We start from the raw sequence: 55,477 nt of genomic DNA, 5'->3' as shown, positions 1-55,477 counted from the left end.
CGGTGCGGACGGGTCGCCCGCCCCGCCGTTCACCACGTAGCCGAAGGTCGCCGACTGTCCCGGTGCCAGAGCCGAGCCCTGCTGACTCTGGGCGTAGACGTTGGAGCCGTCGTAGGTGGGCGAGGCGTTCCACAGGCTGTCCACCCGCTGACCGGAGGCCAGTTCGAAGTGGACGGTCCAGCCGCGCAGGGTGGTGTCGCCGCGGTTGGTGACGGTCACCTCGCCCTGGTGGCCGCTGCCCCAGTCGTTGACCTTGCGCAGGACGGCCGCGCAGGAGGCGGTGCCCGGGTCGGTGGGCTCCTCACCGGGGTCGGTCGGGTCCTCGCCCGGGTCGCCCGGGTCCTCGCCGCCGTCCGAGCCGGGGAAGACCACCTCGCCGTTGCCGCCGTCGAAGGCGACGTCGGAGCAGCTGTAGAAGGTCTCGTTGCTGTCCGAGCGCGACCAGACCATGTAGATGATGTGGCGGCCGCTCTTGTTCGCGGGCAGGGCGCTGGTCCAGGTGTACTTGCCGTCGATGGTGCCGACCGAGCCGGACAGCTGCGGGTCGGTCACCGAGGCGAAGGGCTGGTCCTCCAGGTCGTCCCAGCCCAGCGGCTGGTTCGGGTCGTAGCCGTCCTTGGTGACGTAGAGGTGGAAGGTGCCCGGGTGGGCGGCCCACGCGTTGTAGGCGAACCGCATCTGGGCGCCGGAGGTCAGTCGGGTGTACGGCCAGTCGGAGCGGGCCTGGTTGAAGGCGGTGAAGTCGTACGGGCCGCCGGTGCCGCCGCTGCACAGCTCCCCGTCGGGGATGAAGCCCTCGGTGCGTCCGGCGCCGTCGGAGCGGAGCACGGCGAACCAGTTGTAGAACGGGGTGGACCCGCCCTGGGCCAGGGCGTCCGCGCAGGCGGGGTTGTCCGGCTGGAGCGCGCCGGAGGAGGTGTGGGCGTTCTCCCAGCACAGGTAGGTGCGGCTGCCCGGGTTCATGGGCGCGCCGTGTGCCTGGGCCTTGCCCGCGGGGAGGAAGAACACCAGGCACAGGGCCGGCAGCGCGGCCAGCAGCGTCAGCAGGACGCCTCTGCGGGGGCGGCTCGTTCTTGGCGTGGACATGCCATTCGTGGCGGGCATGTCGTCTAAGCGTGTCGTCATCGTGCCGGAGGTCCCTTCAAGCACGTGCGGGGGTGGGACTGTGATGGATGGGAGCGCTCCCATCCCCGGTGAAGGTAGCGCGGGGACCGGCGTGTGTAAATGCTCCGGTCACATCGCGACGGAAATTCCCTACCGGGCCCCGGCCCGGCGCCCTCAGCCGCGCACCAGCAGCGCCACCGGCCGCCCGTCCAGCAGCTCCGCCAGCCCCGCGCTCCCCTCCGCCTCCCGGCCGCCCAGCAGGTCCCGCCACCGCCCCGGCGGCAGTTCCAGGGCTGTCCCCCGCCAGCCGCCCGCCTCCGCCAGCCGCAGTGAGAGCCGGGTCGTGACGCAGACCACCGCACCCGAACGCGCGTACGCCACGCAGTGCCCGGCCGCGGGCCCCGCGGCCCGCAGCGGCTCGTAAGAGGCCTCCGCGCCGAACCACTCCGGGTGCTCCCGCCGAAGCCGCAGCGCCGCCCCGGTCAGGGCCCGCTTCTCCTCGGACAGGGACTCCGGCAGCCAGGCCGCGGCCTCCTGGCGGGCCTCCGCGGTCTCCTCCGGCGCTTCCCGCGCGAAGGGCGGGAAGTCCGGCAGCCGCCGGTTGTCGGGATCGACCAGCGCGGCGTACACCCGCTCGGTGCCCATGTAGAGGTCCGGCACGCCCGGCATGGTCAGATGCAGCAGCGCCGCGCCGAGCACGTTGGCCCGCACCGGACCGGCCAGCCCCCGCGCGAACTCCGCCACCGTGTACAGCTGCGGCCCGCCCGGCCCCGCCACCGCGAAGCGCTCGACGGCCTCCTCGTACGCCGCGTCCCGCTCCGTCCACGTGGTGCGCAGCCCGGCCTCCCGCACCGCCTTCAGCAGCGCGGGCACCAGCCGCTCCTGGTAGGGGAAGCCCATGCCGTACGCCGTCTGCCACGCCACCCACGCCACATGGCGGTCCGGGGCCTCCACCCCGGAGGCGCGCAGTGTCTCCCGCGTCACCCGCTCCAGCAGCTCCACCCACCGCTGTGGGCACTCCGTCAGCACCGCGAGCGCCGCCCGTACGTCCGCGCTGCGCTTGGTGTCGTGCGTGGACAGCACGGTGCCGGTGGCCGGCCAGTCGCGCTGGAGCCGGGCGCAGTACGCGTGGAACTCCTCCGGCGCCACCTGCGGCCCGCCCGGATCCCCGCCCACCTCGGCGGCCGACAGCAGCGGCGCGTAGCGGTAGAAGGCGGTGTCCTCCTCCGACTTGGCCCGCAGCGCCGCGCAGACCTGCGCGAACCGCGCGCAGAAGTCCCGCTGGGCCTCGCCGTCTCCCAACTGGCCCAGCGCCAGGTCACGCACCACGTCCACCGCGACGGCCTCCTGCGGCACCGCGAACGCGGCCCGCGCGCCCTCGGCCGCCTCCTCCAGCATCGCCCGGTCCTCCGCGCCCACCGGTCCGCCCGCGGTGACGTACGGCCGGTACACCGGCACCCGTGCCAGCACCTCCTCGACCGCGGTGCGCAGCGCCCAGGGCGCGTGGTCGCGCAGCGCCAGGCCGGGCGCGGCCTCGCACACGGCGGCGGCGGTGCGGGTCAGCCGCCCGACCTCGGCGGCCAGGTCGTGGGCGACCACCTCCCGGGCGGCCCGCCGCACGGTCGGCCCCCACTCGCCGCCCAGGTCCGGCGCGGCACCGGTGAAGCCGCGGTAGAGGGCGGACAGCTCCGCCAGCCCGTCCGGGTCGAGGAAGAGGCCGTCGACACGGTGCAGCGCGTCGTACCCGGTCGTCCCGGCCACCGGCCAGGACACCGGCAGCCGCTCGCGGGGGCCGAGGATCTTCTCCACCACCGTCCAGGCCCGGCCGCTCTCCTCCTCCAGCCGCAGCAGATACGCGCCCGGGTCGGCCAGCCCGTCCGGGTGGTCCACCCGCAGGCCGTGGACCACGCCCTCGCGCAGCAGCCGCAGCACGCACGCATGGGTGGCGGCGAAGACCTCCGGTTCCTCCACACGCACACCGATCAGGTCGGCGATGGTGAAGAAGCGCCGGTAGTTCAGCTCGGTGCGGGCCAGCCGCCACCAGGCCAGCCGGTAGTGCTGGGCGTCCAGCAGCTCGGGCAGCGGCAGGTGCTCGGTGCCCTCGCGCAGCGGGAAGCGGTGGTCGTGGTAGGCCAGGACACCGCCCTTGACCGTCAGCGCCCCCGGCTCGTCGCCCAGCCGCCCGCCCAGCACCGGCAGCAGCATGCGGCCGCCGCCCGCCTCCCAGTCGATGTCGAACCAGCGCGCGTACGGGGAGGCCGGCCCCTCGCGCAGCACCTCCCACAGCGCCTCGTTGAGCCGTTCGGGCACGGGGACGCCCATGTGGTTGGGGACGATGTCCACCACGATGCCCATGCCGTGCTCCCGCGCGGCGCGCGACAGCGACCGCAGCCCCTCCTCGCCGCCCAGCTCCTCGCGGACCCGGGCGTGCCCGGTCACGTCGTAGCCGTGGGCGGAGCCGGGGGCGGCCTCCAGCACCGGGGACAGGTGCAGATGCGAGACCCCGAGCGAGGCCAGGTAGGGCACGGCCCTCTCGGCGGCGGAGAACGGGAAGCCGGGCTGGAGCTGGAGCCGGTAGGTGGCGGTCGGCACGGCGGGCACGGCGGGGGGCTGAGGGGACATGTGGTGCATGTTCCCTCCGGGTGCCCGCCGAACCCGCCGCCTGTCGGGCGACATCCCCGGCGGTGGAGGGCGCGCGGGGCCGGCCGTACGGGCGGTCGGCCGGGCCGGTCAGGGGCCGGTCAGGCGGGGCGCTGGAGCACCGTCAGACTGCGGTCCACCAGGGTGATCCGGGAACCCGCCTTCACCGTGGGGCCGGTGCCCGGCGGCACCCCGTCCTCCCGCGAGGTGTCCACCACCACCTGCCACTCCCGCCCGTGGTCCACCGGCACGGTGAACCTGCGCGGGGTCGGCTGCGCGTTGAACATCAGCAGGAAGGAGTCGTCGGCGATCCGCTCGCCGCGCTCGCCGGGCTCGGAGATGGCGTTGCCGTTGAGGAACACCGTCAGCGCCCTGGCCTGGGCCTCCTGCCAGTCCCGATGGGTCATCTCCTCGCCCTCGGGGGTGAACCAGGCGATGTCGGAGAGCTCGTCGTGGGTGCCCTCCACCGGCCGCCCGTGGAAGAAGCGCCGCCGCCGGAAGGCCGGGTGGTCGCGGCGCATCCCCACCATGGCCTGCACGAACTCGCACAGGGGGTGCTTCTCGCCCGGCTTGGGCCAGTGCACCCACGACAGCTCGCCGTCCTGGCAGTAGGCGTTGTTGTTGCCCTTCTGGGTGCGGGCGAACTCGTCGCCGTGGCTGAGCATCGGCACGCCCTGGGAGAGCAGCAGGGTGGCGATGAAGTTGCGCATCTGCCGCCCGCGCAGCGCCATGACGTCCTCATCGTCCGTGGCCCCCTCCACCCCGCAGTTCCACGAGCGGTTGTGGCTCTCGCCGTCCCGGTTGCCCTCACCGTTGGCCTCGTTGTGCTTGTCGTTGTACGCCACCAGGTCGTGCAGGGTGAAGCCGTCGTGGCAGGTGACGAAGTTGATCGAGGCCAGCGGGCGGCGCCCGTCGTCCTGGTACAGGTCGGAGGAGCCGGTCAGCCGGGAGGCGAACTCCGCCAGCGTGCGCGGCTCGCCCCGCCACAGGTCCCGCACGGTGTCGCGGTAGCGGCCGTTCCACTCCGTCCACAGCGGCGGGAAGTTCCCCACCTGGTAGCCGCCCTCGCCCACGTCCCACGGCTCGGCGATCAGCTTCACCTGGCTTACCACCGGGTCCTGCTGCACCAGGTCGAAGAACGACGACAACCGGTCCACCTCGTGGAACTGGCGGGCCAGGGTGGCCGCCAGGTCGAAGCGGAAGCCGTCCACGTGCATCTCGGTGACCCAGTAGCGCAGCGAGTCCATGATCAGCTGCAACACGTGCGGGGAGCGCATCAGCAGCGAGTTGCCGGTGCCGGTGGTGTCCATGTAGTACCGGGGGTCGTCGGTGAGCCGGTAGTACGAGGCGTTGTCCAGGCCCCGGAACGACAGGGTCGGCCCCAGGTGGTTGCCCTCGGCGGTGTGGTTGTAGACCACGTCGAGGATCACCTCGATGCCGGCCTGGTGCAGCGCCTTGACCGCCTGCTTGAACTCCAGCACCTGCTGGCCCCGGTCGCCCCAGGACGCGTAGGCGTTGTGCGGGGCGAAGAAGCCGATGGTGTTGTAGCCCCAGTAGTTCGCCAGCCCGGCGTCGGCCAGCCGGTGGTCGGTGACGAACTGGTGGACCGGCATCAGCTCCAGCGCGGTCACCCCCAGCTTCGTCAGATGCTCGACGATCGCCGGATGGCCCAGCGCCGCGTAGGTGCCGCGCAGGTCCTCGGGCAGCTCCGGGTGGAGCATCGTCAGGCCCTTGACGTGGGCCTCGTAGATGACCGTCTGGTGGTAGTCGGTGCGCGGGGGCCGGTCGTCGCCCCAGTCGAAGTAGGGGTTGACCACCACCGACGCCATGGTGTGCGGGGCGGAGTCCAGGTCGTTGCGCCGTTCGGGTTCGTCGAAGTGGTAGCCGTAGACCGCCTCGTCCCAGTCGATGGCGCCGCTCATCGCCCTGGCGTAGGGGTCCAGCAGCAGCTTGGCGCTGTTGCAGCGCTTTCCCTTCTCCGGCTCGTACGGCCCGTGCACGCGGAAGCCGTAGCGCTGGCCGGGCATGACGCCCGGCAGGTAGGCGTGCCGCACGAACGCGTCGGACTCGCGCAGCTCGATCGCCGTCTCCGACCCGTCGTCGTGCAGCAGGCACAGTTCGATGCGCTCCGCCGCCTCCGAGAACACGGCGAAGTTCGTCCCGGCCCCGTCGTACGTGGCGCCGAGGGGATAAGCCCGTCCAGGCCAGACCTGCATGTCGACTCTTCCTGTCGCGGTCTCTACCCGTTACCCGTTTTCGCTGCATCCTTGCGCAGTACTGGTGCGGGAGACGGGCACCGGATGGGCGCAGCATCCATCTTCCCCCGGATGAGCGTACGGAGAAAGGAACTTGGTGGCGGGATACTGCTGCGTCCCCTCCCGGGAGGGCAGTAGGCTCCTTGATCGAACAGCAGGTCCGGAAGGCGGTGCGCAGGTGGGCTCGGGAGGGCTTGAGCTTCCCTCGGGGGACGGGGGCGGCGAGAGCGGTGCCGCCGGGGCGCCCGGAGCGGTGCCGCCCGGCACGGTCTCCCTGGCCCGGCCGATGGAGATCGGCGCGGACCTCGCCTGGGGCGCCGAGGAGTGGGCCGAGGTGCGGCTGCGCGCCCAGCGGGCGGGACGGGCCTACATCTGGCTCAATCTCGTCGAGCAGCGGCTGCGCGCCGTGGTCGCGGCGGTGCTGCGGCCGATCTACGAGCCGGTGCACGGCGAGGAGTGGGTCGTGGCGGCGGCCGGTCCGACCGGGCAGGAGTGGGTCCAGCGGGCCGCGGCCGTGCGCGAGGTCAGCCGCCGCAAGGGCTATCTGCTCGACCCGGCCGACGACACCCTGCTGTCCTTCCTCACCCTGCCGCAGCTGCGCGAGCTGGTGGTGCAGCACTGGCCCTGCTTCGAGCCCTACTTCGACGGGCGGCGCGAGCTGGAGCTGGCCCTGGACGAGCTGGAGGTGGCCCGCAGCGCGGTGGCGCGCAACCGCGCGCTGTCCCCGGCCGTCCTCGCCCAGGCCGAGCGGATCTCGGCCCGGCTGCTGGACCTGCTGGGCGCCGGCCGCGACATCCCCTCCGCCCACCGGCTGCCGGTGGACGCGGTGGAGGAACTGGTCGGCGACCGCTTCGCCGACGTCGTCGGCGTCCATCCGGACCGGGTGCGCCTGCAGCGCCAGCTCCCGGCCGAGGACCTGTTCGGCGGAGCGCGCCGGCTGGACGCCATCGGCATAGGACTGAACCTGCTGGTCCAGAACTACTCCGGGCGCCGCCTGGTGCGGCTGGCCGAGTCCGGCTGCCGGGTGCGGCTGCTCTTCCTCAACCCGGCCAGCAGCGCGGTGCGCCGCAGGGAGCGGGAGCTGGGGCTGAAGAAGGGCGAGCTGAGCCGTTCGGTGGAGATGAACATCCTCCACATGCGGCGGGTGCGCTCCCGGCTGCGGGACGCCGGCGCCTTCCAGATCCACGTCTTCGACGAGACCCCGCGCTTCACCGCCTACCTCGTCGACGGCGACGGGCCGGACGGTATCGCGGTGGTCCAGTCCTACCTGCGCCGCATCCGGGGGATGGAGGCCCCGGTCTTCGTGCTGCGCGGCGGCGGCCGGGACATCGTCCAGGACGGGACCGTCCGGGGCGGCCCGCAGGGGGAGGACGCCGAGGGCGGGCTGTTCCCCCTCTACCGCGAGGAGATGGAGTCGGTGTGGGCCGACTCCCGGCCGGTGTCCTGATCCGGCAGGTGCTGTCACCCCTCGGCACTAGGCTGCCGGGCATGACGGGACGGCCGGAGAGCTATGCGGCGCTGCTGCGCGGGATCAACGTCGGCGGGAACAAGAAGGTGCCCATGGCCGAGCTGCGCGAGGTGATGGCGGGGCTCGGCTGGGAGGACGTACGCACCTACGTCAACAGCGGGAACGCCGTCTTCACCGCCGGCCGCCGGGACACCGGCGAGCTGGCGGCCGAGCTGGAGGCGGCGATCGCCGGCCGCTTCGGCTTCACCGTCTCCTGCCTGGTTCGCACTGCCGGCGAGCTGCGCGCGGCGGCCGACGCCTGCCCGTACCCGGCCGCCGACGCCGACCCGGCCAAGCTGCTGGTCCTCTTCCTCGGCCGCGAACCGGACCGCGGGCGCCTGGCGGCGGTGGACACGGCGGCGTACGCGCCCGACGAGTTCCGGGCGGGGGAGCGCGAGCTGTACTGCTGGTTCCCGCAGGGCATGGGCCGCAGCAAGCTGCCCGGCGCGCTGGAGAAGGCCTGCCGGGGCACGACCGTCACCGGCCGCAACCGGCGCACGGTCACCAGACTGCTGGAGATGGTCTCCTCCTAGGCCGCCGTCGTCCCGTGCACCCGTCCGGGCGGTGTGGCCGCCGCCGCTTCGGGGCACACGCCCCCGGTCGTGGCACACACCGACCGGAAGGCACACCGATGGAGGGCACGCAGGAGACGGGGGCCGGGCAGGCGGGAGCGGAGCCGACGGGGGCGGGGTGGCGCGGCACCCGGATCGTCCTGCGGCCCGTCGCCACCCCGCTGCCCCTGGGGTTCCTCGCGCTGGGCTTCGCCACCTTCCTGTTCGCCGCGCTCCAGCTCGAATGGCTCCGGCCCTACGAGGGGCGCCTGGTGGCACTGGCCGTACTGCTGCTGACGGTGCCGCTGCAACTGCTGGCGTCGGTGTTCGGCTTCCTGTGCCGGGATCCGGGCACGGGCACGGCGATGGGGCTGCAGGCGGGCACCTGGGCCGTCGCCGCGGGCACCACCGCCCTCACCCCGCCCGGCTCGCACAGCGACGCACTCGGCCTGGCGCTGCTGGCCTCCGCCGTCGCCCTGCTGGTGGCCGCCGCGGCGGACGGCGGGAAACTCGTGGCGGCGGCGGTGGTCACCCTCTCGGCCGTCCGCTTCGCCGTCACCGGGATCGCGGAGCTGACCGCGTCCCCCGCCTGGGGGAGCGCCGCCGGGATCACCGGTCTCGTCCTGGCGGCGCTGGCCTGCTACGCAGCCCTCGCCTTCCTGCTGGAGAACGCCCTGGGGCGCGCCGTACTGCCGGTGCTGCGCAAGGAGCCGGCCGGGGACGAGCCGGGGGTGCGCCCCCGGCTGTGAGACCGCGGGCGTCCGGGGCCGCTCACGCGCCGGTGGGCAGGCTCACGCGCCCGGCCCACCGCACCAGCGCCTCGTCGTAGCGCCGCGCCATCAGGCGGGCCAGCTCAGGGGCGTCGCCCAGCACCGGCGCCAGCAGGTCGGCGCCCGCCTCGCGGGCGCCGGCGGCGATGCGGTCCGGGAGGAAGCCGGGCGCAATGACGTAAGGGGCGACGGCCACCCGCCGCACCCCCCGGGCGCGCAGCTCCCGCACCGCGTCGGCGGTGCGGGGAAGGGATGCGGAGGCGAACGCGGGCCGCACGGCACACCAACCGGAGATGTGCCGCCACTCCCGCGCGATATCTGCGATCACCGCGATCGCCTCCGGGTCGGAGGAGCCCGCCGAGGCCAGGACGACCCCGGTCGAGCGTTCGTCGCCGGGCCGCAGCCCGGCCTCGTACAGCCGCCGCTCCAGGGCGGCCGTCAGCAGCCGGTCCGGGCCCAGGACGTCGGCCTGGTGCACCGCCAGCCTCGGCAGCCGCGCCACCGTCTCGCCCAGCACCGCGGGGATGTCGGCCTTGGCGTGGAAGGCGCGGGTGAGCAGCAGCGGCAGGGCCACCACCCGCCGCACACCGTCGGCGTGCAGACGGGCCAGCACCTGGGGGACGGAGGGGGCGTTGAAGTCCAGATGGCCCACCTCGACCCGCAGCCGCGGGCGCAGCCCGCGCAGCCGGGCGCACAGCGCGGCCACCGTCGCCGCGTGGCGCGGGTCGCGGCTGCCGTGCGCGACGACCAGCAGGGCGGGACGGGCATCCCGGGCGCCGCGGGCACCGCGGACGTCCGGGGCTTCGCGGCCGGGGATGCGGAGGGTGCGCACGGGGTCGCTCACCGCCCGGTCGCCGACGCCAGGCCGCGGCTGTGCAGCACACGGCGCTCCACGGGCGAGAACAGCGCCGACTCCACCAGCACACCGACCGCCAGGATCAGCACCACCGAGGCCAGCACCAGGCTCAGCTCGCCGCCCTGCCGGCCCGCGTCCAGCATCCGGCCGATGCCGGGCAGGGGGGTGGCGGTGATGAGCTCGGCCGTCATCAGGGCGCGCCAGCCGAAGGTCCAGCCCTGCCGCAGCGCCGTCACGAAGCCGGGCAGCGCGGCGGGGACGAGGACGTGGACGGCTCCGCGCAGGCCGCCGGCGCCCATCGAACGGCCCGCCCGCAGCAGCAGCGGCGGAATCCGGTCCACGGCGGCGGTGACCCCGACGGCGATGGAGGGCACCGCGCCGAGCAGCACCACGGCGTACACCGCGCCCTCGGAGTTGCCCAGCGCGATCACCGCGACCGGCACCAGCGCGGCGGCCGGCAGCGACTGCACGGCGGACAGGATGGGCCCCAGGACCGTGCGCAGCGGAGCGACCCGGGTGAGCAGCAGCCCCAGGGGGACGCCGACGGCGGCGGAGGCGGCGAAGCCGGCCAGGCAGCGCAGCAGGCTGTGGCCGAGGGCGGGCAGCAGGGTGCCGTCCGACCAGGCGCCGGCCAGCTCGCCCCACACGGCGGCGGGGGAGGGCAGGGAGGCCGACCAGTTCAGCGCGTACGCCGTCTGCCACAGCGCCAGCACCAGGGCGACGGCCGCCAGCGGCGGCGCGGCCTTGGCCAGCACCCGCCGCGAGGTGGCGGCGGTGGCGGACACGGGGGACTCCAGGGCGTCCAGGCCGGACGCCATCTCGTCGGAGTCGTCGGTACTGCCCGGGGCGCCGCCGCCGCCGGTGCCCCGCCCCGGGGGCTCGTGCCGGGCGCCCCGCCGGGAGTCCTCGGTGTCAGTGGCGGGCATGTCGGACGATCTCCTCGTGCAGATGGCCGGTGATCTCCCGGGCGAGGGAGGTGACTTCGGAGTCCTCGATACGGCGGGGGTAGGGGATGTCCACGTCCCACTCGCGCGCCACGCGCCCCGGGCGCGAGGACAGCAGCACGACCCGCTGCCCCAGCCGTACCGCCTCGCGCACGTTGTGGGTGACGAACAGCACCGTCAGCTCCCGCTCGCGCCACACTCGGGTCAGCTCCTCGTGCAGCAGGTCGCGGGTGATGGCGTCCAGCGCGGCGAAGGGCTCGTCCATCAGCAGCACCCGGCTGCCCTGGGCCAGCGAGCGGGCCAGCGCCACACGCTGCCGCATCCCGCCGGAGAGCTGGTGCACCCGCTTGCCGTACGCGTCCGGCAGCCGCACCAGCCGCAGCAGCTCCTCGGCCCGCCCGCGCCGCTCGGACTTGGGCACTCCGGCCAGCTTCAGGGCCAGCTCCACGTTGCGGCCGGCGCTCAGCCAGGGGAAGAGCGCGTGGTCCTGGAACATCAGCGCGGGCCGGCCGTGCGGCACCCGCACCTCGCCGGAGGTCGGGTGGTCGAGCCCGGCCACCAGGTTCAAAAGCGTGGACTTGCCGCAGCCGGAGGCGCCCAGCAGGCAGACGAACTCGCCGGCCGCCGCCGTCAGATCGATGCCGTCCAGCACCTGCTGGCGGTTGCCGGGGGAGGAGCCGAAGGACTTCGAGACGTGGTCGAGCCGCACCGCGTACGGGCGGGCCTGCCCGGCCCCGGCACCGGTGACGGACGGCGCCGGGGCGGGGGTGGCGAGTTCGGTGGACACAGCGGGGTCCTCTCGTGGGTCGCCACCCGGTTCGGGCGGCTACGGCGGGGGAGAGCCGGCGTGTGCGGCGGGGACATGCCGCGCTTGGGGGACATATGGGGCGCCCCCGGGGCGCGGGTCGTACGGGTCGCGCTGGTCGTGCCGGATGTGCGGGGCGTGCGGCCGGGCGTCGGGCGTCACCGGCGGCATCCCGCCAGTCCGCCCTGCCCGCTGCCCCGGAGGCCGCTGCCGATCCGGCCGCCGGTGTGGTCGAAGGTGGAGAAGGCGTCGTGCACGGCGGCGCCCGCCGCGCTCAGAAGTCCCATCCGTCCTCCCGCGGGGCGTCGTTCCCGGCGGCACGTACCGCCCCGGCGGCTCCGGCGAAGGCCTCGCCGGACATGCCGGCGGTGAGGGTGGAGCCGTCGGCCGGGTCGATCAGCAGGAACGAACCGGTGCGGCGGGAGAGCGCGTAGGGGTCCAGCGGCAGCGGCTCGGCGGTACGGATCCGCACCCGGCCGATGTCGTTGGCCACCAGCTCGCCCGGCTCGGGGTGGGGCGAGAGGTCGTCCAGGGTCAGCCGGGAGGGGATCTCCTTGACGATCGCCTTGACCGTGCGGGTGGTGTGCTTCAGCAGCACCCGCTGCCCCACCCGCAGCGGGGTGTCGTGCAGATGGCAGACGGTGGCGGTGACGTCCTGGCTCACGGCGGGGGCGTCGTCGGCGGGTGCGATCAGGTCGCCGCGGGAGACGTCGAGGTCGTCCGCCAGGCGGACGGTGACCGACTGCGGCGCCCAGGCCGCCCGGACCGACCGGCCGAGCAGGTCGATGCCCTCGACCACCGAGGTGCGGCCCGAGGGCAGCACCGTCACCCGCTGTCCCACGCGCAGCACGCCGGAGGCGAGCTGGCCGGCGTAGCCGCGGTAGTCGGGGTGCTCGGCGGTCTGCGGGCGGATGACGTACTGGACGGGGAAGCGGGCCACGTCCCCGGCCGGATCGTGGTCGACCTCGACGGTCTCCAGGTGCTCCAGGACGGTCGGGCCGCTGTACCAGTCCATGTGCTCGGACGGGGTGACCACGTTGTCGCCGACCAGAGCCGAGATCGGCACGGCGGTGACCTCCGGCACGCCCAGCGAGGCGGCGTAGGCGGTGAACTGCTCGGCGATGGAGGCGAAGACCGCCTCGTCGTAGCCAGCCAGGTCCATCTTGTTGACGGCCAGCACCACGTGCGGCACCCGCAGCAGGGCGGCGACCGCGGCGTGGCGGCGGGTCTGCTCGACCACGCCGTTGCGGGCGTCGACCAGGATGATGGCCAGGTCGGCGGTGGAGGCGCCGGTGACCATGTTGCGGGTGTACTGCACATGGCCGGGGGTGTCGGCCAGGATGAACCGGCGGCGTGGCGTGGCGAAGTAGCGGTAGGCCACGTCGATGGTGATGCCCTGCTCGCGCTCGGCGCGCAGCCCGTCGGTCAGCAGTGCCAGGTCCGGGCCGGCGGCGCCGCGGCTGCGGGAGGCGTGCTCGACGGCCTCCAACTGGTCGGCCAGGACCGACTTGGAGTCGTGCAGCAGCCGCCCGACCAGGGTGGACTTGCCGTCGTCGACCGAACCGGCGGTGGCGAAACGCAGCAGCGAGGTCTCCCGCAGCAGCCCGGCGGCCTCGGCGGCGCCGGCTGTGGAAGTGGTGGCAGCGGTGGTCATCGGTCAGAAGTACCCTTCGCGCTTGCGGTCCTCCATGGCGGCCTCCGACAGCTTGTCGTCGGCCCGGGTCGCGCCCCGCTCGGTCAGCCGGGAGGCGGCGATCTCGGCTACGACCTGCTCGATGGTGGCGGCGTCGGAGTCCACCGCCCCGGTACAGGACATGTCGCCGACGGTGCGGTAGCGCACCCGGCGCTCCTGGACCGTCTCGCCGTCCTTCGGGCCGCCCCACTCGCCCGGCGCCAGCCACATGCCGTCGCGCTTGAAGACCTCGCGGGTGTGGGCGTAGTAGATGGCGGGCAGCTCGATCTTCTCCCGCCCGATGTACTGCCACACGTCCAGCTCGGTCCAGTTGGACAGCGGGAAGACGCGCACATGCTCGCCCGGCGCGTGGCGGCCGTTGTAGAGCTGCCACAGCTCCGGACGCTGGCGGCGCGGGTCCCAGCCGCCGAACTCGTCGCGCAGGGAGAACACCCGCTCCTTGGCGCGGGCCTTCTCCTCGTCCCGCCGCCCGCCGCCGAACACCGCGTCGAAGCGGCCCGTCTCGATGGCGTGCAGCAGGGGCACGGTCTGCAGCGGGTTGCGGGTGCCGTCCGGGCGCTCGCGCAGCTCGCCGCGGTCGATGAACTCCTGCACGGAGGCGACGTGCAGGCGCAGCCGGTGCTCGGCCACCACCCGGTCGCGGTAGTCGAGGACCTCGGGGAAGTTGTGGCCGGTGTCCACGTGCAGCAGCGCGAAGGGCACCGGGGCCGGGGCGAACGCCTTCAGCGCCAGGTGGAGCATCACGATGGAGTCCTTGCCGCCGGAGAACAGGATCACCGGCCGCTCGAACTCGCCCGCCACCTCGCGGAAGATGTGCACGGCCTCCGACTCCAGGGTGTCCAGATGGCTCAGCGCGAACGCCGTGCCGGAGGTGCCGGGAGCCGCGCCGGCGGCCGTGCCGGTGGCGCCGGCGGAGTCGGCGGTACTGTCCGGCGCGGGCCCGGTGGTCGGTTCGGTCGAGGTCGTCACGCCAGTCCCCTCTCGGCGAGCAGTGCGTACAGCCGGGCGGCGGAGTCGTCCACCGGCTCGGTGTGCGCCTCGATCCGCAGGTCCGGATCGGCCGGCGCCTCGTACGGGTCGTCCACACCGGTCAGCCCGGACAGCTCTCCGGCGGCCTGCTTGGCGTACAGGCCCTTCACATCGCGCTCGGAGCACACCTCCACCGGGGTGGCCACGTGCACCTCCAGATACGCCGTGCCCTCCGCCCGGTGGCGCCCGCGCACCGCCTCGCGGCTGTCGGCGTACGGCGCGATCACCGGGACCAGGGCCTTGACGCCGTTGGAGGCCAGCAGTTCGGCGACGAAGCCGATCCGCTGCACATTGGTGTGGCGGTCCTCGCGGGAGAATCCCAGGCCGGCGGAGAGGAACTCCCTGATCTCGTCGCCGTCCAGCACCTCCACCCGGTGGCCCTCGCCGCGCAGCCGCGCCGCCAGCGCGTGGGCGATCGTGGTCTTGCCGGCGCTCGGCAGGCCGGTGAGCCAGATCGTGGCTCCGGTGCCGGTGCCGGTGCCGGTGCCGGTGGTACTGCCGGTACTGCCGGTTCTGTCCGTGACGGAGGCGGTCGCCCCGCTCATCTGACGCTCCTCAACTGTCTGGGCCCCTACGGCCTTCGGGTTCGCCATCAGCCATGCAGTCCGCACTCGGTCTTGCCGCGTCCGGCCCAGCGGCCGGAACGGGCGTCCTCGCCCTCCAGCACCCGCCGAGTGCAGGGCGCGCACCCGATGGAGGGGTAACCGTCCATCAGCAGAGGGTTGGTGAGGACGCCGTGCTCGGCAACGTAGGCGTCCACGTCGTCCTGCGTCCAGCGTGCGATGGGCGAGACCTTGACCTTGCCCCGCCTCTCGTCCCAGCCGACGACCGGCGTCCCCGCCCTGGTCGGGGACTCGTCGCGGCGCAGCCCGGTGGCCCAGGCGTCGTACCCGCGCAGGCCCTCCTCAAGCGGCCCGACCTTGCGCAGCGCGCAGCACAGGTCGGGGTCGCGGTCGTGCAGGCGCGGCCCGTACTCGGCGTCCTGCTCGGCCACGGTCTGCCGCGGGGTGAGCGTGACGACGTTGACGTCCATCACCTCCGCGACCGCGTCCCGGGTGCCGATGGTCTCCGGGAAGTGGTAGCCGGTGTCGAGGAACACCACGTCCACACCGGGCGCCACGCGCGAGGCCAGGTGCGCGACGACGGCGTCCTCCATCGAGGAGGTCACGCAGAAGCGGGGGCCGAAGGTGCCGGCCGCCCAGCGCAGGATCTCCAGCGCCGGGGCCTCCTCCAGCTCGCGGCCCGCCTTCTCGGCGAGCCGGCGCAGCTCGCCGGCGTCCGCCCGCAGGTCGTAACGGTCCTCGGCGGCATTCATCGTGTGCTGTCTCCCTCGGTGGAACCGGACCGCCGCAGGCCGTCGGCCAGCAGTCCGAGGAACGAGAGCCTGAAGGCGCGGTTGCAGGAGGCGCACTCCCACGCGCCGTGGCCGTCCTCGGACGGCCGCAGGTCCTCGTCCCCGCAGTACGGGCAGTAGAACGGGGCGGCTCGCTCGCTCACGGTGCCTCCTCGTTCGCTTCTCCGTCCACGCGGCGAAGGTGCGGGTTGGCGGTGAGGTGCGGGGTGGTGGCCGCGTGTGCGTCGCTCACGGTGCCTCCTCGTTCGCTTCTCCGCCTACGCGGCGATCGTGTGCCGGTTTCGTGGTCGTCCGCAGGGTGGTGGCCGCGTGTGCGTCGCTCACGGTGCCTCCTCGTTCGCTTCTCCGCCCACGCGGCGATCGTGTGCCGGTTTCGTGGTCGTCCGCGGGGTGGTGGCCGCGTGTGCGTCGCTCACTTCAGAGCACCCTCGTCGGCCCGTGCCGCCCACTGGGCGAAGCGCTCGCCGTCCTGCCGCTCCTCGTGGTAGCGGGTCAGCAGGCGCTCGACGTAGTCGGGCAGCTCGGCGGCGGTGACCTTCAGCCCGCGCACCTTGCGGCCGAACCCGGGGTCCAGTCCCAGCGCGCCGCCGAGGTGGACCTGGTAGCCCTCCACCTGGTTGCCGTCCGCGTCGGTGACGAGCTGCCCCTTGAGGCCGATGTCGGCGACCTGGATACGGGCGCAGGCGTTGGGGCAGCCGTTGATGTTGATGGTCACCGGCTCGTCGAAGTCCGGCAGACGGCGCTCCAGTTCGTCGATGAGGGTGGAGCCGCGGCCCTTGGTCTCGACGATGGCCAGCTTGCAGAACTCGATGCCGGTGCAGGCCATGGTGCCGCGCCTGAAGACCGACGGACGCGCCGTCAGATCCAGCGACTCCAGGGCCTCCACCAGGGAGTCCACCCGGTCCTCGGTCACGTCGAGGATGATCATCTTCTGCTCGACGGTGGTGCGGACCCGGCCCGAGCCGTGGCCCTCGGCCAGCTCGGCGATCTTGGTGAGGGTGGCGCCGTCGACACGGCCGACGCGGGGAGCGAAGCCCACGTAGAAGCGGCCGTCCTTCTGCCGGTGCACGCCGACGTGGTCGCGCCAGCGCTGGACGGGGGTCTCGGGGGCGGGGCCGTCGGCCAGCCTCCGCCCCAGGTACTCGTCCTCCAGCACCCGGCGGAACCTCTCCGCACCCCAGTCGGCGACGAGGAACTTCAGGCGGGCGCGGTTGCGCAGCCGGCGGTAGCCGTAGTCGCGGAAGACCGAGACGACGCCCTCCAGGACGTCGGCCACGTCCTCCAGCGGCACCCAGGCGCCGAGCCGGACGCCGAGCTTGGGGTTGGTGGACAGGCCGCCGCCCACCCACACGTCGAAGCCGGGGCCGAGCTCGGGATGGCGTACGCCGACGAACGACACGTCGTTGATCTCGTGTGCCACGTCCAGCAGGGGGGAGCCGGAGATGGCCGTCTTGAACTTGCGGGGGAGGTTGGAGTAGGCCGGGTTGCCGACGACGCGGCGCTTGGCCTCCTCCAGCGCGGGCGTGCCGTCGACGATCTCGTCGGCGGCGATGCCGGCGACCGGCGAGCCCAGGAAGGCGCGCGGGGTGTCGCCGCAGGCCTCGGTGGTGGACAGGCCAACGGCCTCCAGACGGCGCCAGATCTCGGGGACGTCCTCGATGCGGACCCAGTGGAGCTGGATGTTCTGCCGGTCGGTGATGTCGGCGGTGCCGCGGGCGAACTCCTGGGAGATCTCGCCGATGACGCGCAGCTGCTCGGTGGTCAGCCGTCCGCCGTCGACGCGCACGCGCATCATGAAGTACTCGTCGTCCAGCTCCTCCGGGGCCAGGACGGCGGTCTTGCCGCCGTCGATCCCGGGACGGCGCTGGGTGTACAGGCCCCACCAGCGCATCCTGCCGCGCAGGTCGGAGGGGTCGATGGAGTCGAACCCCCCGTGGGCGTAGATCGTCTCAATGCGTGTCCGCACATTGAGACCGTCGTCGTCCTTCTTGAACTGCTCGTTGGCGTTCAGCGGGGTGAAGTGCCCGGCGGCCCACTGGCCTTCGCCGCGGTGGCGGCCGGCCTTGCGGCGGGTCGGGGCAGCGCTGGCTGGCTTGGGGGTGTCGGCCATGGCGGTGTGTTCGTCCTTCTGCTGGACTCGGCTGCGCGGGAAGCGGACCGGGTCCGCCCGGGCGCGCTGAAGTGCGCGAACCCGGACGGGAAGCGGGAATCGGGGGCGCCTGCCCGCGACGACGGGGGCGGCGGATGTGCGGTGGTGCTGGGACTGTCAGCCCGCCGGACAGATGGCGCTGGACATGCGGCCGAGGTCGACGTGCCGCCGACTCACCAAGGCAATTCCAGCTCGAGACATGGCAGAAGCGTGGCATGAGCATCTCGCGGCAGTCCACCGCTATCCACAGTCCGGACAAAGGTGTCCCGATCCGCGAGACGAGATGGCGTCGGGTCCGGGACCGAGGGGTCCCGGGCGGAGGTCAGAGCCCCGCCCCCGGCCAGGGGCCCGGGGCGGAAACGTCCGGTTCGTCCTCCGTCCTGGTGTCGAAGAGGCGGAAGCCCCGCCGCCGGTAGTTCGCCAGCGCGTGGGGGCCGTCCTTGCTGCAGGTGTGCACCCACACCCGCCGGGTGGGCTCCCGTCCCGGCCAGCGCTCCGCCAGGTCCCAGGCGCGCGCGGTCCCGTACGACAGCAGGTGCCCGCCGATGCGCCGGCCGCGGAAGGCGGCGATCAGGCCGAAGTAGGTGATCTCCACCGTCCCCCCGGACTGTGCCTCCAGTTCGATGTACCCGGCCGGGGTCCCGCGGTCGTACGCCACCCACGTCTCCACGCCGGGCCGCTCCAGGAACTCCCGCCACCGCGCGTACGTCCACCCCAGCCGGTCCGTCCAGGTGACGTCCCCGCCGACGGCGGTGTAGAGGAAGCGGCTGAACTCCGGGCTGGGTACCTCCGCCCGCGCAATCCGGATGCCGGACCCGCTGTCCGGAACGTGGGCGGGGGAGAGGTCGGAGGGAGAGGTCTGCTCCAGCGACCAGGTGGTGACGGCGACGGTGGTGCTCATGCGGGGCAGTGAAGCACGCCGCCGCAGGCGTCCGGGAAGCGGCCCCGCGGACCGCCTCCCGGCCGGCGGCGCGTACCAGAATGCCCCCATGCCCACACCCATGCCCACACCCGTGCCGGCGACCGGAGGACGCCCCGGACGCGCCCCCGGCCCCGCTGCCCCTCCCGTCGCCGTGCTCGGTGAGTGCGTCGCCGACGCCTTCACCGTCCCGGCGCCCGGCGGCCGTGAGCGCCCCTCCGCCTCCTCGATCGGGCTGGAGGTCCTGCCCGGCGGCGGACCGGCCAACACCGCAGTGGCCCTCGCCCGGCTCGGCACCCCCACCCGTTTCCTGGGCAGGCTGTCGCGGGACGTCTTCGGCCGCCTCTTCCGCGAGCACCTGACCGCCTCCGGCGTGGACCTGGCCGCCGCGGTCGAGGCGGCCGAGCCCAGCACCCTGGCCGTCGCCGACGTCGACGCCGACGGCCGCGCCGAGTACTCCTTCCACGCCGAGGGCACCGCCGACTGGCAGTGGACGGACGGTGAGCTGGAGCGGGCCGTGTCCGGCCCCGCGGCCTGCCTGCACACCGGATCGCTGGCACTGGTGCGGCCGCCGGGCGGGGAGGCGGTGGAACGGCTGCTGGCAAGGGTGCGCGGGCGGGCCACCGTCTCCATCGACCCCAACGTCCGGCCGCTGCTGGTGGAACCGGACGTCTGCCGCGAACGGCTGCCGCGCTGGTGCGCCGCGGCCGACATCCTGCGGCTGTCGGACGACGACCTCGGCCACCTCCTGCCCGGCACCGGGGTGGAGGAGGCCGCCGCGGTCCTCCACGGCCACGGCGCGGCCCTGGTCGTCGTCACGCTCGGAGCGGAGGGAGCGTACGCCTCGCTGGAGGGCGCGGGCGGCGCGGAGCGCGTACGGCTGAGGGTGCCGGCCGAGCCCACCGCCGTGGTGGACACCGTCGGCGCGGGCGACGCCTTCATGGGCGGCCTGCTGCACTCCCTCCACACCGCCGGGGCCCTCGGTGGGCGCCTGGAAGGGCTGGCCTCGAACGTCCTGGAACAGGCCCTCGCCACCGGCGCCGCCGTAGCCGCCGCCACCTGCGCGGTACGGGGCGCAGACCCGCCCCGGGCGCACCAGATGGGGCGCCATACGCGCAGGTGAGCGCCTTACCGGCCGGTACCGGGACCTTCGGCCCGCACCCCCGTCCGGGGCGGGACCTTCGGCCGCGGGGCGGGGCCCCTTCGGCGACTGCGCCGGGTGCCCCGGGCGGCGTGCAATGGAGTCACCGAGGCCCCCCGCACAGAGGTGATCCCCATGGCAGAAGCCACCGCACGTCCCGCAGCCCGTCCCGCCGCGCCGGCGGACGCCGGGCGCACCGGGAGCGGTGAGCACGCCGAGACCGTCCGGCACACCGTCGACACCCTGGTCGCACACGCCGTCAAGTCCCTTGACGAGTAAGGCTCCTTCACCCAGGAGCAGGTCGACCACATCGTGCGGAAGGCCTCCCTGGCAGCCCTGGCGAACCACTGCGAACTGGCCGAGCAGGCCGTCGCCGAGACCGGCCGGGGCGTGTTCGAGGACAAGGCGATGAAGAACCTCTTCGCCTGCGAGCACGTCACCCACTCGATGCAGGGGCTGAAGACGGTCGGCGTCGTCCGCCGCGACGAGCTGAACGGGATCACCGAGATCGCCGAGCCGGTCGGCGTGGTGTGCGCCATGACCCCGGTGACCAACCCCACCTCCACCACGATCTTCAAGGCGCTGATCGCGCTCAAGACCCGCAACCCGATCGTCTTCGCCTTCCACCCCTCGGCCCAGCGGTGCAGCGCCGAGGCGGCCCGGATCGTGAGGGAGGCGGCCGTGGCCGCGGGCGCCCCCGAGCACTGCGTGCAGTGGATCGAGGAGCCGTCGATGGAGGCCACCCGCCTGCTGATGAACCACGGGGACGTCTCCACCATCCTGGCCACCGGCGGCAACGCCATGGTCCGGGCCGCCTACTCGTGCGGCAAGCCGGCCCTCGGCGTCGGCGCGGGCAACGTCCCCGCCTACGTGCACCGCACCGCCGACGTACCCCGCGCCGTGCACGACATCGTGCTGTCCAAGGCCTTCGACAACGGCATGATCTGCGCCTCCGAGCAGGCCGCCGTCCTGGACGCCGAGATCTACGAGCGGGCCGTCGCGGAGTTCCGCAGGCTCCACGCGTACCCGGCCACCGCCGAGGAGAAGGAGAAGCTGGAGAAGTTACTGTTCGGCACCACCGCCCGGAGCGCCAACTGCGCCGGGGCGAAGCTCAACGCCGACGCCGTCGGCCGGCCGCCGCACTGGATCGCCGAGCAGGCGGGCTTCACCGTCCCCGAGGACACCTCCGTCATCCTCACCGAGATCACGGGCGTCGGCCCCGCCGAGCCGCTCAGCCGCGAGAAGCTCTCCCCGGTGCTGGCCCTGCTGCGCGCCCAGAGCACCGAGCAGGGCATCGAACTGGCCGCGAAGATGGTCGAGTTCGACGGTCTGGGCCACAGCGCGGTGATCCACGCCGACGACGAGGTGCTGACCGAGGAGTTCGGACGCCGCGTCAAGGCCGTGCGCATCATCGCCAACGCGCCCTCCAGCCTCGGCGGCATCGGCGACGTCTACAACTCCTTCCCGCCCTCGATGACCCTGGGCTGCGGCTCCTACGGCCACAACTCCGTCTCCGGCAACGTCACCGCCGTCGACCTGCTCAACATCAAGCGCATCGGGCGGCGCAACACCAACATGCAGTGGTTCAAGGTCCCGCCGAAGATCTACTTCGAGCGCCACTCCCTGCGCTACCTCGGCGACATGCGCGGTATGCGGCGCGTCACCGTCGTCACCGATCAGAACATGGACCGCCTGGGCTACCTCACCCGCGTCAAGGACATCCTGCGCTCCCGCACCGAGCCGGTGAACCTCCAGATCATCGACGACATCGAGCCCAACCCGGAGCTGGCCACCGTCGAACGCGGCGTCGCGAGGATGCGCGAGTTCGAGCCCGACACCATCGTCGCCCTCGGCGGCGGCTCGCCCATCGACGCCGCCAAGGTCATGTGGCTGATGTACGAGCACCCCGAGATCGCCTTCGCCGACACCAAGGAGAAGTTCTCCGACATCCGCAAGCGCGCCTTCACCTTCCCGCCGCTGGGGGAGAGGGCGAAGCTGATCGCGGTCCGCACCTTCCACGGAGCGCTGTGATGAACCGCCTGACCTACCAGGCGACCGCGCCGGCGGGGGCCGCCACCCCCGCCGGGGCGGCCACCCGCCGCCCGGTCACCGGATCGGTGCACTCCTGGGACCTGTCCACCGGCGTGGACGGTCCCGGCACCCGCTTCACCGCCTTCCTCGCCGGCTGCCCGCTGGCCTGCCTGTACTGCCACAACCCCGACACCTGGCGGCTGCGCGACGGCCGCCGCACCACCGCCGGCGAGCTCGTCGCCGAGGCGGCGAAGTACACCGCCTTCATCCGGGCCGCCGGCGGCGGCGCCACCCTCAGCGGCGGCGAGCCGCTGCTCCAGCCGGTCTTCACCGGAGAACTGCTGCACCGTTTCAAGCACGAACTCGGCCTGCACACCGCCCTGGACACCTCCGGCTTCCTCGGCGCCCGCGCGTCCGACGCACTGCTGGCCGACACCGATCTGGTGCTGCTGGACATCAAGTCCTGGGAGCCGGGGCTGTACCGGAAGGTCACCGGGGGCCGCGGCGAGATCGCCCCCACGGTGGCGTTCGCCCGCCGCCTGGCGCTGCTGGGCAACGAGGTGTGGGTGCGGTTCGTGCTGGTCCCCGGCCTGACCGACGGGCCCGAGAACATCGAGGGCGTCGCCGCCTTCGCCGCCTCCCTGGGCAACGTCTCCCGCGTCGACGTGCTGCCCTTCCACAAGCTGGGCGCAGCCAAGTGGGAGGCCGTCGGGAGGACCTTCCCCCTGGCCGGCACCCCCGTGCCCACCCCGGAGCAGGTGGCCGAGGCCCGCGGGATCTTCGCCGGCCACGGGCTGTACGCGGTGTGAGCCCCGGGCCGGCACGCACCCGCACCGGTGCGCGGGCCGCGCGGGCCGCCGGGAAACCGGCAGGCCACGGTGTGAGCCGCGATCACCGGGCCGGATACGTTATGGGCGTGCAACCGGCCCCCTCACCCCCGAACCGCTCCTCGAACCCGCTGCGCAGGGCGCGCGCCCTGTACCGCAACGTCCCCAAGCGGAAGCTCGCCTGGCTGCTGCTGAAGGACACCGTCAACTCCGCGATGGAGTACCGGATCCTGGGGCTGGCCGCCGAGGCGGCCTTCTTCACCCTGCTGTCGCTGCCGCCGCTGCTGCTGGGCCTGATCGGGCTGCTCGGCTACCTCGACGCCTGGATCGGCACCGACACCATCGACAGCGTCCGCGCCAACATCCTGAACGCCTCCGCCACCGTCCTGTCCGACCGGGGCGTCAGCCAGATCGCCGAACCGCTGATCGACGACGTGATCGAGGGCGGGCGGCCCGACGTGATCTCCTTCGGCTTCGCGCTGGCACTGTGGTCCGGCTCGCGCACGATGAACGTCTTCATAGACACCATCACCGTCATGTACGGCCTCGACGGCCACCGCGGCATCGTCGCCACCCGGCTGCTGGCCTTCGGGCTGTATCTGGTGGCGCTGCCGCTGGGCGCGGTCGCCCTGCCGCTGCTGATCGTCGGGCCGGACGCGGTGGTCGGCTGGGTGCCGCAACTGGAGCTGCTGGTCGAGGCCTTCTACTGGCCCGTGGTGGTGGTCGTCTCCATCGCCTTCCTCACCACGCTCTACCACGTCTCGGTGCCGGCGCGCTCCCCCTGGGTGGAGGACGTCCCGGGCGCGCTGGTCGCCCTGCTGATGTGGATCGCCGGCAGCTTCACGCTGCGCCTGTACCTCACGCGCACGGTGGACGGGCCGTCGCTGTACGGCTCGCTGGCCGCGCCCGTGGCCGTACTGCTGTGGATCGGCGTCTCGGCCTTCGCGGTCCTGGTGGGCGCGGCCGTCAACGCCGCCATCGACCATGTGTGGCCCTCGGTCACCACCGCCGCCGCCCGCCGGGCCAGCGAACGGGCCCGTGAGCAGGCCGCCGCCGAGGTCGTCGCCGCGGCGGCGGCGCGGCGCGCGATGCGGGGGGCCGAGGGGAGCGGGGACGAGGGGGAGGCCGGAGAGGCGCCCGAGCCGCCCGCGGAGTTTCCCGAGCGCTGGACGAAGTTCCTGCCGCCGTCCGACATACGCTCCCGGCTGCGCTCCCGCCGCCGCGACGACTGACGGCCGACGCCCCGACGGCGGGCCGGGAGGCCGGAAAGCCTCCCGGCCCGCCGTGTGCCGGTGGTCGCCGGGTCCGGGTCACCCCCTCTTGTGCGCGCGGCTGCTCTTGCCGCCCTTCCGGCCGAGGGCCAGCAGCGCCAGTCCGAGGAGGAAGACGATTCCTCCGGTGATCACATTGGTGAGGATCGTCCTGACGGTGTCCACGTTGCCGGCCACCAGCCAGGGGGACACCACCGTCCAGGCGCCGATCGCGCACACGGCCATGCTCAGGCCGTAGGCGCGCTCGAACGCCACCGCGAGCGCCAGGCCGATCACCGCGAGGGCGATGCCGGTGACGAAGTTGTTGACGGTCAGCGAGTTGAACTGACTGAACCCCACGATCCATGGAGACGCCAGCAGGAAGACGCCGCCCAGCACGGTCAGCGCCTCCATCCCCTGTGCCGTCGGCGACGCCGAGGCCTCCGCGTAGCGCGCACGCATCCCGATCAGATCAGGGTGTTCCTCGATGCGTGACGTGGGTGTGGCCATCTGAGCCACCTCCTATGAGACTTTCACCCTTATGCTCTGATTTTCCACCAAACGGCAGGTTATGTCTTCTCGGGGAACACTTTTGTCCGTGTGACCCATGAGGTTCCCCCGGACGGGTGAAGGCGGCCGGGAAAACCGGTGGTGTGCGAGCCGCCCGTCGTCCTAAAGTCGGCGGCGCGAGGGCCCGGGAGGCCATGGAGGGGCCTGATCGACCTTGATCGGCATGGCCCCGGGGAGGCCGTCGACGATCCGGGAACGGGAGGTGGGCCCCATGACTGCCGACGCCGCCGCCGCGGGCACGACCCGCGGCGACGAGTCCGTCCGTTCCACCTCCGCGGCCTCCGGCTGACCACCTCCGGCCCGTCCGTCGGGCCACCATCCCGGGGCCGCCCATCCCGGAAGGGCATCCGCGTTGCGTCCTCTCGACGTACCCGCACACCCCGAACACCCGCTCGCCCCCTACGGCTGGGACGAGCACACCGCCGAGGCCTTCGCCCCGTACGGGCGCCGGGGCCTCACCCCCGCCCGCGTGGTCCGCGTGGACCGCGGGCTGTGCGACGCCGTCACCGCCGGCGGCCCCGTACGGGCCGGCATCGCATCCGTCATCTCCCCGGACCCGCTGCTCACCGTCTGCACCGGCGACTGGGCCGCCCTCGAACCCGGCGGGCGCCGGACGCCGTGGACGGTCCGGGACCTGCTGCCCCGCCGTACCGCCTTCGTGCGCTCCACCTCCTCCAAACGCTCCGAGGGGCAGGTGCTGGCCGCCAACGTCGACCACGCCGTCGTCGCCGTCTCGCTGGCCGTCCCGCTCGATCCCGGAAGGCTGGAGCGCTTTCTCGCCCTGGCCTGGGAGAGCGGGGCCCAGCCGCTGGTGGCCCTCACCAAGACCGACCTGGCACCGGACGCCGCCCATGCCGCCGCCGACGCCGAGGCCGCCGCGCCCGGCGTGACGGTGCTGCCCGTCAGCGCGCTCACCGGCGAGGGGCTGGACGTGCTCGCCGCCGCGCTCGGCGGCGGCACCGCCGTGCTGCTCGGGCAGTCCGGAGCGGGCAAGTCCACCCTGGTCAACGCGCTGATCGGGCAGAAGGCGCTGGAGGTGCGCGAGACCCGCGCGAGCGACGGCAAGGGCCGGCACACCACGACCACCCGCGAGCTGTTCGCACTGCCCGGCGGCGGAGTCGTCATCGACACCCCGGGGCTGCGCGGCGTCGGGCTGTGGGACGCCGAGGAGGGTGTCGGCCGGGCCTTCGCGGACATCGCGGACCTGGCGCGCGCCTGCCGCTTCCACGACTGCGCGCACACCGCCGAGCCGGGCTGCGCCGTCCTGGCCGCCGTCGACGGCGGCACCCTGCCGCCGCGCCGGCTGGACAGCTACCGCAAACTGCTGCGCGAGAACCAGTACCTCGCGGCCCGCACCGACGCCCGGCTGCGGGCGGAGCCGCGACACGACTGGAAACGCAAGCAGGAGCTGGGCCGCCACATGGCGAAGCGCAAACGCGGCCCGCGCTGATCCGCGGCGGACGGGCACCGGGCGGGCCCGGGGCGGCGGGAGCAGGTTGCTAACGTCGCCCCGTGCCCGACCGCAGCGACACCCCCGCCCAGCCGTTCGGCCCCCGGCAGTTCCAGCTCGTCCTGCTGCGCCGGATGGCCGACTTCCAGCCGGACCTGGTGCTCGACGCGCTGCGCGCGCTGGACGCCGACCGGGCCGAGATGCGCGAGGCCAACCGCCGCTGGCAGGCCGCCGGCCGCTCACCGCGCTCGCGCGGCGCGGCGGCCCGGTACCGCTCGGTGCTCGGCGAACCGGAGACGGACGAGCCGCGCCGGGTGGGCGACCTGGACTGCCGGGCGCTGCGCTGGCCGCTGCCGCTGTGGCCGGACCTGCGCCTGGAGGTGCTGACCGCGCCGGGCGGCGCCGTGTGGAACGAGTGGTTGGTGCGCGCTCCGGGAGCCCCCGGCCCCGGGCTGCGCACGGTGGAGGACCTGCTGCCGTGGACGTGCACGGTGGACGAGGTCGCCCGCGCCTTCACGCCCGCCCGCCCGGTGGAGGGCTCGGCGCCCACCCGTTGGCGGCTGGCCTTCACCGCCCCGGACCGGGCGGGGGCGCGGCACGAGGTGATCGCGGAGTTCACCTGGGGCCTGCTCCAGCGACTCCCGTGACACCGACGGCCGCCGTGCCCGCCGCGGTGTCAGGGCGTCGCGTGGCACTGAGACGGGAGGTCCGCGCCCCTGGAGGGTCGGGGACAGGCTTCACCGCCGCGTCCGATTTCCGCCAGTGGCGGACCGCCGCGCGGCGCACACTGGATCGCGTGATGGACGACGAGGCCAGGTACGAGGCGGTCCGCAGCCGCGACGAGCGGTTCGACGGAGTCTTCTTCACCGGCGTGCTGACCACCGGCATCTACTGCCGCCCCAGCTGTCCGGCGGTCACCCCCAAGCGGGGCAACGTGCGGTTCTTCCCGTCGGCCGCCGCCGCCCAGCGGGCGGGCCTGCGGGCGTGCCGCCGCTGCCGGCCCGACGCCGTGCCGGGGTCGGCCGAGTGGAACACGCGGGCCGACCTCACCGGCCGCGCGATGCGGATGATCGCCGACGGTGTCGTGGACCGCGAGGGCGTCGAGGGGCTCGCCCGGCGGCTGGGCTACAGCGCCCGCCAGATACACCGCCGGCTCACCGCCGACCTCGGCGCCGGGCCCGTCGCCCTGGCCCGCGCCCAGCGGACGCACACCGCCAGGGTGCTGCTCCAGACGACCGCGCTGCCGGTCACCGAGATCGCCTTCGCCTCCGGCTTCGCCAGTGTGCGGCAGTTCAACGACACCATCCGCGAGGCCCACGCCTGCACCCCGCGCGAACTGCGCGCCCGCAGTCGCGACAGGGCGGCCGTCCGGGCCCGGGAGGCGGCCGAGGGCGGGGGAGTGGCGCTGCGGCTGGCCCACCGGGGCCCGTACGCGACCGCGGAGATCTTCGGCTTCCTCCAGCGGCGGGCCGTTCCCGGCGTCGAGGAGGTCACCGGAGAGGCCGGTGCCCGCGTCTACCGGCGTACCCTCGCCCTGCCCCACGGCCACGGCGTCGCCGAGGTCCGCGAGAGGACGGACGGGGCGGGCGGTGGTCCGGGTAGCGGCTGGCTGCCGTGCCGGCTGCGCCTGGCCGACCTGCGGGACCTGACCACCGCCGTGCAGCGGATGCGGCGGCTGTTCGACCTGGACGCCGACCCGTACGCCGTCGCCGACCGGCTGGGCCGCGACCCGCTGCTCGGCCCCCTGGTCCACCGGTTGCCGGGACTGCGCTCGCCGGGCGCGCCCGACCCGCACGAGGCGGCCGTGCGCGCCGTGCTCGGCCAGCAGGTCACCGTGGGCGCGGCCCGTACGCTGACGGGTGCGCTCGTGGCGGCGTACGGCAAGCCGCTGCCCGCGCCCGACGGCGGCCTCACCCATCTCTTCCCCGACGCCGGAACCCTCGCCGGGGCGCCCCTGGACGAACTGCGCATGCCCGGCTCCCGCCGCCGGGCGGTGCGCGCGGTCGCCGCCGCCCTCGCCGACGGCGTCCTCGTCCTCGACCCCGGGGCCGACCGGGGCGAGGCCGAGCGGGCCCTGCTCGGCCTGCCCGGCATCGGCCCGTGGACGGCCGGCTACGTCCGGATGCGCGCACTGGGCGACCCCGACGTCTTCCTGCCCGGCGACGCGGGGGTGCGGCACGGGCTGGAGCGGATCGGGGCCCGCGTGCCGGACGCCGAACGCTGGCGCCCCTGGCGCTCCTACGCCCTGCACCACCTGTGGAATGCCACCCTCGCCCCGCCCCCGGCCGAAACCGGGAACGAGACCGAGACAGCGGAGAAGCGATGAGCACCCTCTACACCACCTGCCCCAGCCCGCTGGGCGAGCTGCTGATCGCCGGGCCCGAGCCCGGCGTGGTGGCCTCGGTCAGCGTGCCCGGCCAGAAGGGCGGTGCCCGTGTGCTGCCCGGCTGGCGGCGCGACGACGCGGCCTTCGCCGGCGTGGTGCGGCAGTTCGACGCCTACTTCGCCGGGGAGCTCAAGGAATTCGACCTCGACCCGGCCCCCGGGGGATCGGAGTTCCGCCGGCGGGTGTGGGCCGCCCTGGAGCGCGTCCCCTACGGAGCCACCGTCACCTACGGTGAACTCGCCGCCATGGCGGGCCTGGAGCCGAACTCGGTGCGGGCTGTCGGGGGAGCGGTCGGCGCCAATCCGCTGATGGTGGTGCGCCCCTGCCACCGCGTCATCGGCGCGAGCGGGGCGCTGACGGGATACGCGGGCGGGCTGGAGCGCAAGAAGCTGCTGCTGACCCTCGAAGGAGTGCTGTGAGGGTTCCGTGAGGGAGCTGCGGGCCGCCGTGCCGCGGACCGCCGGGGAGCGCCGGTGAAACGGTACGGCCGCCGCGACCGGTGGGAACCGGCCGCGGCGGCCGCGGGGAAGAACCGGGATGATCAGCCGAACTGCTTCTCGATGGCGGCGAGTTTGGCCTCAAGCGAGTCCAGCCGGGGGCTGGTCAGGCTCTCCTCGGAGCCGAACGTGTCCGCCGGGCGGGGCGGGTCCACCTTGCGCAGCCCGTCCGCCCCCAGCGCGCCGCCGGCGTCCTCCGAGGCGGCCCCCAGCGCGGCGCGCGGCCGCGCGGGCTGCGGGGAGCCCGCGCTGACCTCCAGCTCCACCTGCTGCGTGTCGGCGCCGCGGCCCAGCCGGCTGATCGCCCGCAGCCGGGCCCGCTCCAGCTTCCGCTGCTCGCGCTTGCGGGCACGCTCCTCCTCCTTGCGGCGGCGGTCCTCGCGGACCTCGTCGACCGCCTCGTCCAGCGTCCGCACGCCCTCCAGAAGCATCAGCGACCAGGCGGCGTAGGTCTCGCGCGGGGCGCGCAGCCAGCGCACCACCCGGATCTGCGGCAGCGGACGCGGCACCAGGCCCTGCTCGCGCAGGGCGGCGCGCCGGGTCTGCTTGAGCGCCCGGTCGAAGAGGATGGCCGCCGCGATCGACATGCCCGCGAAGAACTGCGGGGCGCCCGCGTGCTCGTCGCCGCGCGGGGCGTGCACCCAGTTGAACCACGCCGCGGCGCCCGCGAAGAGCCACACCAGCAGCCGCGAGCCGAGGGAGGCGTCACCGTGGCTGGCCTCGCGCACGGCGATCACGGCGGAGAACATCGCCGCGCCGTCCAGACCGAAGGGGACCAGGAACTCCCAGCCCCCCGACAGGCCGAGGTTCTCCCGGCCGAATCCCACCAGGCCGTGGAAGGAGAGCGCGGCGGCGACGCCAGCGCAGCAGAACAGCAGGACGTAGGAGGCGATGGCGTAGACCGTCTCCTTGCGGCGGCGGCGCTCCTCCATGCGCTCCCAGGAGTCCGCCCCCTGGTCGTCCTCGGTCCTGTGGCGTCCGCTTCCGCGGCCCATCAGCACGACCGCGACCAGGGCGCCGACGAGCAGTACGGCACCCGCCAGCACCCAGTTCATCGATATGTCCGTCAGTCTCATCCGGGTGTGTCCCTTGCCTGGCGGCATGCCGTCAAGACGGCCCCGCCGTGCTCGCGTTGGCTTCGTTGACCCGCAGCATCCTGGCGGAAAAAAGATTGTGTGGCAGGCCCTTTGGGCCCAAAAAACCGCCGAGGGTGGCCAGAACGTGCGAACAGGAGTGTAGCGAGCCGGAATCGCCGCCGGTTACCGGCCGGATGCTCGAATCCTCAGAGGAGTTCACCCCGCCCGCCCCGTCCGTCCCACACGGCCGGCCCGGCTCGCGCGGGCGCTCCCCGGCGCGGGGACGGGCGGCGGATCAGGCGCGCGCGGCGCTCAGCCGCTCCACCCGGTCGGCGTCGCAGGTGCGCGGGCAGGTGACGCAGGTGTCCTGCGGGCGCAGCGTGTAGAACATGCAGCAGCTCGCCCGGTCCCGGGTGGGGTACCTCTCGCCGTCCGGCCCGGACAGCTCCCGGAAGGCGGCGCCCCGCGGGAAGGGGGCGACCGAGCCCGGCAGCAGCAGCTCGGCCTCGGCCATCGCGCGCCGCTCCTCGCCCAGCAGATGGCCGATGTACCACAGGCCCTCGGTGATCTCGTCCGTCGCCATGCCCCACAGCGCGCGCGGTCCGCGGCGCATGCGCGGCCCGAACGCCTCCAGGAGGGGACCGAGGTGCTCGGCCACCGACTCCCGCACGGCCGCCCGCAGCGCCTCCTCGCCGTGGACGACACGGGCGCCGGGCAGTGCGGCGGCCGGGTCGCCGGGCAGGCAGGAGAACTCCTCGGCGCGCACCGCCATCCGGCCCGAGGCGCGGTCGTAGGCCACCGAGTCCAGCGGGACGCGCGGCACCCGGCGGTGCAGGAACCAGGGGAGCGTCACCAGCAGGCAGACCGACCAGGCGTAGCGGTGCAGACCGAAGCCGGCGACCACGTCGGGCCGGGCCCGTTCACCGTAGTCGCGCCGCACCTGCTCGTCGTCCCAGGCCAGGAAGGCGTCCAGAACGTCTCCGCCCTCGGCCAGCTCCGCCGCCCGCACCCAGCCGTCGCCGCGCGGCAGCTCGCCGGCCTCCCGGACCTCGGTGACCCGCAGGCCGGGGAAGACCTCGGCCAGACGGTCGTAGGCCGCGGCCAGCGGCGACGCGGTGGGCGCCTCGGGGGCGGGGGCGAGGGTGCACATGGCCATGCGGGTACCACCGAATCGACGGCTATAACAGGTAAGGCTTACCTTAGCTCACATGATCGGTGCCGGTGCAAGGCCAGCCCTTACGAGTGGCGCGCGTCACTCGGCGGGACCCTCCGCCGGTGCCGGTGCCGGTGCCGGTGCCGGTGCCGGAGGCCGCTCCCCGTCCTCCTCCGCCAGCCGGCCGGCCAGCCAGCTCGGCACCCCGTCCAGCAGACGGAACAGCCGCCGCGCCTCGGCCCGGAGCCGCTCCGCCTCCGGCTCCGGCTGGACGTCCGCCAGGGCCACCAGGGCCGGCGCCATGCCCACCAGATAACCCAGCTCCTCGCGCAGCCGCAGCGACTCTGCGAAGCCGTGCCGCGCCTCGGTGAGCTCACCGCCGCGCAGGGCCAGTCCGGCCAGATGCCGCCAGGTGAAGGAGCACAGAAGCGCGTCCCCCTGGGCGGTGGCGGCGGCGTGCGCCCGGCGGTACGCCGCCCGCGCCGCCTGGGGGCTGTCCCCGAAGTGCTCGGTCATCAGGCCGCGCCGGAAGTCCAGCATCGCCCGCCGGGAGGAGCCGGGCGGCAGCAGCGCGGCGGCCCGCCCCAGCGCGGCACGGGCCTCGTCGGCCCGGTCGCGTACGGCCAGCACCGTCGCGGCGTAGGCCAGATGGCCGCGCTCGCAGGCGGCCGCCCCCCGCTCCTCGTCCGTCGCCGCCAGGGCCTCGGCCACCCGCAGCGCCTCCTCGGCGCGCTCCCAGCCGTCGGCGGTGAACATGCAGCGCTCCACCAGCAACCCCGCCCGCCGCAGCGCCGCGGAGGCGTCGTCCCGCGCCACCCCCGGCTCCAGCAGCGCCGCCGCGTCCTCCCAGCAGCCGCGCGACCTCAGCCGCCACACCGCGTGGTCGAGCGGACCGCCCTCCGCCCCGGCACCCGGCCCCGACCCCGCGCCCGACCCCGCGCCCGATCCCGCACCCTCCCGCCGTACCGAACGTGACATGGCGGTCTCCGCCACAGTGCCCTCCCCAACCAAGCGCGCCGTCGAGCCGGATGTGAGCGAATCCCAGCACGAACACCTGGGCCCCGCCAAGGGGTAAGTGTGAACGGTTTCACAATCTTGGTCAGCTCTTGACACACCCCGGACGGCGTGCGTCACCGGCCGCCGCGGTCATTCGTCCCACCAGCGGTCGTCCGGCTCGCGCCGGTTGGCGACGACCGCCGCGACCGGCGGGATGACCATGGCCACCACGCACATCGCGATCGCCAGGGGCACCGACCACAGGCGCACGAAGGCCCACGCGCCGACGAAGAGGGCCAGGCACAGACCCATCAGCGCGAAGTAGCGGCGCCGCCTGCGCGCGTACACACCTCCAGCCTAGGCGGGCCGGGGAGGTTCGATCCGGTCCGGGCGGATTCGGGAGGATTCGGGAGGGGGCTCAGCGCATGCGCAGGGCCAGGAGGAAGTCCACCCGGTCCTCCAGCCGTGACAGGTCGCGGCCGGTGAGCCGCTCGATACGGCCCACCCGGTAGCGCAGGGTGTTGACGTGCAGATGGAGACGGGCGGCACAGCGCGTCCAGGAGCCCTCGGAGGCCAGGAACGCCTCCAGGGTGGGCACCAGCTCGGCGCGGTGGCGCCGGTCGTACTCGTACAGCGGGTCCAGCAGCCGGGCGGTGAAGGCGCGGCGCACGTCGTCGGGCACGAACGGCAGCAGCAGGACGTGGGAGGCCAGCTCCTCGTGACCGGCCGCGCGGACCCGCCCCGGCCGGGCGGCGGCCACTCGGCGGGCGTGGCGGGCCTCCTCCAGGGCCCCGCGCAGGCCCTCGGCGGAGTGGACGGCCGCGCTGACGCCCAGGGTCAGCCGTCCGTCCGGTCCGCCGAGGCCGTCCAGGCCGCGCTCCAGCGGGGCCCGCAACGCGTCGAGCAGGACGGCGGCCGCGAGCGCGCCCTCGGCGCCGGCGGACGGCACGGCCCCATCGCCGCCGCTCCCCTCGCCGCCGGTTTTCTGACCGGAAGCCGCCGCGAGCGGGACGAGCGCGACGGCCTCCCCGCCGGCCGCCGCCACCGCGACCCGGTCCGCCGCGTCCCGGCCGCCGGCCGGACCGGCCAGCGCCTCCTCCAGCAGGGCCCCGGCCGCCCGGGCCCGCTCCTCCTCGGACAGGCCGGGACCGCCCTCCCACTCCAGCCGGGCGACGACCACCTGCCACAGGGACGCGGCCCCGGACCCGGGCAGCAGCGCGGACGCCGTCACCCGCAGCCGGGCGGCGACCTCGGCCGACGGAGCGCCGGAACGCAGCAGCTCCAGCACCTCCCCGGCCAGACGGCGGCCCACCGAGCGGGCGGCGTCCCGCCGCTCGCGCTCGGCCGCGATCAGCCGGGTGACGCCGTTCAGCAGGTCCAGCCGCTCGGCCGGCCACTCGTCCGCGTCGGCCTCCACGGCCAGCAGCCAGCCCGACAGCGCCGACAGCACCGCCTCGCGGGGGTCGGCCCCCTCCGCGCCGGCCGGCGGGCCGCCCACCGGGAACAGCGAGTACACCGTCTCGCCGGCCACCGCGCGGTGCGGACCGGGGCGCCCCGCCCGCAGCGCCGCCAGGTGCTCGCCCGCCAGGCGGGTGCGGACCGCGGCCGGCAGCCGTTCGGCGCCGGAACCGGCGACCGGGCGGCCGACGGGGGAGAGCACCCACGCCCGCAGATCCAGGTCGGAGCCCAGCAGGTCCAGCACCGCGTCCGGGCCGCCGCCCACCGGGTCCGGGGACATCAGCCGCCGGTGCCGCTCCACCACGGCGGCCAGATCGCCGGCCCGCTCGCCGGAGACCTGCCGCACCACGTGCTCGGTGACGGTGGCGAAGGCGACCTTCTCGTCCACCGAGAACAGCGGCATCCGGTGCCGTGCGCAGGCCGCCACCAGATCCGCGGGCACCGGGCCCAGCTCCGCCTCGCCCGCCGCCAGCGCGGCCACGCCCGCGGCGGCCAGGATGCGGACGAACGGCTCGGAGTCCTCGGGTCCGCGCCGCCAGGCCAGCCCCGTCAGGACCAGCTCACCGCCCGACAGATAGCGGCTCGGGTCGCGCAGGTCGGTGGTCATCACGCCCCGTACCGGCCGGTCGAGCCCCTCCTCGCCGCTCAGGAGCCGCAGCCCCGGCCAGGGGCTGTCCAGGAGTGCGCGCAACCGCATCGTCGTCGTCCGCCGATCTTTCCGTACCGCTGGTGCCTTACCGCCGGTGCGCGGGGCGCGTGTGCCGCGCCCCGGCTCCCGCGGGCCTTCGTTCGAATCTACAAGACCTGCTCGTGGGCCGTACGGGTGCTTCGTGCCGGCGGTGACCGCACCGGCCGGTCGGCGAGCCGGTCCGCCCGGGGGGTGCGGTGTAACACGGGTGTAGCCGCCCGATCCCCCGCACTCCCGCCCGGCACCGGACCCCTCCGCGGGCCGGCGGCGGGGAAACCCCGCGACCGACCGAGAAGAGCCGACGACATGTACTTCCCGTGCCCCGCCGACCGGGAGGCGGTGCCCGCCGCCGGCGCCGGGCGCCCGAGCGGCCGATGAGCCCGAAGGACCCCGGCGGGCCCGAGCGCCCCGGGAGGCCCGGACGCGGCGGGGAAGCCGGACGCCGCGGGAAGGCCGAGCCTCCCGAGGACCCCCGGGTGGTCGGCCCCCCGCCCTCCGGGGGATCGCGCGTGGACCGCTGGTTCCACATCTCCCGCCGCGGGTCCACTGTCGCGCGCGAGGTGCGCGGCGGCGTCACCACCTTCATGGCGATGGCCTACATCCTGCTGCTCAACCCCGTGCTGCTGTCCGTCCCCGACCGCTACGGGAACCGGCTGGAGACCGCCGAGGTGATCACCGCGACCGCGCTGGCCGCGGCCGTCACCACCGTCGCCATGGGCGTGATCGGCCGCGCTCCGCTGGCGCTGGCGGCCGGGCTGGGAGTCTCGGGCGTGCTGGCCACCCAGGTCGCCCCCGAGGTGAGCTGGCCGCAGGCGATGGGAATGTGCGTGATCTACGGCTCGGTGATCATCCTGCTGGTGGTCACCGGGATGCGCGAGCGGATCATGAACGCCATCCCGACGGCGCTCAAACACGCCATCACCATCGGCATCGGCCTGTTCATCGCGATGGTCGGCCTGGTCAACGCGGGCTTCGTCGGCCTGGGCGAACCGGGCTCCCCGGTCACCCTCGGCCAGGGCGGCCGGCTGACCGGCTGGCCGGTGCTGGCCTTCTGCGTCACCCTGCTGCTGATCTTCATGTTGCTGGCCCGCGGGGTGCCCGGCGCCCTGCTGATCGGCATCGCCGCCGGCACCGCCTTCTCGACGGCCGCCACCGCCGCCTTCGGCATCGGCGGCCAGGAGTGGGGCGGCGCCGTGCCCGAACTCCCCGAACGACTGGTCTCCGCCCCCGACTTCGGCCTGCTGGGGAACGTGGAGATCGGCGGCCTGGCGGGTCTGGGCGTCACCGGCTTCACCATGATCGTCTTCACCCTGGTGCTGGCCGGGTTCTTCGACGCGATGGCCACCATCATCGCCGTCGGCCACGAGGCGGGCCTGACCGACGAGCGGGAACGGATGCCGGGGCTGGGCCGGGCACTGCTGGTGGACGGCGCGGGCGGGGTGGTCGGGGGTGTGGCGAGCGCGTCGGGCCAGACGGTGTTCATCGAGTCGGCCACGGGCGTGGGCGAGGGCGCGCGTACGGGGCTGTCCGCCGTCGTCACCGGGCTGCTGTTCGCGGCGGCGCTGCTGTTCACCCCGCTGGCGCTGATCGTGCCCGGCCAGGTGGCCTCCGCCGCGCTGGTCGTCATCGGCGCGATGATGATGCAGAACTCCCGGTACGTGGACTGGACCGACCGCACCACGGCGATCCCCGTCTTCCTCACGGTCGTCCTGATGCCCTTCACCTATTCCATCACCACCGGCATCGGCGCCGGCGTCATCGCCTACACCGCCGTGCGCACGGCGGTGGGGCGCTGGCGCGAACCGGGGTTGCTGATGTGGCTGCTGACGGCGGTGTTCCTCGTCCACTTCGCGGTGGGTGGCGCGGGAGGGGCGTAGGGGAGGAGCAGGCCGGTGCCGGACCGGACGACCGTCCGGCCCGGCACCGGTGGGGTGCCCGTCGGGCCCGGTCAGCCCCGCGGGCCCTCCGTCATCTCGGCCCAGCCGCTCTGGACCATCGTCTGGAAGCGCCAGACGCCGCCCCGGCGCACCAGGATGTCGGCGTAGCGCATGCGGTGCTCCTCGCCTCCCGCCGTCATCACCGAGTCGGTGAACACCACGACGAGGCAGGAGGAGAGGAAGAGCGGGGTGCGCGCCGACTCGAAGCGGACCTCCCCGTCCCCCGCGCCGCCCATCACCGCGTTCATCGTCCCGGTGTAGCGCCGCCGGTCCCACTGGCCCGTCCGGCCGTCGCCGTCGGAGCCGTCGGTCACCAGGTTGAGCGGGAAGACGGCCATGTCGGCCATGCGCTCGATGTTCTCCGGGGTGGGGGAGGAGGCGAGTTCGTCGTAGGAGGCGAACCACTCCTCCACGCTCCGCAGGTCCTCCTCGGTCGGGGTGTAGCCGGTCAGGGCCGCGGCGGTCTCGGTGTTCCGGAGCAAGGCTCTCCATTCGTCAATTTTGACTAGTTACGGGAAGGGTAACGTCCGTCTCCCTGGTAGTCAAACTTGATTAAGCGGGCTCCGCCGGAGGCCGGTGGGGGCCGCCGGTGCCCAGCAGCGCGTGCGCCGCCTCGCTGACCGGCTGCGGAGTGCCGGCCAGATCCAGTGTGAAGAGCGGCAGGCCGAGAGTGTCCGCGCGGCCGAGCGCCTGGCGGGTGTAGTCGGCCAGGGAGAAGCAGACGGCCACCGCCGACTCGTTGAGGCCGTGCAGCCACAGCGTCTCGACGGCGTCCGGCCCGGTCGGCGAGGTGGTGGGGTCCACCCGGGCCAGGACATCGGGCCCGCGCAGATCGACGCCGGGGACCGGGTGGGCCCCGGCCACGGGGCGCACCCGCTCGAAGCCCAGCCAGCCCAGGAAGAGCGCGGCGGCCGTCACCACGTCCCGGGCGGTGCGGATGGCGACCGGCCGGAAACCGGGCCGCCCGCCGGCCGCCCCCGGCGAAGGCGCGCCCGGCGCCTCCCCGCCGCCGGCCACGGCGGACGGGAGGACCGCGCCGGGGAGCCGGCCGGAGGACTCGGCCAGGGGAGGCCGCAGCAGCGCGCCGCACGGGCAGCCCAGCTCCGGCCGGGGCCACTCGTCGTACCGCCCGCAGGCGGAGCAGCGCAGCGTCAGCCAGGAGTCGGCCCACACGCGGTGCCGGACCCGCACGGGAATCCCGCCGCGCAGCAGCGCGGGCGCCACGGGGGCACCGCAGCGGCACGGATAGGTGGGCACGATGTAGAGGTGCTCGCGGCGGCACTGGGGGCACCGCACCGGCACGGTCTCTGCCAATCTGGGCTCCAGGCGGACGTTCGGGCCGAAGGGCCGCGGGGACGGGGGGCTCGCCGGCTCATCGTCCCCGACGAAGGCGCCCGCCGGGAACGGGTTCGCACGGCCGCGTGCCCCGCGGCGGACCGGAGGATCGAATTCCGGTCACATTCCTCCGGCGGTCAGGCAGCCCCGGCAGCCCCGCGGCCCGGCGTGCGGTGCGCCACCACCCGGCGCCCGGCGCGGCTCAGTCCAGCAGCTCGTACGCCGGCAGGGTCAGGAACTCCGCGAAGTCCCCGTCCAGCGCGACCCGCAGCAGCAGGTCGTGCGCCTGCCGCCACCTGCCCGCCGCGTACGCCTCCTCGCCCAGCCCGGCGCGGATGCCCGCCAGGTCCTCGGCGGCCAGCGAGCGCACCAGTTCGGGGGTGACCTGCTCCCCGGTGTCCAGTACCACGCCGGCGTCGACCCACTGCCAGATCTGGGAGCGCGAGATCTCGGCGGTCGCGGCGTCCTCCATCAGCCCGAAGATCGCCACGGCGCCCTGGCCCCGCAGCCACGCCTCGATGTAGCGGATGCCGACCCGGACCGCGCCCACCAGCCCCTCGCGGGTGGGCCGGGCCTCCAGGGAGTCGACGGCCAGCAGATCGGCCGCGGTGACGCGCACGTCCTCGCGCAGCCGGTCCTTCTGGTGCGGCCGGGAGCCGAGCACCGCGTCGAAGGAAGCCCGCGCGACGGGCACCAGATCGGGGTGGGCCACCCAGGAGCCGTCGAAGCCGTCCCCCGCCTCGCGGTCCTTGTCGGCCCTGACCTTGGCGAAGGCCCGCTCGTTGGCCCGCGGGTCGCGCCGGTCGGGGATGAAGGCGGACATGCCGCCGATGGCGTGGGCCCCGCGCTTGTGGCAGGTGCGCACCAGCAGCTCGGTGTAGGCGCGCATGAAGGGCGCGGTCATGGTCACCGCGTTGCGGTCGGGCAGCACGAACCGCTCGCCGGCGTCCCGGAAGTTCTTCACGACGGAGAACAGGTAGTCCCAGCGGCCCGCGTTGAGGCCGGAGGCGTGGTCGCGCAGTTCGTAGAGGATCTCCTCCATCTCGAACGCGGCGGTGATCGTCTCGATCAGCACGGTGGCGCGGACGGAACCCCGCGGGATGCCGCAGTAGTCCTGGGCGAAGACGAAGACGTCGTTCCACAGCCGCGCCTCCAGGTGGGACTCCAGCTTGGGCAGGTAGAAGTACGGGCCCCGGCCCGTCTCCAGCAGCAGACGGGCGTTGTGGAAGAAGTACAGGCCGAAGTCGGCCAGCGCGCCGGGTACGGCGCGGTCGCCGACCCGCAGACGGCGCTCGTCCAGGTGCCAGCCGCGCGGCCGTACCACGACGGTGGCCAGCTCCTCCTCGGGCCGCAGCTCGTAGCGCCTGCCCCCGGGCGCGGTGAAGTCGATGCGGCGGCGGTGGGCGTCCATCAGGTTGATCTGGCCGCCGACCACGTTCTCCCAGGTGGGGGCGGAGGCGTCCTCGAAGTCGGCCAGCCAGACGCGGGCGCCGGAGTTGAGGGCGTTGACCGTCATCCTGCGGTCGACCGGGCCGGTGATCTCCACCCGGCGGTCCCGGAGCGCCTCGGGGGCCGGCGCCACCCGCCAGTCGCCCTCGCGGACGTGGGCGGTCGAGGCCGGGAAGTTCAGGGTGCCGGTGCGGGCGATCCCGGCGCGGCGCTCGGCCCGGCGGGCCAGCAGTTCGTCGCGGCGCGGGGTGAAGCGCCGGTGCAGCTCGCCCAGGAAGGCGAGTGCGGCGTCGGTGAGGACCTCCCCGTGGCGCCCCTGGTGCTCCTCGGGCGTCCGGGCGGGATCGGCGCCGGTGACGACGGCGGGCGGGGGCGGTGCTGCTGCGGACATGGGCGTGTCACTCCTTCGTCGGGGCGGCGGGCAGGGGCCGCTTCCGCCGGCACGTTCCGCCGCCGCGGACCAGTCTCCCCACCGCGGCGGAACGGGGCCCGCCGGGCCCGGTCCCGATGGCCTGAACCATGCCCCGAGTCTCGCCCTCCGTGTAGCGCGATGTGCGGAGAGTGGCGTTTACTGTGCGCACCCCTTTCCCGGCCGTACGCCGCCGGGAGGGGCCGGTCCGCGAGTCCCCGGCGGGCGCGGAGCGGCGGCGGAGCGACGGGGGAGAGCCGCGCGGGACCGGGAACGGTAGGACGGAGCACGACGGCAGACGACAACCGACGGCGGACGACGAGAAACACAGCATCCGTGTGGGGGGAGCTGCGTTGCGAAAAGAAGCGGTAGGACGCCGGACGGTCGTCCACGGACAGGACGACCCGCGGGTCGTCGCACTGCGGCGGGCCGTGTCCCGCCTGCACCGGGAACTCGCCGGTTACCGCGCCCAACTGGCGGACCGGCGGATAGCCGAGGACGAACTGGCCGCCGTGGACGCCGAGCTCCGCGCCGGTGCCCCCGAGGTCGCCCGGCTGCGCCACTCACTGCTGCTGATCGCGGGGGCGGTCGGTTCGGTGAGCGCCCTGGCCGAGGCGCTGGCGGAGGTGCGCAAGGCCGTCGAGCTGTTCGGCGCGCCGTCGCCCTGACGGGGGCGCCCCCGTGCTCCGGCGGCCGGGCTCGCGGGCCGGGCGCGGCCGGGGAGGCCCCGTACGGCCCGTACAGCCCCGTACGGCCCGTTTCGGCCCACCCGCGGCCCGCCGGGCCACCTGGCCGGATAACGGTGTCGCCGCGGGACCCCCGCTGGCATCATCGGCGGCGGACGGCCACACAGGGGAGGCGCGGATGAGCACGGACGAGCGGGCAGCGGTCGATCTGGCCTCCCTGGGCGAGGACTTCGTCCGCGACCCCTACCCCGTCTACGCCGAACTGCGGGCACGCGGCCCGGTGCACCGGGTGCGGGTGCCCGAGGGAGCCGAGGCCTGGCTGGTCGTCGGATACGAGGAGGCGCGGGCCGTCCTGGCCGACCCGCGCCTGTCCAAGCACTGGGGCAACGCCTCGCCCGCCCTGCCGGTGGGCCCTCTGGCGTCCGGGGTCAGCATGCTCAGCTCCGACCCGCCGGACCACACCAGGCTGCGCAGGCTGGTCGCCCGCGAGTTCACCGCGCGGCGCACGGCGGCCCTGGAGCCGAGGGTGCGGGAGATCGCCGACGGGCTGCTGGAGGCGATGCTGAAGGAGCCGGGCCGGCGGGCCGACCTGGTGGACGCCTACGCCTTCCCGCTGCCCATCACGGTCATCTGCGAGCTGCTGGGCGTGCCGTTCCTGGACCGGGACGCCTTCCGGGCCTGGTCGGCCACCGTCGTGGGGGACGCGGGTTTCGAGGAGAAGCGGGCCGCCAACGAGGCCGTCACCGCGTACCTCACCGAGCTGCTGGAGGAGAAGCGCCGGCAGCCGGGCGAGGACCTGCTGAGCGCCCTGCTGCACACCGCCGACGAGGACGGCGACCGGCTGTCGGCCGAGGAGCTGCTCGGCATGGCCTGGTTGCTGCTCGTCGCGGGCCACGAGACCACCGTCAACCTGATCGCGAACGGCACCCTCGCCCTGCTCACCCACCCCGACCAGCTCGCGCTGCTGCGCTCGGACCCCTCCCTGACCGAGGGCGCGGTCGAGGAGATGCTGCGCTACGACGGCCCGGTCGAGACGCCCACCTACCGCTTCACCACCGAGCCCGTCGAGATCGGCGGGACGGTGGTCCCCGGAGGCGGGGAGCTGGTGCTGGCGGCCCTGGCCGACGCCAACCGCGACCCGGGACGATTCGCGGACCCCGGCCGCTTCGACATCCGCCGCGAGTCCCGCGGCCACCTCGCCTTCGGACACGGCATCCACCACTGCCTGGGCGCCCCGCTGGCCCGGCTGGAGGGTCGCGTCGCCATCCGTGCGCTGCTGGACCGCTGCCCGGACCTGGCCCTCGACATCCACCCCGCGGCCGTCTCATGGCGGCAGGGCATGCTCATCCGCGGTCCGCACCGCCTTCCGGTGCGCTTCTGAGGGACCACCCCTTCCGGCCCGCCGGCCTCCCTCGTCACACCCGCACCGCCCGTTTCCTCCCGCGCCACCCCCGATCCCCGTGCGAGCGGCGGTGACGGATACTTGGTCGGCCGGGGCCGGGCACCGCCCGCGCCCCGGCACGGCACGAAAGCCGGCCGCCAGGCCGGCACTCACGCAGCGAGAGGGCGGAAACCGCGTGGCCACGGCAGGAGGGGTACGCAGGGGCGTACGGACCGGTGCGCGTACCGGTATACGGGCCGGTATACGGACGAGGGCCACGGCGTCGGCGGCGGTCCTCGCGCTCGCCCTGGCCGGATGCAGCAGCACCGGCGGCAAGCGGGCCGAGGAGGAGCGCGAGCGCGCCGGAGGCCGCGCGGCGGTGGACACCCCGCGCTGGACGTTCGCGATGGTCACCCACTCGGGAGACGGCGACACCTACTGGGACATCGTCCGCAGCGGCGCCGAGCAGGCCGCCGTCAAGGACAACGTGGAGTTCGTCTACTCCCACGACAAGGAGGCCGGCCGTCAGGCCCAGCTCGTCCAGACCGCCATCGACCGGAAGGTGGACGGGCTGATCGTCACCCTCGCCAAGCCCGAGGCGATGGATGCGGTGGTGCGCGAGGCGGTGAGGGCCGGCATTCCGGTGGTTACGATCAACTCCGGCCAGGAGGAGTCCGCCGGCCTCGGCGCCCTCGCCCACATCGGCCAGGACGAGTCCGTCGCCGGCGAGGCGGTCGGCGGGGAGCTGAACGAGCGCGGCCACGACAAGGCCCTGTGCGTCGTCCACGAGCAGGGCAACGTCGGCCACGAGGAGCGCTGCGACGGAGTGCGCGAGGCCTTCGACGGCGAGGTGGAGAACCTCTACGTGGACGGCACCAACATGCCCTCCGTGGAGTCCTCCGTCGAGGCCGAGCTCCAGTCCGACCGGGACGTGGACACCGTCGTCACCCTCGGCGCCCCCTTCGCCGCCACCGCCGTCAGGGCCGTGGAGCGGGCGGGCAGCGACGCGGAGGTCAACACCTTCGACCTCAACGCCCAGGTCGCCGCCGGACTGCGCGACGGCACGATCGGCTTCGCCGTCGACCAGCAGCCCTACCTCCAGGGCTACGAGGCCGTCGACCTGCTGTGGCTGCACCGCTACAACGGCAACATGCTCGGCGGCGGGCGGCCGGTCCTCACCGGCCCGCAGCTGGTGACCGGGGAGGACGCCGCCGATCTGGAGAAGTACACCGAGCGGGGCACCCGATGACCGCCACCCCCGCGGCCCTGGCGAAGGACACCGCCGCACGCGGCCCGGTGGCACGGCGCCTGTCGGCCCGCCCCGAGCTGGGCGCGATGGTCGGGGCCGTCGCCGTCCTGGTCTTCTTCGCCCTCGCCGCGGACGGCTTCCTGCGCCCCGCCGGCCTGGGCACCGTCCTGTACGCCGCCTCCACGATCGGCATCATGGCGGTGCCGGTGGCCCTGCTGATGATCGGCGGGGAGTTCGACCTGTCGGCGGGCGTGATGGTGACCAGCTCGGCGCTGGTCTCCTCGATGTTCAGCTACCAGATGACGGCGAACACCTGGGCCGGCGTCGCGGTCTCCCTGCTGGTCACCCTCGCGATCGGCTTCTTCAACGGCTGGACTCTCACCCGCACCCGCCTGCCGAGCTTCATCATCACCCTGGGCACCTTCCTGATGCTCACCGGCCTCAACCTCGGCCTCACCAAGCTGATCGGCGGCACGGTCTCCACCAGGGCGATCGGCGACATGGAGGGCTTCGCCTCCGCCCGCGCGGTCTTCGCCTCCGACATCACCGTCGGCGGCTTCCAGCTGAGGATCACCATCGTGTGGTGGCTCGCGCTGGTCGCCGCGGCCACCTGGATCCTGCTGCGGACCAGGGCGGGCAACTGGATCTTCGCCACCGGCGGCAACGCGGACGCCGCCCGCGCGGTCGGCGTCCCCGTCGACCGCGTCCGGGTCGGCCTGTACATGGGAGTGGCCCTGGCCGCCTGGATCTCCGGCCAGCACCTGCTGTTCAGCTACGACGTCGTGCAGTCCGGCGAGGGCGTGGGCAACGAGCTGATCTACATCGCCGCGGCCGTCATCGGCGGCTGCCTGCTCACCGGCGGCCACGGCTCGGCGGCCGGCGCCGCCGTCGGCGCCCTGATCTTCGGCATGACCAGCAAGGGCATCGTCTACGCCCAGTGGGACCCCAACTGGTTCAAGTTCTTCCTCGGGGCGATGCTGCTGCTCGCCACGCTGCTCAACGCATGGATCCGCAAGCGGGCGGAGGCATCCTCGTGAACGGGACGTCCACGGCGGCGGCCGGTTCCCCCACGGCACTGGTCGAGCTGGCCGGCGTCGGCAAGCGCTACGGCAACGCGACCGCGCTGGAGGGCGTGTCGCTGGCGGTCCGCCCCGGTGAGGTCGTCTGCGTGCTCGGCGACAACGGCGCCGGCAAGTCGACCCTCATCAAGATCATCTCCGGGCTGCACCGGCACGACGGCGGCGCCTTCCGCATCGACGGCGAGGAGGTCCGCCTCGCCTCCCCCCGCGAAGCCCTCGACCGCGGCATCGCCACCGTCTACCAGGACCTGGCCGTCGTCCCGCTGATGCCGGTGTGGCGCAACTTCTTCCTCGGCTCCGAGCCCGTCACCGGGCGCGGCCCCCTCCGCCGCCTGGACACCGCCGCCATGCGCCGCACCACCCGCGAGGCCCTGCTGCGCATGGGCATCGACCTGCGCGACGTGGACCAGCCCATCGGCACCCTCTCCGGCGGCGAGCGGCAGTCGGTCGCCATCGCCCGCGCCGTCCACTTCGGCGCCCGGGTGATCGTCCTGGACGAGCCGACCGCCGCCCTCGGCGTCAAACAGGCCAGGGTGGTCCTGCGCTACGTCGCCGCCGCCCGCGACCAGGGGCTGGGCGTCGTCCTGGTCACCCACAACCCCCACCACGCCCATCTGGTCGGTGACCGGTTCGTCCTGCTCAGGCGCGGCTCCATGGCCGGCAGCCATGCCCGCGAGGAGATCGCTCTGGACGAGCTGACCCGCCAGATGGCGGGCGGCAGCGACCTGGACCGGCTCGGCCACGAACTGGCGCGCACCCGTCCCTCGGGCCCGGACCGCGGCGCTCCGTAGGGCACAATCGACGGTGATGAGTACGTACCGTGACCGGGCGCACCGGGGCTCTGTCGGAGCGACTGCCGGAACGAGCGCCGGGACGAGTGCCAGGGCGACCGCCAGAGCGACGGTGTTCAGGGCCGTGGCCACGCGTGAGCGGCGCTCCTACGTCTCCGCGCCGCGTGTACCCACGGTGGGCATCGACATCGGCGGCACCAAGGTGATGGCGGGCGTCGTCGACGCCGACGGCCGCATCCTGGAGAAGGTCCGGGCCGAGACCCCCGACAAGTCCAAGAGCCCGCGGGTCGTCGAGGACACCATCGCCGAGCTGGTCCTGGACCTCTCCGACCGCCACGACGTGCACGCCGTCGGCATCGGGGCGGCCGGCTGGGTGGACGCCGACCGCTCCCGGGTGCTGTTCGCCCCCCACCTGGCCTGGCGCGACGAGCCGCTGCGCGACGCGCTGACCGCCCGCCTGGCCGTGCCCGTCATGGTCGACAACGACGCCAACACCGCCGCCTGGGGCGAGTGGCGCTTCGGCGCCGGCCGCGGCGAGGACCACCTCGTCATGATCACCCTCGGCACCGGCATCGGCGGTGCCATACTCGAGGACGGCCAGGTCAAGCGGGGCAAGTACGGGGTGGCCGGGGAGTTCGGCCACATGCAGGTCGTGCCCGGCGGCCACCGCTGCCCCTGCGGCAACCGCGGCTGCTGGGAGCAGTACAGCTCCGGCAACGCCCTGGTCCGCGAGGCCCGCGAGCTGGCGGCGGCCGAGTCGCCGGTCGCGTACGGGATCATCGACCGCGTCGGCGGCAACGTCCGCGAGATCACCGGGCCGCTGATCACCGAGCTGGCCCGCGAGGGCGACGCGATGTGCACCGAGCTCCTCCAGGAGATCGGTGAGTGGCTCGGCGTCGGCATCGCCAACCTGGCCGCCGCACTGGACCCCTCCTGCTTCGTCGTCGGCGGCGGGGTCAGCGCCGCCGACGAACTGCTGATCGGCCCCGCCCGGGACGCCTTCCGCCGCCACCTCACCGGCCGCGGCTACCGCCCCGAGGCCCGTATCGCGCGAGCCGAGCTCGGCCCGGAGGCCGGCATGGTCGGCGCCGCCGACCTCGCCCGGCTGGTCGCCCGCCGCTTCCGCCGCGCCAACCGCCGCCGGGTGGAGCGGTACGAGCGCGCCGGGGCCGGTCTGCTGCCGACGCGCGGCTGGGGGGCGGGCCGTTGACCGCCACCGTGTCCCTGCCGCAGCCCGGGACCCCGCCGCACCGGCCCAGGCACCGCTGGCTGGTTGCGATCATCGTGGTGCTGCTGATCGCCGTGCCCGCCGGCTATCTGGTGCTCTCCGCCTACCAGAGCCGCGACAGCGGCAAGGACAAGCAGCGCGCCGCCGCCGCCACCGGCCTGGTGTGGAAGTGGCCCAGCAAGCTGGAGAGCCGCATCTACGAGGTGCCCGTGCCCGGCGGGTCCAGCTATGTGGCGCACTACGAGACCAACAGCTGGCAGCGCAGCACCTTCTACGTGCAGTTCCGCACCTCCCGGCAGGGCCTGGAGAGGTTCATCGAGGAGGCCGGCGGCGACCCCGGCGCCCTGCGCGAGGGCACTTCCGGGGTCACCGGACGGCAGGCCGAGACGGTGGGCTGGGAGTTCGACGCCCCCGGCCGCCGCTACGCGGGCGCCAGGATCGAGCGGCCCGGCGAGCGGCCCGACCTGGCCGTCACCGTGGACGTCACCAGCGAGGACCGCCTGCGGGTCTACGCGGTCTCCACGGTCGAGTTCTGACGGAACCGGCCGCCGGCCGGTGATCTGAACGGGGCCGGTGCCCTCCCCTCACGCGGGAGGGCACCGGCCCCGTTCGCGCTGGTGCGGCCGGACTCCTGCGGCGGCGCCCGGTCGCGCGTCAGGCCGTCGCGGTCCGTGTGGAATCCGGGGGGCTGTCACAGCCGGTTCCCCGGCCGCAGGGGCGTCGACCGCCGGTGCCGGGGACCGGCGCCTCCCGCCGGAAGGCCGCGCGCCGGCCCTCCCCGGGGGCGTTCCCGCCGACTCGGGGGAACCTTTGATTGAAGTAAGCGTGCGGTCGACCGTATGCTCAAGTCGAACTCGGACCGCTGAGCCCGTGCACCTCGATGTGAAGGGATGTCCACGTGTCGAACGCCAGTCGTGCCCCGAGAGCGGTACCCGGTGCGCAGTCGAGCCCCGGGGCCGAGGCACCCGGGGCCGAGGTGCCCTGGGTCGCGATGTCGACCGTCATGATCGGCATGTTCATGGCAATCATGGACTCGTTCATCGTCGTCGTGGCGGGCCCCGGCATCCAGGCCGATCTGGGGGCGAGTGCGAGTGAACTTCAGTGGGTTCTCGCCGGCTACCAGTTGAGCTACGCGGTCTTCATGATCACGGGAGGCCGGATCGCGGACCTGTACGGGCGTAGACGCGTCTTCGTCCTCGGAGCCGCGGTCTTCACGCTTTCGTCCATCGCCTGCGCCGTGGCCGCAGGCCCGGCCGCGCTCATCGGTGCCCGCATCGTCCAGGGGCTCGGGGCGGCGCTGATGGTGCCGCAGGTCTACGCCATCGTCACGCTGACGGTCTCCCCGCGGAACCGGCACCGTGTCTTCGGTGTTCTCGGGGTCGTGATCGGCATGGCGACGGTCAGCGGTCAGCTGGTCGGAGGTCTGCTGATCGGCGCCGACCTCTTCGGCTCCGGCTGGCGTTCGGTGTTCTGGGTGAACGTCCCCATCGGCGTCATCACGATCCTGTCGGCCCTCAAGTACGTGCCGGAGTCACGGGCGCAGCGGGCCCGCAAGCTCGACGTCCCCGGGGTCCTGGTCCTCAGTGCGGCCCTGTTGCTGCTCATCTGTCCGCTCATCCAGGGGCGCGACGCGGGCTGGCCGTGGTGGACGTGGGCGTGTTTCGCGGGCGGTGCGGCGGCGTTCGCCCTCTTCGCCGCGCTGGAGCGAGGAGTCGACCGGCGTGGCGGCGAGCCGCTGATCGAGCCGTCGCTCTTCTCGCAGCGCTCGTTCTCGCTCGGCGTCGTCCTCGTCCTCGCCGTGTACGCGCTCCTGACGTCCTACTACCTGTCGCTGTCCGTCTCGATGCAGGACGGACTGGGCATGTCCGCCCTCGGCTCCGGGCTGGTCTACACGCCGGCCGCGGTGACCTTCTTCGTCTGCAGCATGGTCGCCGGACGTATCGTGCCGAAGTACGGCCGACGCGTACTGGAGGTCGGCGCGATCGTCCTCGCGGCCGGGTATCTGACCACCGCCGTGGTGCTGCTGTCCGGGCCGCGCCTCACCCCCCTCCTGGTCATCCCCACCCTGATGCTGCAGAGCGTGGGGGGCGGGCTGCTGGTCACACCGCTGCTCAACACGGTCCTCGCGCGAATCGACCCGCGGGCCGCGGGCATGGCCTCGGGCTCCTTGTCCACGGCCCAGCAGGTCGGTGGCGCGCTGGGCGTGGCGGTCGTCGGAGCGGTGTTCTTCCACTCCTTCCACACGGGCGCCGCCACGGGCGACGAGGTGGGCGCGGCCGGACACGCCTTCGCGCTGACGTCTCTGGCGGCCTTCGCCATCGCGGCACTCGCGGCCCTGCTGGTGTTCCTCCTGCCGAAGGAGCCGGCGACGAAGGCGGGATGACGTGAAGGAGGCCGGCGCCTCCCGGGGATCCCGAGGAAGCGCCGGCCCTTCCGGGTGACGAGGACCCGCGGCAGCCGGTCAGGGCGTCCTGAGCAGGTCCTCCACGGTGCGGCGGACCTTGGCGACGACGCCGTCGTCCCCGAGGCGCAGGGCGGTGTCGGCCGCGCGGAGGACGGCATCGATCTGGAAGACCGCGAGGTCGACGTCGAGTTCCGCCGTCTCGTGGCGCGCGACGGCGTGCCGGAGTTCCCTCTCGATGACGTCGAGCCACTCCCGCTGAATACGGAAGACCGCGTCCCGGACCGGCCCCGGCTTGCTGTCGAAATGGGCCATGTTCGCGACCAGGAGGCAACCGCCTTCGAACAGCGGGGTTTCGGCGTACGTGATCCAGTGCTCGATCAGGGAGCGCAGCCGTTCGACTCCGGCGGGTGCTGTCCTCGACGGACGGATGACCGCATCGATGAACATGTCCCGCGCATGGTCGAGGGTCGCGAGCTGGAGTGTCTCCTTGGTCCTGAACAGGGTCTGGATGCCGGCCTTGCTCATGCCCGTGTCGGTCGCGAGACGGCCGAAACTCACGTTGTCCAGCCCTTCGAGGGAGGCGATGTCGATGGCGCGCCGCAGCACCGTCTCACGCGTCCGGGCTCCTCTGAGCAGGCGTTTGTCGGTGATCGGAGCCTTTCCCCCGCGCGTGGGGAAGGTCCGCGTCTCAGTGCCCATACGGTCGATCGTACCTTTTGTGTGCGGGGCTGTGGACAGGCGCGCGAACCGCCTCGGGGCCTCGGAGCTTCGGTTCTTCGGTGCCCGTCATCGCTTCGCGGCGCGATTCCCCGTCGCGCCGGAGCCGGGACCGGCGGCCCGGGCAGGCTCTCGCGGTCCGGGGGGCGGGCGGGGCGGCCGGATCCCACCGGAGCGCTCCGGTGGGATCCGGCCGCGGGCCCGGTCCGTTTGGTCCCCGGCCCGTCCGGTCAGCTCCGTGAACCGCCCGCGGCGGCGCAGGCGGCGCCGTTGAGGGTGTAGGAGCCGGGCGGGGCGGTGTCGCCGGTGTGGGTGGCCTGGAAGCCGATGTCGACCGACGCGCCCGGGGCGATGGTGGCGTTGTAGGAGACGTTCCTGTGTTCCGGACGAACCTGTCTCGCATCGCCCGGCCGCCGGAGATGCCGAGGACGCTGTCCCTGAGGCCGTGCACTCCGAAGTAGGCGATGGGCCCGGTGCCGTCGTCGCACCCGCTGAGCACCCCGGCGCTCTGGACCGCGACCGCGCGGAAGACCGTCGCGCGCGAACACGCCAGCGAGTACGACATCGCGCCCCCGTAGCTGAACCCCAGGGCGAAGCGCTGCTCCTGGTCGACGCACAGGTCCGCCTCGATCAGCCGGACCATGTCGTCGACGAAGGCGGTGTCCCGCCCGCCGGTGTTGGCCCAGCCGTTGTCGAGGCCCTGGGGCGCGACGAAGGCGGCGCTCTCGTCCGCCAGCCGCTGGAGCCCGTAGTAGGCCCAGGTGCCCGTGTCCACGGTGCGGCCGGTGGCCACGTCGGTGGAGGAGCCGCCCAGCCAGTGGAATCCGAGGACCAGCCGGTAGGGGCGGTCGCGGTCGTAGCCGCCGGGGATCCGCAGGATGAAGCTCCGGTCCCTGCAGCCGCTCCGGATCGTGTGGGTACCGCTCGTCAGGGTGGGGGCCCTGCCGCATCCGGAGCTCGCGGCGGCGGCGCCGGCATCCGCGCGGGAGGCCGTGAGCGGGCCGCTCTCGCTCCGGCCGTGGCCCAGCGCGGCGCCGTCCACGCCCAGGACGAGCAGTACGGCGACGACGGCTGTCCATAACAGGGACCTTGGCCTTGCCGTCCTTGTCATCTTGAGACTCCTCTTCGTGTGGGGGGTCGTCCCGGCCCGGCGGCCGCAGTGGTGGAACGGGAGCAGTCGCGGTGTCGTCCGCCGATTGTTCGAAATTCCGAACATTGTTCGGAAGCCGGGATGCCCCGGATCCTGGAGAGGCGACCGGCCGTGTCAACACCGCCCGCGAAACCCGAAGGCCGCGCGCCCGGTCGCGCGGGCCGGACGACCGGGCGCCCCGCGAGCCCCGACTGCACCCCCGTCCGCGAGGAACCGGGGGATGTGGGAGCGTGAGCGGGTGAGCGAGAAGAACGTCGACACCCTGCAGTACCGCGTTGACGGGCCGGAACACGCCCCGGTCCTGATCCTGGGACCGGCCCTTGGCACCACATGGCACATGTGGGACCGCCAGGTCCCCGAACTCAGCCGCCACTGGCGGGTGCTCCGCTACGACCTGCCCGGCCACGGCGGCGCGCCCGCCCGCCCCGCCACCTCCGTCGGCGACCTCGCCGCCCGGCTGCTGGCCACCGCCGACGCCGCGGGCGCCGACCGCTTCGCCTACGCGGGCTGCTCCCTGGGCGGCGCGGTGGGCGCCCGGATCGCGCTGGACGCGCCCGGCCGGCTCACCTCCCTGGCGCTGATCTCCTCCGCTCCCCGCTACGCCACCCCCGACACCTGGCGGCAGCGCGGCGTGGTGGTGCGCACCAACGGACTGGACCCCATCGCCCGCTCCACCCCCGAGCGCTGGTTCACGCCCTCCTTCGCCGCCGCCCAGCCCGCCATCGTCGAGTGGGCCGTCCAGATGGTCCGCACCACCGACCCCGGCTGCTACATAGCCGCATGCGAGGCGCTGGCCTCCTTCGACATACGCCAGGAGCTGGCCCGTGTCGGCGTGCCCACCCTGGTCGTCGCCGGGGCCGAGGACCGGGTCACCCCGCCCTCCGACGCCCGCGCCCTGGTCGCGGGCATCCCCGACGCCCGGCTCGCCCTCGTCCCCGACGCCTGCCACATGGCCCCCGTGGAGCGGCCCGGCGAGGTCACGGAACTCCTGGCCGGACACTTCTCGGCGGCCCTCCCCGCCGGCCGGCGGGACGCCCCGGCGGCCGTCCCGGTCCCCGGGGTGTCCGCAGGCGGCGCCGGCCGCGCGCCGGAGGCCCTGCCCACCCGTGCCGCGATCGCCGCCCTGACCGCCGGGGAGCAGAGCCAGGACCACCCCGGCGCCGCCGCGTACGACACCGGCCTGAGGCTCCGCCGCGACGTGCTCGGCGACGCCCACGTCGACCGCGTGGCAGAGGAGACCGACGACTTCACCGGCGACTTCCAGGACCTCCTGACCCGCTACTCCTGGGGCGAGGTGTGGGCCCGCACCGGCATCGACCGCCGCACCCGCTCGGTGGTCACCCTCACCGCGCTCACCGCCGGCGGGCACCTGGAGGAGCTGGCCGCCCACACCCGCGCCGCGCTGCGCAACGGGCTCACCCCGCAGGAGATCAAGGAGGTGCTGCTGCACACGGCCGTCTACTGCGGAATGCCCGCCGCCGGAGCCGCGTTCGCCGTCGCCCGTCGCGTCATAGCGGAGGAGACCACCCCTCGCGACTGAACCCGCGCCCGGACCCCGGGACGGGTTCCGGGCGGTGGCGGGACTCCGCGGCGAAGATCGCGGGCGGGCAGCACAATGGGCCCCATGGAGCTCACCAAGAAGGGCCACGCCTGCGTCGCCCTGCACCGCGAAGGACGCACGCTCGTCATCGACCCGGGCGGTTTCAGCGAGGCGGACGCCGCCGTCGGCGCCGACGCGATCCTGGTCACCCACGAGCACCCCGACCACTTCGACGAGAGCCGGCTGCGCGCCGCGCTGGAGGCGAACCCGGCCGCGGTGATCTGGACGCTGCGCAGTGTCGCCGAGCGGATCTCGGCCGCCTTCCCCGGACGCGTGCACACCGTCGGCGACGGGGACGCCTTCACCGCCGCCGGTTTCGAGGTGGAGGTGCACGGCGAGCTGCACGCCGTCATCCACCCCGACATCCCGCGTGTCACCAACGTCGGCTACGCCGTCACCGCCCCCGGCGCCGGCACCGTCTTCCACCCCGGCGACGCCCTGACCGTCCCCGGCCGCCCGGTGGACACCCTGCTGCTGCCGGTGCACGCCCCCTGGAGCAAGGTCGCCGAGGTCGTCGACTACGTGCGCGAGGTGCGGCCGCGCGTGGCGTACGACGTCCACGACGGGCTGCTGTCGGACTTCGGGCATCTGATCTACGGCCGCCTGCTCGGTCCGGACGGTCCCGGCATCGCCGGCGCGCAGCACACGCGGCTGGAGCCCGGGCAGAGCGTCGCACTGCGGGAGGACTGAGCCCCGCCGGAAGGGGCGCCCCGCCGGCGGCCGGCCGCCGCCCGCAGTCCGCCGGCCGTCGGTGCCGGGCGGTAGATTCGCTGCCATGCGTATCGCCACCTGGAACGTCAACTCGATCACCTCGCGGCTCGAGCGGCTGCTGGCCTGGCTGGAGAGCAGCGGCACGGACGTGCTGTGCCTGCAGGAGCTGAAGTGCGCGGCGGAGGCGTTCCCGGCCGAACCGCTGCGCGAGCTGGGCTACGAGGCCGCGGTCAACGCATCGGGCCGGTGGAACGGGGTGGCGGTGCTGTCCCGGGTGGGCCTGGAGGACCCGGTGATCGGCCTGCCCGAAGGGCCCGACTACGAGGGCGCCACCGAGCCCCGCGCGGCGGGCGCCACCTGCGGCGGGGTGCGGGTGTGGTCGGTGTACGTGCCCAACGGCCGCGAGGTGGGCCACCCGCACTTCGAGTACAAGCTCCGGTGGTTCGCCGCGCTGCGCGAGCTTGCGGTACGGGAGACGGCGGGGGAGGCCGGAGGGCGGCCCTTCGCCATCCTCGGCGACTACAACGTCGCGCCGGCCGACGAGGACGTCTACGACCCCGCCGTCTTCGAGGGCACCACGCATGTCACCCCGGCCGAGCGCGAGGCGCTGGCCGAGCTGCGCGCGGCGGGCCTGGCCGACGTCGTGCCGCGTCCGCTGAAGTACGACCGCCCCTACACCTACTGGGACTACCGCCGGCTCGGCTTCCCCAAGAACAAGGGCATGCGCATCGACCTGGTCTACGGCAACCCGGCCTTCGAGTCGGCGGTGAAGGACGCCTACGTGGACCGCGAGGAGCGCAAGGGCAAGGGCGCCTCGGACCACGCGCCGGTCGTCGTCGACCTGGAGGTGTGAGGGTCCGGCCCGCGTGCCTTGTGCCGTTCACCGCGCCGGTGATGTCACGCTGAGGCGTATGAACATCCCCTTCCTGGACAACTGGCGCAAGAGGCACGGCATGTCCCGTGGGGTGGCGGTCATGCAGGCCGCCCCCCATGACGCCGAGGGAGTGGCGCAGCTGCTGTCCGAGTGCGAACTGCTGCGCAGGCAGGCAGGGTCGGCGGGGATCGAGCTGGAGGACACTCCCGGTTCGCTGGCCGCCCTCGACCAGCTCCTGCCGCGCTGGCGCGACGAGGACCCCGAGGCGCTGACCTGGCTGGGCAACGACGCGGGCCTGTATCTGGGCACCGTCGTCGTCCGTACGGTGCCGGGCGCGGCGTGGCAGGTGTGGCCGAACGGCCGTCCGGTGGTGCGCCTGTCCTCCGGGCGTGAGCTGGATGTGGTGGCGGCGGGCCACGAGTGGGCGCTCAGCGGCACTCCGGAGCTGTCGCAGGTGTACGCGGAGGCATCCGAGGCGTGACGGGCGCCGGCCGTACCGACGGCCGGGTCGCGGTTCGTCACCGGGGGAAGTCGATGCGGTACTCCAGCCGCCACCGGTCCGCGCGCACCACGATGTCGGAGGTCTCCACGGCCCGGCCGCCCGCCGTGTGGTGGGTGCGCTCGATGACCGTCACGCACTGCCCGGGGGAGCACCCCAGGGCCTGCGACTCCGCGCTGGTGGCCGACCGCGAGCCGACCAGCTCGGTGGCCCGCGCCACGGGGAGGCCGATGGCCGCGAACCGCTCGCACACCCCGCGCCGGGCGTACGGGCCGCGCTCGGGGAAGACCACCTCGGTGCCCTCGGTGAGCGCCAGCGGCTCCCAGCTGGTGGCGAGCTGGAGCGGGCGCCGGTCGGCCAGGTACTCGTACCGCGTGCACATCACCGGGTCGCCCGCGCCGATCCCCAGCCGCTCGGCTATCCGCGGCGGGGCCCCGGTGGCGGCGGAGGCGGCCTCCCACAGCAGCGTGGGGACGGCCGGGGGGCCGGTGAGCAGCCGGGCCGCGAACGGCGAGTCCACCGCCTCGCCGGTGCGCAGCAGGCTGCCGACGGGGCTGCGGTCGGTGACGAAGACCCCCCGTCCGAACTGCCCCTCCGCGTAGCCGGCGGCCTTCAGTACGCGCACCGCCCGGTCCACGGTCTGGTCGCTGGCGGAGTAGGTGCGCTTCAGCTCCGAACGCGAGGGGATGCGGGAGCCCACGGCCAGGGCCCCCTCGTCGATCTGCTGCCGCAGATCGTCGGCGATCCGCTGGTAGACCGGTCTGCTGTCGCCCATCCGGGACTCCTCTCCGTGCTGCCGCCTGCGGGGTGGGAACGGTCTCCGTACCTGGGTCAACAGGGTAGGAGGGGGGCCTGTGCCGCATGAGGCGTCGTGGGCAACATCATCGGGAACACCTCGGCGACATCGGTACCCGGTTCCGCAAACTCCTTGCACAATGAAGCACTTGACCGGTTCATCCCTCGGCCCGGCCGCGTGCCCGGTGCTGGCGGCGGGCGGGCGGGGGCACGGAGGCGGGCGCGGAGGGCGCGGTGGTGGCGGCCCGGGTGACGTCCGCGACCAGTTCGACGACGTCGGGCCCGTAGGCCTGGGAGTTGACCACCTTCAGCAGCAGGCAGAAGTCGCCGTCCGTGCCGTGCCTGCGGGCCAGCCGGGCGTGGTGGCGGGCGAGGTGACGGGCGGCCGCCTGGTTGGTGACGGCCCGCTGGCCGCACAGGACGAACACCGGGTGGGAGCCCTCGCCCGCGGTGAGCCGGGCGAGCAGGACGTACTCCACCGATCCCCGCTCCATCCGGTAGCGCTCGCCGCCGATGGTGAACGCGGCCTGGTCCGGTCCCGGTTCGGGGGTGGTGTCGATCCGCACCCCCGGTAGCAGGGAGTGGAGATGGGCAGCCGTCCGCCGGTTCGCCGCCGGGCCTCCCACACAGAACTCGGTCCGCTCGCCGAAGCCCTGGCGGACGTTCTCGTGCGACAGCACCTGCGCGTTCGCGCCGCAGTCCTTGACCAGGGCGGACAGCTCCAGCAGGGCGAACACGTCGTCACGGGAGACGGCGCCTTCCCCCGTGGCGGCCTTGCGGCCGACCACCAGCAGGCACTCGGAGTGCTCCGGCATCCCGAAGAAGCGCTGTTTGCGGCGGAGCGCGCGGCGCCACAGGTAGGTGCGGCCGAACCAGCCGAGCGAGGTGGTGACGCCGGCCGCGAGCACGCCCAGCACGATGTCGCGCAGGTTCTCGTTCATGGGGCGGAAGCGTATCGCCGGATGCCGTCTCTGTTCGAAACATGACAAGGGAATGGGGCGAGGAGCCCGGCCCGCATCACCGCGCCCCGCCCCACTCCCGTGCGGCGGGGCGCCTCAGCCCGCCGCCAGCTCCTCCAGCAGGG

52 protein-coding genes and 2 pseudogenes (2 of these 54 only partly in view) are annotated in these 55,477 nt (G+C 74.1%); 24 read left to right on the top strand and 30 right to left on the bottom strand.

Translation table 11 applies throughout. The features are described 5' to 3' along the window. The 3 genes from IQ279_RS18855 to glgX all read right to left on the bottom strand — a co-directional run. Positions 1-1,104: the 5' portion of a lytic polysaccharide monooxygenase gene (locus IQ279_RS18855; protein WP_241028355.1), read on the bottom strand. It extends 18 nt beyond the left edge of the window; the window shows 1,104 of its 1,122 coding nt (coding positions 1-1,104); its start codon is at positions 1,102-1,104; its stop codon lies off the left edge, out of view. Positions 1,105-1,278: 174 nt separating this feature from the next. After that, positions 1,279-3,726 carry a malto-oligosyltrehalose synthase gene (treY, locus tag IQ279_RS18850; RefSeq protein WP_206349827.1) on the bottom strand — a complete coding sequence of 816 codons (2,448 nt, stop codon included), beginning with the start codon at positions 3,724-3,726 and terminating at the stop codon, positions 1,279-1,281. 119 nt (positions 3,727-3,845) lie between these two features. Next, entirely contained in the window at positions 3,846-5,960 is a 2,115-nt protein-coding gene (gene glgX / locus IQ279_RS18845) for a glycogen debranching protein GlgX (protein ID WP_206349825.1), read from the bottom strand. A 217-nt stretch (positions 5,961-6,177) separates the two neighbouring features. Between glgX and IQ279_RS18840 the strand changes: the two genes are divergently transcribed. From IQ279_RS18840 to IQ279_RS18830, 3 genes are all read left to right on the top strand, one after another. Further along, positions 6,178-7,446, top strand: coding sequence for a DUF5919 domain-containing protein (locus IQ279_RS18840; protein WP_206349823.1), 1,269 nt, complete (start codon positions 6,178-6,180; stop codon positions 7,444-7,446). Positions 7,447-7,487: 41 nt separating this feature from the next. Further along, positions 7,488-8,039, top strand: coding sequence for a DUF1697 domain-containing protein (locus tag IQ279_RS18835; protein WP_206349821.1), 552 nt, complete (start codon positions 7,488-7,490; stop codon positions 8,037-8,039). A gap of 98 nt (positions 8,040-8,137) precedes the next feature. Then, positions 8,138-8,806: a hypothetical protein gene (locus IQ279_RS18830; RefSeq protein ID WP_206349819.1), complete on the top strand. Its 669-nt coding sequence runs from the start codon at positions 8,138-8,140 to the stop codon at positions 8,804-8,806. Between the two features lie 22 nt (positions 8,807-8,828). Here the strand turns inward: IQ279_RS18830 and IQ279_RS18825 are convergent, their stop codons facing one another. From IQ279_RS18825 to IQ279_RS18775, 12 genes are all read right to left on the bottom strand, one after another. After that, entirely contained in the window at positions 8,829-9,644 is an 816-nt protein-coding gene (locus IQ279_RS18825; RefSeq protein ID WP_206349887.1) for a sirohydrochlorin chelatase, read from the bottom strand. A gap of 23 nt (positions 9,645-9,667) precedes the next feature. After that, positions 9,668-10,609, bottom strand: a complete 942-nt coding sequence (locus IQ279_RS18820; RefSeq protein WP_206349817.1) for an ABC transporter permease — start codon at positions 10,607-10,609, stop codon at positions 9,668-9,670. Further along, positions 10,596-11,414: an ABC transporter ATP-binding protein gene (locus IQ279_RS18815; protein WP_206349815.1), complete on the bottom strand. Its 819-nt coding sequence runs from the start codon at positions 11,412-11,414 to the stop codon at positions 10,596-10,598. The genes IQ279_RS18820 and IQ279_RS18815 overlap by 14 nt, the downstream gene beginning before the upstream one ends. A 176-nt stretch (positions 11,415-11,590) precedes the next feature. Then, on the bottom strand, positions 11,591-11,719 hold the full coding sequence (locus IQ279_RS18810) for a hypothetical protein (protein ID WP_206349813.1): 129 nt from the start codon (positions 11,717-11,719) through the stop codon (positions 11,591-11,593). Then, a complete protein-coding gene (locus IQ279_RS18805) occupies positions 11,707-13,086 on the bottom strand; it encodes a sulfate adenylyltransferase subunit 1 (RefSeq protein ID WP_206349811.1) in 1,380 nt (459 codons plus the stop codon). The genes IQ279_RS18810 and IQ279_RS18805 overlap by 13 nt, the downstream gene beginning before the upstream one ends. Positions 13,087-13,089: 3 nt before the next feature. After that, complete coding sequence (gene cysD / locus IQ279_RS18800) at positions 13,090-13,977, bottom strand: sulfate adenylyltransferase subunit CysD (protein ID WP_206349885.1); 888 nt, start codon at positions 13,975-13,977, stop codon at positions 13,090-13,092. Between the two features lie 113 nt (positions 13,978-14,090). Further along, positions 14,091-14,699 (bottom strand): adenylyl-sulfate kinase, encoded by a 609-nt coding sequence (gene cysC, locus IQ279_RS18795; RefSeq protein WP_206349809.1) that lies wholly within the window; start codon positions 14,697-14,699, stop codon positions 14,091-14,093. A 47-nt stretch (positions 14,700-14,746) separates the two neighbouring features. Then, positions 14,747-15,469, bottom strand: coding sequence for a phosphoadenylyl-sulfate reductase (locus tag IQ279_RS18790; RefSeq protein WP_206349807.1), 723 nt, complete (start codon positions 15,467-15,469; stop codon positions 14,747-14,749). After that, positions 15,466-15,651 carry a hypothetical protein gene (locus IQ279_RS18785; protein WP_093660134.1) on the bottom strand — a complete coding sequence of 62 codons (186 nt, stop codon included), beginning with the start codon at positions 15,649-15,651 and terminating at the stop codon, positions 15,466-15,468. The genes IQ279_RS18790 and IQ279_RS18785 overlap by 4 nt, the downstream gene beginning before the upstream one ends. 269 nt (positions 15,652-15,920) lie before the next feature. After that, positions 15,921-17,618, bottom strand: a complete 1,698-nt coding sequence (locus tag IQ279_RS18780) for a nitrite/sulfite reductase (protein WP_206349806.1) — start codon at positions 17,616-17,618, stop codon at positions 15,921-15,923. A 156-nt stretch (positions 17,619-17,774) separates the two neighbouring features. Next, positions 17,775-17,858 (bottom strand): putative leader peptide, encoded by an 84-nt coding sequence (locus IQ279_RS28835; RefSeq protein ID WP_309471194.1) that lies wholly within the window; start codon positions 17,856-17,858, stop codon positions 17,775-17,777. A 121-nt stretch (positions 17,859-17,979) separates the two neighbouring features. Further along, positions 17,980-18,558, bottom strand: coding sequence for a GNAT family N-acetyltransferase (locus IQ279_RS18775; protein WP_206349805.1), 579 nt, complete (start codon positions 18,556-18,558; stop codon positions 17,980-17,982). An 88-nt stretch (positions 18,559-18,646) separates the two neighbouring features. Here IQ279_RS18775 and IQ279_RS18770 point away from each other — a divergent pair, with 88 nt between their 5' ends. The 4 genes and pseudogenes from IQ279_RS18770 to IQ279_RS18755 all read left to right on the top strand — a co-directional run bounded on the left by IQ279_RS18770 (position 18,647) and on the right by IQ279_RS18755 (position 23,807). Then, positions 18,647-19,699: a carbohydrate kinase family protein gene (locus tag IQ279_RS18770; protein ID WP_241028354.1), complete on the top strand. Its 1,053-nt coding sequence runs from the start codon at positions 18,647-18,649 to the stop codon at positions 19,697-19,699. 153 nt (positions 19,700-19,852) lie between these two features. Continuing rightward, positions 19,853-21,739 (top strand): annotated as a pseudogene (locus IQ279_RS18765) (iron-containing alcohol dehydrogenase); the annotation flags it as partial. 8 nt (positions 21,740-21,747) lie between these two features. After that, on the top strand, positions 21,748-22,557 hold the full coding sequence (gene pflA / locus IQ279_RS18760) for a pyruvate formate-lyase-activating protein (protein WP_206349804.1): 810 nt from the start codon (positions 21,748-21,750) through the stop codon (positions 22,555-22,557). A gap of 107 nt (positions 22,558-22,664) precedes the next feature. Next, positions 22,665-23,807, top strand: coding sequence for a YihY/virulence factor BrkB family protein (locus IQ279_RS18755; RefSeq protein ID WP_307792424.1), 1,143 nt, complete (start codon positions 22,665-22,667; stop codon positions 23,805-23,807). A 78-nt stretch (positions 23,808-23,885) separates the two neighbouring features. On the opposite strand, the gene IQ279_RS18750 is transcribed toward IQ279_RS18755, so the two are convergent. Continuing rightward, on the bottom strand, positions 23,886-24,335 hold the full coding sequence (locus IQ279_RS18750) for an SPW repeat protein (RefSeq protein WP_206349802.1): 450 nt from the start codon (positions 24,333-24,335) through the stop codon (positions 23,886-23,888). A 412-nt stretch (positions 24,336-24,747) separates the two neighbouring features. On the opposite strand from IQ279_RS18750, the gene rsgA reads away from it, so the two are divergent. The 4 genes from rsgA (at position 24,748) to IQ279_RS18730 (ending at position 28,650) form a co-directional block, all read left to right on the top strand. After that, positions 24,748-25,845, top strand: a complete 1,098-nt coding sequence (gene rsgA, locus IQ279_RS18745) for a ribosome small subunit-dependent GTPase A (protein WP_206349801.1) — start codon at positions 24,748-24,750, stop codon at positions 25,843-25,845. A gap of 62 nt (positions 25,846-25,907) precedes the next feature. Further along, positions 25,908-26,492, top strand: coding sequence for a hypothetical protein (locus tag IQ279_RS18740; protein ID WP_206349800.1), 585 nt, complete (start codon positions 25,908-25,910; stop codon positions 26,490-26,492). 152 nt (positions 26,493-26,644) lie between these two features. Further along, on the top strand, positions 26,645-28,171 hold the full coding sequence (locus tag IQ279_RS18735; protein WP_241028368.1) for an AlkA N-terminal domain-containing protein: 1,527 nt from the start codon (positions 26,645-26,647) through the stop codon (positions 28,169-28,171). Continuing rightward, positions 28,168-28,650 (top strand): methylated-DNA--[protein]-cysteine S-methyltransferase, encoded by a 483-nt coding sequence (locus IQ279_RS18730; protein ID WP_206349797.1) that lies wholly within the window; start codon positions 28,168-28,170, stop codon positions 28,648-28,650. The genes IQ279_RS18735 and IQ279_RS18730 overlap by 4 nt, the downstream gene beginning before the upstream one ends. Positions 28,651-28,772: 122 nt before the next feature. Here the strand turns inward: IQ279_RS18730 and IQ279_RS18725 are convergent, their stop codons facing one another. The 5 genes from IQ279_RS18725 to IQ279_RS18705 form a co-directional block, all read right to left on the bottom strand. Further along, a complete protein-coding gene (locus IQ279_RS18725) occupies positions 28,773-29,804 on the bottom strand; it encodes a DUF2637 domain-containing protein (protein WP_206349795.1) in 1,032 nt (343 codons plus the stop codon). Positions 29,805-30,099: 295 nt separating this feature from the next. Beyond that, complete coding sequence (locus tag IQ279_RS18720; RefSeq protein ID WP_206349881.1) at positions 30,100-30,954, bottom strand: (2Fe-2S)-binding protein; 855 nt, start codon at positions 30,952-30,954, stop codon at positions 30,100-30,102. 102 nt (positions 30,955-31,056) lie between these two features. Continuing rightward, on the bottom strand, positions 31,057-31,935 hold the full coding sequence (locus IQ279_RS18715; protein ID WP_241028353.1) for a hypothetical protein: 879 nt from the start codon (positions 31,933-31,935) through the stop codon (positions 31,057-31,059). Between the two features lie 168 nt (positions 31,936-32,103). After that, complete coding sequence (locus IQ279_RS18710; RefSeq protein WP_101257023.1) at positions 32,104-32,301, bottom strand: DUF3099 domain-containing protein; 198 nt, start codon at positions 32,299-32,301, stop codon at positions 32,104-32,106. 70 nt (positions 32,302-32,371) lie between these two features. Continuing rightward, positions 32,372-34,108: a PucR family transcriptional regulator gene (locus IQ279_RS18705; RefSeq protein ID WP_206349793.1), complete on the bottom strand. Its 1,737-nt coding sequence runs from the start codon at positions 34,106-34,108 to the stop codon at positions 32,372-32,374. A 365-nt stretch (positions 34,109-34,473) separates the two neighbouring features. On the opposite strand from IQ279_RS18705, the gene IQ279_RS18700 reads away from it, so the two are divergent. Then, positions 34,474-35,976, top strand: coding sequence for an NCS2 family permease (locus IQ279_RS18700; RefSeq protein ID WP_206349791.1), 1,503 nt, complete (start codon positions 34,474-34,476; stop codon positions 35,974-35,976). A 71-nt stretch (positions 35,977-36,047) separates the two neighbouring features. Here IQ279_RS18700 and IQ279_RS18695 read toward each other — a convergent pair whose 3' ends face one another. The 3 genes from IQ279_RS18695 to aceB form a co-directional block, all read right to left on the bottom strand. Continuing rightward, the gene (locus IQ279_RS18695; protein ID WP_241028352.1) at positions 36,048-36,518 is read right to left on the bottom strand and encodes a nuclear transport factor 2 family protein; all 471 of its coding nucleotides are present in this window, start codon (positions 36,516-36,518) and stop codon (positions 36,048-36,050) included. Positions 36,519-36,588: 70 nt separating this feature from the next. Beyond that, positions 36,589-37,350 (bottom strand): hypothetical protein, encoded by a 762-nt coding sequence (locus IQ279_RS18690; protein ID WP_206349789.1) that lies wholly within the window; start codon positions 37,348-37,350, stop codon positions 36,589-36,591. Between the two features lie 223 nt (positions 37,351-37,573). Further along, entirely contained in the window at positions 37,574-39,211 is a 1,638-nt protein-coding gene (gene aceB / locus IQ279_RS18685) for a malate synthase A (protein WP_206349787.1), read from the bottom strand. A 371-nt stretch (positions 39,212-39,582) separates the two neighbouring features. Here aceB and IQ279_RS18680 point away from each other — a divergent pair, with 371 nt between their 5' ends. The 8 genes from IQ279_RS18680 (at position 39,583) to IQ279_RS18645 (ending at position 48,026) form a co-directional block, all read left to right on the top strand. Beyond that, on the top strand, positions 39,583-39,897 hold the full coding sequence (locus tag IQ279_RS18680; protein WP_206349785.1) for a DUF5955 family protein: 315 nt from the start codon (positions 39,583-39,585) through the stop codon (positions 39,895-39,897). A 196-nt stretch (positions 39,898-40,093) separates the two neighbouring features. Next, complete coding sequence (locus IQ279_RS18675) at positions 40,094-41,296, top strand: cytochrome P450 family protein (RefSeq protein ID WP_206349783.1); 1,203 nt, start codon at positions 40,094-40,096, stop codon at positions 41,294-41,296. 250 nt (positions 41,297-41,546) lie between these two features. After that, positions 41,547-42,545 (top strand): sugar ABC transporter substrate-binding protein, encoded by a 999-nt coding sequence (locus tag IQ279_RS18670; RefSeq protein ID WP_206349879.1) that lies wholly within the window; start codon positions 41,547-41,549, stop codon positions 42,543-42,545. Continuing rightward, entirely contained in the window at positions 42,542-43,582 is a 1,041-nt protein-coding gene (locus tag IQ279_RS18665) for an ABC transporter permease (protein WP_206349781.1), read from the top strand. Before IQ279_RS18670 ends, IQ279_RS18665 begins: the two co-directional genes overlap by 4 nt. Continuing rightward, positions 43,549-44,415: an ATP-binding cassette domain-containing protein gene (locus tag IQ279_RS18660; RefSeq protein WP_206349779.1), complete on the top strand. Its 867-nt coding sequence runs from the start codon at positions 43,549-43,551 to the stop codon at positions 44,413-44,415. Before IQ279_RS18665 ends, IQ279_RS18660 begins: the two co-directional genes overlap by 34 nt. Positions 44,416-44,431: 16 nt before the next feature. Further along, positions 44,432-45,625 (top strand): ROK family glucokinase, encoded by a 1,194-nt coding sequence (locus IQ279_RS18655; protein ID WP_206349777.1) that lies wholly within the window; start codon positions 44,432-44,434, stop codon positions 45,623-45,625. Next, positions 45,622-46,179: a hypothetical protein gene (locus IQ279_RS18650; protein ID WP_241028351.1), complete on the top strand. Its 558-nt coding sequence runs from the start codon at positions 45,622-45,624 to the stop codon at positions 46,177-46,179. Before IQ279_RS18655 ends, IQ279_RS18650 begins: the two co-directional genes overlap by 4 nt. A 455-nt stretch (positions 46,180-46,634) precedes the next feature. Then, a complete protein-coding gene (locus tag IQ279_RS18645) occupies positions 46,635-48,026 on the top strand; it encodes an MFS transporter (RefSeq protein ID WP_206349775.1) in 1,392 nt (463 codons plus the stop codon). A 78-nt stretch (positions 48,027-48,104) separates the two neighbouring features. Here the strand turns inward: IQ279_RS18645 and IQ279_RS18640 are convergent, their stop codons facing one another. The 3 genes and pseudogenes from IQ279_RS18640 to IQ279_RS18635 all read right to left on the bottom strand — a co-directional run. Next, positions 48,105-48,746 carry a TetR/AcrR family transcriptional regulator gene (locus IQ279_RS18640; RefSeq protein ID WP_206349773.1) on the bottom strand — a complete coding sequence of 214 codons (642 nt, stop codon included), beginning with the start codon at positions 48,744-48,746 and terminating at the stop codon, positions 48,105-48,107. Between the two features lie 248 nt (positions 48,747-48,994). Continuing rightward, entirely contained in the window at positions 48,995-49,093 is a 99-nt protein-coding gene (locus IQ279_RS28830) for a hypothetical protein (protein ID WP_372445180.1), read from the bottom strand. A 17-nt stretch (positions 49,094-49,110) separates the two neighbouring features. Next, positions 49,111-49,875 (bottom strand): annotated as a pseudogene (locus tag IQ279_RS18635) (CE1 family esterase); the annotation flags it as partial. Between the two features lie 259 nt (positions 49,876-50,134). On the opposite strand from IQ279_RS18635, the gene pcaDC reads away from it, so the two are divergent. From pcaDC to IQ279_RS18615, 4 genes are all read left to right on the top strand, one after another. Beyond that, positions 50,135-51,454, top strand: a complete 1,320-nt coding sequence (gene pcaDC / locus IQ279_RS18630) for a bifunctional 3-oxoadipate enol-lactonase/4-carboxymuconolactone decarboxylase PcaDC (RefSeq protein WP_206349769.1) — start codon at positions 50,135-50,137, stop codon at positions 51,452-51,454. A gap of 84 nt (positions 51,455-51,538) precedes the next feature. Then, positions 51,539-52,204 carry an MBL fold metallo-hydrolase gene (locus IQ279_RS18625; protein ID WP_206349767.1) on the top strand — a complete coding sequence of 222 codons (666 nt, stop codon included), beginning with the start codon at positions 51,539-51,541 and terminating at the stop codon, positions 52,202-52,204. A gap of 85 nt (positions 52,205-52,289) precedes the next feature. Next, the gene (locus IQ279_RS18620) at positions 52,290-53,078 is read left to right on the top strand and encodes an exodeoxyribonuclease III (RefSeq protein WP_206349765.1); all 789 of its coding nucleotides are present in this window, start codon (positions 52,290-52,292) and stop codon (positions 53,076-53,078) included. Between the two features lie 58 nt (positions 53,079-53,136). Next, positions 53,137-53,580: a DUF6278 family protein gene (locus IQ279_RS18615; protein WP_206349763.1), complete on the top strand. Its 444-nt coding sequence runs from the start codon at positions 53,137-53,139 to the stop codon at positions 53,578-53,580. A 37-nt stretch (positions 53,581-53,617) separates the two neighbouring features. On the opposite strand, the gene IQ279_RS18610 is transcribed toward IQ279_RS18615, so the two are convergent. From IQ279_RS18610 to IQ279_RS18600, 3 genes are all read right to left on the bottom strand, one after another. After that, a complete protein-coding gene (locus IQ279_RS18610) occupies positions 53,618-54,373 on the bottom strand; it encodes a GntR family transcriptional regulator (RefSeq protein ID WP_206349761.1) in 756 nt (251 codons plus the stop codon). 178 nt (positions 54,374-54,551) lie between these two features. Then, a complete protein-coding gene (locus IQ279_RS18605) occupies positions 54,552-55,334 on the bottom strand; it encodes a hypothetical protein (protein WP_206349759.1) in 783 nt (260 codons plus the stop codon). A gap of 114 nt (positions 55,335-55,448) precedes the next feature. Then, positions 55,449-55,477, bottom strand: partial view of an SIR2 family NAD-dependent protein deacylase gene (locus IQ279_RS18600; RefSeq protein WP_206349757.1) — the final stretch only. The gene runs 775 nt beyond the window's last position; the window shows 29 of its 804 coding nt (coding positions 776-804); its start codon lies off the right edge, out of view — the gene reads right to left on this strand; it ends in the stop codon at positions 55,449-55,451.

The sequence above is a fragment of the Streptomyces verrucosisporus genome (genome assembly GCF_017114865.1).
Taxonomy (GTDB): domain Bacteria; phylum Actinomycetota; class Actinomycetes; order Streptomycetales; family Streptomycetaceae; genus Streptomyces; species Streptomyces fenghuangensis.
Note: the sequence above shows the minus strand (reverse complement) of the source record. Positions and strands in the feature narration are given on the sequence as shown.

Excerpts from the sequence above, each read along its gene's own strand:
- IQ279_RS28835 (WP_309471194.1), bottom strand. The coding sequence starts at position 17,858 with ATGTCTCGAGCTGGAATTGCCTTGGTGAGTCGGCGGCACGTCGACCTC.
- IQ279_RS18615 (WP_206349763.1), top strand. The coding sequence starts at position 53,137 with ATGAACATCCCCTTCCTGGACAACTGGCGCAAGAGGCACGGCATGTCC.
- IQ279_RS18645 (WP_206349775.1), top strand. The coding sequence starts at position 46,635 with ATGTCGACCGTCATGATCGGCATGTTCATGGCAATCATGGACTCGTTC.
- treY (WP_206349827.1), bottom strand. The coding sequence starts at position 3,726 with ATGTCCCCTCAGCCCCCCGCCGTGCCCGCCGTGCCGACCGCCACCTAC.
- glgX (WP_206349825.1), bottom strand. The coding sequence starts at position 5,960 with ATGCAGGTCTGGCCTGGACGGGCTTATCCCCTCGGCGCCACGTACGAC.
- IQ279_RS18705 (WP_206349793.1), bottom strand. The coding sequence starts at position 34,108 with ATGCGGTTGCGCGCACTCCTGGACAGCCCCTGGCCGGGGCTGCGGCTC.
- IQ279_RS18700 (WP_206349791.1), top strand. The coding sequence starts at position 34,474 with ATGAGCCCGAAGGACCCCGGCGGGCCCGAGCGCCCCGGGAGGCCCGGA.
- IQ279_RS18715 (WP_241028353.1), bottom strand. The coding sequence starts at position 31,935 with ATGTCACGTTCGGTACGGCGGGAGGGTGCGGGATCGGGCGCGGGGTCG.
- IQ279_RS18735 (WP_241028368.1), top strand. The coding sequence starts at position 26,645 with ATGGACGACGAGGCCAGGTACGAGGCGGTCCGCAGCCGCGACGAGCGG.
- IQ279_RS18675 (WP_206349783.1), top strand. The coding sequence starts at position 40,094 with ATGAGCACGGACGAGCGGGCAGCGGTCGATCTGGCCTCCCTGGGCGAG.
- aceB (WP_206349787.1), bottom strand. The coding sequence starts at position 39,211 with ATGTCCGCAGCAGCACCGCCCCCGCCCGCCGTCGTCACCGGCGCCGAT.
- IQ279_RS18770 (WP_241028354.1), top strand. The coding sequence starts at position 18,647 with ATGCCCACACCCATGCCCACACCCGTGCCGGCGACCGGAGGACGCCCC.
- IQ279_RS18730 (WP_206349797.1), top strand. The coding sequence starts at position 28,168 with ATGAGCACCCTCTACACCACCTGCCCCAGCCCGCTGGGCGAGCTGCTG.
- IQ279_RS18790 (WP_206349807.1), bottom strand. The coding sequence starts at position 15,469 with ATGAATGCCGCCGAGGACCGTTACGACCTGCGGGCGGACGCCGGCGAG.
- IQ279_RS18775 (WP_206349805.1), bottom strand. The coding sequence starts at position 18,558 with ATGAGCACCACCGTCGCCGTCACCACCTGGTCGCTGGAGCAGACCTCT.
- IQ279_RS18830 (WP_206349819.1), top strand. The coding sequence starts at position 8,138 with ATGGAGGGCACGCAGGAGACGGGGGCCGGGCAGGCGGGAGCGGAGCCG.
- IQ279_RS18725 (WP_206349795.1), bottom strand. The coding sequence starts at position 29,804 with ATGAGACTGACGGACATATCGATGAACTGGGTGCTGGCGGGTGCCGTA.
- IQ279_RS18610 (WP_206349761.1), bottom strand. The coding sequence starts at position 54,373 with ATGGGCGACAGCAGACCGGTCTACCAGCGGATCGCCGACGATCTGCGG.
- IQ279_RS18620 (WP_206349765.1), top strand. The coding sequence starts at position 52,290 with ATGCGTATCGCCACCTGGAACGTCAACTCGATCACCTCGCGGCTCGAG.
- IQ279_RS18780 (WP_206349806.1), bottom strand. The coding sequence starts at position 17,618 with ATGGCCGACACCCCCAAGCCAGCCAGCGCTGCCCCGACCCGCCGCAAG.
- pflA (WP_206349804.1), top strand. The coding sequence starts at position 21,748 with ATGAACCGCCTGACCTACCAGGCGACCGCGCCGGCGGGGGCCGCCACC.
- IQ279_RS18640 (WP_206349773.1), bottom strand. The coding sequence starts at position 48,746 with ATGGGCACTGAGACGCGGACCTTCCCCACGCGCGGGGGAAAGGCTCCG.
- IQ279_RS18810 (WP_206349813.1), bottom strand. The coding sequence starts at position 11,719 with ATGGGACTTCTGAGCGCGGCGGGCGCCGCCGTGCACGACGCCTTCTCC.
- IQ279_RS18805 (WP_206349811.1), bottom strand. The coding sequence starts at position 13,086 with ATGACCACCGCTGCCACCACTTCCACAGCCGGCGCCGCCGAGGCCGCC.
- IQ279_RS18720 (WP_206349881.1), bottom strand. The coding sequence starts at position 30,954 with ATGTGCACCCTCGCCCCCGCCCCCGAGGCGCCCACCGCGTCGCCGCTG.
- IQ279_RS18625 (WP_206349767.1), top strand. The coding sequence starts at position 51,539 with ATGGAGCTCACCAAGAAGGGCCACGCCTGCGTCGCCCTGCACCGCGAA.
- IQ279_RS18820 (WP_206349817.1), bottom strand. The coding sequence starts at position 10,609 with ATGCCCGCCACTGACACCGAGGACTCCCGGCGGGGCGCCCGGCACGAG.
- pcaDC (WP_206349769.1), top strand. The coding sequence starts at position 50,135 with ATGTGGGAGCGTGAGCGGGTGAGCGAGAAGAACGTCGACACCCTGCAG.
- IQ279_RS18605 (WP_206349759.1), bottom strand. The coding sequence starts at position 55,334 with ATGAACGAGAACCTGCGCGACATCGTGCTGGGCGTGCTCGCGGCCGGC.
- cysC (WP_206349809.1), bottom strand. The coding sequence starts at position 14,699 with ATGAGCGGGGCGACCGCCTCCGTCACGGACAGAACCGGCAGTACCGGC.
- IQ279_RS18660 (WP_206349779.1), top strand. The coding sequence starts at position 43,549 with ATGGATCCGCAAGCGGGCGGAGGCATCCTCGTGAACGGGACGTCCACG.
- IQ279_RS18655 (WP_206349777.1), top strand. The coding sequence starts at position 44,432 with ATGAGTACGTACCGTGACCGGGCGCACCGGGGCTCTGTCGGAGCGACT.
- IQ279_RS18750 (WP_206349802.1), bottom strand. The coding sequence starts at position 24,335 with ATGGCCACACCCACGTCACGCATCGAGGAACACCCTGATCTGATCGGG.
- IQ279_RS18835 (WP_206349821.1), top strand. The coding sequence starts at position 7,488 with ATGACGGGACGGCCGGAGAGCTATGCGGCGCTGCTGCGCGGGATCAAC.
- IQ279_RS18665 (WP_206349781.1), top strand. The coding sequence starts at position 42,542 with ATGACCGCCACCCCCGCGGCCCTGGCGAAGGACACCGCCGCACGCGGC.